At 57.0% G+C, this 57142-nt stretch carries 56 protein-coding genes, 2 tRNA genes, 1 rRNA gene and 1 riboswitch (1 of these 60 cut by a window edge); of the genes, 42 read left to right on the plus strand and 17 right to left on the minus strand.

Features of this window, described 5'->3' with window-relative positions; translation table 11 throughout:
• The first annotated feature begins 20 nt into the window (after positions 1-20).
• From rrf to ABD982_RS10535, 24 genes are all read left to right on the plus strand, one after another.
• A 5S ribosomal RNA gene (rrf, locus tag ABD982_RS10420) occupies positions 21-137 on the plus strand.
• Between the two features lie 275 nt (positions 138-412).
• Complete coding sequence (locus ABD982_RS10425) at positions 413-1294, plus strand: DsbA family protein (RefSeq protein ID WP_345447306.1); 882 nt, start codon at positions 413-415, stop codon at positions 1292-1294.
• A 143-nt stretch (positions 1295-1437) separates the two neighbouring features.
• Positions 1438-2427 (plus strand): nucleoside hydrolase, encoded by a 990-nt coding sequence (locus ABD982_RS10430; RefSeq protein ID WP_345447314.1) that lies wholly within the window; start codon positions 1438-1440, stop codon positions 2425-2427.
• A 142-nt stretch (positions 2428-2569) separates the two neighbouring features.
• Positions 2570-3316, plus strand: a complete 747-nt coding sequence (locus tag ABD982_RS10435) for an ECF transporter S component (RefSeq protein WP_251380563.1) — start codon at positions 2570-2572, stop codon at positions 3314-3316.
• Positions 3309-4067, plus strand: a complete 759-nt coding sequence (locus ABD982_RS10440; RefSeq protein WP_345447317.1) for a CbiQ family ECF transporter T component — start codon at positions 3309-3311, stop codon at positions 4065-4067. Before ABD982_RS10435 ends, ABD982_RS10440 begins: the two co-directional genes overlap by 8 nt.
• The gene (locus ABD982_RS10445) at positions 4064-5347 is read left to right on the plus strand and encodes an ATP-binding cassette domain-containing protein (protein WP_345447320.1); all 1284 of its coding nucleotides are present in this window, start codon (positions 4064-4066) and stop codon (positions 5345-5347) included. Before ABD982_RS10440 ends, ABD982_RS10445 begins: the two co-directional genes overlap by 4 nt.
• A tRNA-Thr gene (locus ABD982_RS10450) sits at positions 5338-5411 on the plus strand. Before ABD982_RS10445 ends, ABD982_RS10450 begins: the two co-directional genes overlap by 10 nt.
• Before the next feature lie 338 nt (positions 5412-5749).
• A complete protein-coding gene (locus tag ABD982_RS10455) occupies positions 5750-7942 on the plus strand; it encodes an acyltransferase family protein (protein ID WP_345447323.1) in 2193 nt (730 codons plus the stop codon).
• Between the two features lie 225 nt (positions 7943-8167).
• Complete coding sequence (locus ABD982_RS10460) at positions 8168-9208, plus strand: ABC transporter substrate-binding protein (RefSeq protein WP_345447326.1); 1041 nt, start codon at positions 8168-8170, stop codon at positions 9206-9208.
• A 64-nt stretch (positions 9209-9272) separates the two neighbouring features.
• Complete coding sequence (locus tag ABD982_RS10465; protein WP_251380568.1) at positions 9273-10313, plus strand: FecCD family ABC transporter permease; 1041 nt, start codon at positions 9273-9275, stop codon at positions 10311-10313.
• Entirely contained in the window at positions 10313-11359 is a 1047-nt protein-coding gene (locus ABD982_RS10470) for a FecCD family ABC transporter permease (protein WP_345447330.1), read from the plus strand. Before ABD982_RS10465 ends, ABD982_RS10470 begins: the two co-directional genes overlap by 1 nt.
• On the plus strand, positions 11356-12192 hold the full coding sequence (locus tag ABD982_RS10475; RefSeq protein WP_251380570.1) for an ABC transporter ATP-binding protein: 837 nt from the start codon (positions 11356-11358) through the stop codon (positions 12190-12192). Before ABD982_RS10470 ends, ABD982_RS10475 begins: the two co-directional genes overlap by 4 nt.
• Entirely contained in the window at positions 12176-13240 is a 1065-nt protein-coding gene (locus tag ABD982_RS10480; RefSeq protein ID WP_345447334.1) for a siderophore-interacting protein, read from the plus strand. Before ABD982_RS10475 ends, ABD982_RS10480 begins: the two co-directional genes overlap by 17 nt.
• Before the next feature lie 64 nt (positions 13241-13304).
• Complete coding sequence (locus tag ABD982_RS10485; RefSeq protein ID WP_345447337.1) at positions 13305-14117, plus strand: SGNH/GDSL hydrolase family protein; 813 nt, start codon at positions 13305-13307, stop codon at positions 14115-14117.
• Between the two features lie 542 nt (positions 14118-14659).
• Positions 14660-14896, plus strand: a complete 237-nt coding sequence (gene rpmB, locus ABD982_RS10490) for a 50S ribosomal protein L28 (RefSeq protein ID WP_237204168.1) — start codon at positions 14660-14662, stop codon at positions 14894-14896.
• A 2-nt stretch (positions 14897-14898) separates the two neighbouring features.
• Entirely contained in the window at positions 14899-15069 is a 171-nt protein-coding gene (gene rpmG / locus ABD982_RS10495; RefSeq protein WP_185173514.1) for a 50S ribosomal protein L33, read from the plus strand.
• Between the two features lie 2 nt (positions 15070-15071).
• Positions 15072-15377, plus strand: coding sequence for a 30S ribosomal protein S14 (gene rpsN, locus ABD982_RS10500; RefSeq protein WP_237204183.1), 306 nt, complete (start codon positions 15072-15074; stop codon positions 15375-15377).
• An 85-nt stretch (positions 15378-15462) separates the two neighbouring features.
• On the plus strand, positions 15463-15750 hold the full coding sequence (locus tag ABD982_RS10505; RefSeq protein ID WP_237204185.1) for an HU family DNA-binding protein: 288 nt from the start codon (positions 15463-15465) through the stop codon (positions 15748-15750).
• A 160-nt stretch (positions 15751-15910) separates the two neighbouring features.
• Entirely contained in the window at positions 15911-16486 is a 576-nt protein-coding gene (locus ABD982_RS10510; RefSeq protein ID WP_345447346.1) for a hypothetical protein, read from the plus strand.
• Positions 16487-16517: 31 nt separating this feature from the next.
• A complete protein-coding gene (locus ABD982_RS10515) occupies positions 16518-17102 on the plus strand; it encodes a copper resistance CopC family protein (protein ID WP_345447349.1) in 585 nt (194 codons plus the stop codon).
• Positions 17103-17295: 193 nt separating this feature from the next.
• On the plus strand, positions 17296-17955 hold the full coding sequence (locus ABD982_RS10520) for a copper chaperone PCu(A)C (RefSeq protein WP_345447352.1): 660 nt from the start codon (positions 17296-17298) through the stop codon (positions 17953-17955).
• Between the two features lie 136 nt (positions 17956-18091).
• Positions 18092-19402: a Dyp-type peroxidase gene (locus ABD982_RS10525; protein WP_345447354.1), complete on the plus strand. Its 1311-nt coding sequence runs from the start codon at positions 18092-18094 to the stop codon at positions 19400-19402.
• Between the two features lie 45 nt (positions 19403-19447).
• On the plus strand, positions 19448-21628 hold the full coding sequence (locus ABD982_RS10530; protein WP_345447356.1) for a bifunctional copper resistance protein CopD/cytochrome c oxidase assembly protein: 2181 nt from the start codon (positions 19448-19450) through the stop codon (positions 21626-21628).
• A gap of 209 nt (positions 21629-21837) precedes the next feature.
• Positions 21838-23763: an NHL domain-containing thioredoxin family protein gene (locus ABD982_RS10535; protein WP_345447359.1), complete on the plus strand. Its 1926-nt coding sequence runs from the start codon at positions 21838-21840 to the stop codon at positions 23761-23763.
• Here the strand turns inward: ABD982_RS10535 and ABD982_RS10540 are convergent.
• Positions 23760-24740: a zinc ribbon domain-containing protein gene (locus ABD982_RS10540; RefSeq protein WP_345447361.1), complete on the minus strand. Its 981-nt coding sequence runs from the start codon at positions 24738-24740 to the stop codon at positions 23760-23762. The genes ABD982_RS10535 and ABD982_RS10540 overlap by 4 nt on opposite strands.
• A 64-nt stretch (positions 24741-24804) precedes the next feature.
• Here ABD982_RS10540 and ABD982_RS10545 point away from each other — a divergent pair, with 64 nt between their 5' ends.
• Entirely contained in the window at positions 24805-25500 is a 696-nt protein-coding gene (locus ABD982_RS10545) for a hypothetical protein (RefSeq protein ID WP_345447363.1), read from the plus strand.
• Here ABD982_RS10545 and ABD982_RS10550 read toward each other — a convergent pair.
• From ABD982_RS10550 to ABD982_RS10560, 3 genes are all read right to left on the minus strand, one after another.
• Entirely contained in the window at positions 25497-26123 is a 627-nt protein-coding gene (locus tag ABD982_RS10550) for a class I SAM-dependent methyltransferase (RefSeq protein WP_251380581.1), read from the minus strand. The genes ABD982_RS10545 and ABD982_RS10550 overlap by 4 nt on opposite strands.
• Positions 26120-27250, minus strand: a complete 1131-nt coding sequence (locus tag ABD982_RS10555; RefSeq protein ID WP_345447368.1) for a MauE/DoxX family redox-associated membrane protein — start codon at positions 27248-27250, stop codon at positions 26120-26122. The genes ABD982_RS10550 and ABD982_RS10555 overlap by 4 nt, the downstream gene beginning before the upstream one ends.
• A 92-nt stretch (positions 27251-27342) precedes the next feature.
• A tRNA-Gly gene (locus ABD982_RS10560) sits at positions 27343-27416 on the minus strand.
• Between the two features lie 95 nt (positions 27417-27511).
• Here ABD982_RS10560 and dcd point away from each other — a divergent pair.
• Both dcd and ABD982_RS10570 read left to right on the plus strand, forming a co-directional pair.
• Complete coding sequence (gene dcd / locus ABD982_RS10565) at positions 27512-28108, plus strand: dCTP deaminase (RefSeq protein ID WP_345447371.1); 597 nt, start codon at positions 27512-27514, stop codon at positions 28106-28108.
• Positions 28108-29277: a hypothetical protein gene (locus ABD982_RS10570; RefSeq protein ID WP_345447374.1), complete on the plus strand. Its 1170-nt coding sequence runs from the start codon at positions 28108-28110 to the stop codon at positions 29275-29277. Before dcd ends, ABD982_RS10570 begins: the two co-directional genes overlap by 1 nt.
• Here ABD982_RS10570 and ABD982_RS10575 read toward each other — a convergent pair.
• The gene (locus tag ABD982_RS10575; protein WP_345447376.1) at positions 29274-30599 is read right to left on the minus strand and encodes an MFS transporter; all 1326 of its coding nucleotides are present in this window, start codon (positions 30597-30599) and stop codon (positions 29274-29276) included. The genes ABD982_RS10570 and ABD982_RS10575 overlap by 4 nt on opposite strands.
• Positions 30600-30722: 123 nt before the next feature.
• Entirely contained in the window at positions 30723-30992 is a 270-nt protein-coding gene (locus tag ABD982_RS10580; protein ID WP_251380586.1) for a DUF4235 domain-containing protein, read from the minus strand.
• 327 nt (positions 30993-31319) lie between these two features.
• A riboswitch (TPP riboswitch) is annotated at positions 31320-31426 on the plus strand.
• A gap of 56 nt (positions 31427-31482) precedes the next feature.
• Here ABD982_RS10580 and ABD982_RS10585 point away from each other — a divergent pair.
• From ABD982_RS10585 to ABD982_RS10600, 4 genes are all read left to right on the plus strand, one after another.
• Positions 31483-32091 carry an ECF transporter S component gene (locus ABD982_RS10585; protein WP_251380587.1) on the plus strand — a complete coding sequence of 203 codons (609 nt, stop codon included), beginning with the start codon at positions 31483-31485 and terminating at the stop codon, positions 32089-32091.
• A 41-nt stretch (positions 32092-32132) separates the two neighbouring features.
• On the plus strand, positions 32133-33683 hold the full coding sequence (locus ABD982_RS10590; RefSeq protein WP_345447378.1) for an ABC transporter ATP-binding protein: 1551 nt from the start codon (positions 32133-32135) through the stop codon (positions 33681-33683).
• Complete coding sequence (locus ABD982_RS10595; protein ID WP_251380589.1) at positions 33673-34482, plus strand: energy-coupling factor transporter transmembrane component T family protein; 810 nt, start codon at positions 33673-33675, stop codon at positions 34480-34482. The genes ABD982_RS10590 and ABD982_RS10595 overlap by 11 nt, the downstream gene beginning before the upstream one ends.
• Positions 34483-34787: 305 nt before the next feature.
• The gene (locus tag ABD982_RS10600; protein ID WP_345447380.1) at positions 34788-35672 is read left to right on the plus strand and encodes an aminotransferase class IV; all 885 of its coding nucleotides are present in this window, start codon (positions 34788-34790) and stop codon (positions 35670-35672) included.
• On the opposite strand, the gene ABD982_RS10605 is transcribed toward ABD982_RS10600, so the two are convergent.
• The 3 genes from ABD982_RS10605 to arsB form a co-directional block, all read right to left on the minus strand.
• Positions 35669-36898, minus strand: a complete 1230-nt coding sequence (locus ABD982_RS10605; RefSeq protein WP_345447382.1) for a multidrug effflux MFS transporter — start codon at positions 36896-36898, stop codon at positions 35669-35671. The two genes, ABD982_RS10600 and ABD982_RS10605, sit on opposite strands and share 4 nt — an antisense overlap.
• A gap of 150 nt (positions 36899-37048) precedes the next feature.
• Positions 37049-37447, minus strand: a complete 399-nt coding sequence (locus ABD982_RS10610; protein ID WP_237204234.1) for an arsenate-mycothiol transferase ArsC — start codon at positions 37445-37447, stop codon at positions 37049-37051.
• 35 nt (positions 37448-37482) lie between these two features.
• Positions 37483-38562 (minus strand): ACR3 family arsenite efflux transporter, encoded by a 1080-nt coding sequence (gene arsB, locus ABD982_RS10615; protein ID WP_237204236.1) that lies wholly within the window; start codon positions 38560-38562, stop codon positions 37483-37485.
• Positions 38563-38668: 106 nt separating this feature from the next.
• Between arsB and ABD982_RS10620 the strand changes: the two genes are divergently transcribed.
• On the plus strand, positions 38669-39022 hold the full coding sequence (locus ABD982_RS10620; RefSeq protein WP_237204245.1) for an ArsR/SmtB family transcription factor: 354 nt from the start codon (positions 38669-38671) through the stop codon (positions 39020-39022).
• Positions 39023-39036: 14 nt separating this feature from the next.
• Here the strand turns inward: ABD982_RS10620 and ABD982_RS10625 are convergent, their stop codons facing one another.
• Complete coding sequence (locus ABD982_RS10625; RefSeq protein ID WP_345447387.1) at positions 39037-39609, minus strand: nucleoside/nucleotide kinase family protein; 573 nt, start codon at positions 39607-39609, stop codon at positions 39037-39039.
• A 136-nt stretch (positions 39610-39745) separates the two neighbouring features.
• Between ABD982_RS10625 and ABD982_RS10630 the strand changes: the two genes are divergently transcribed.
• The gene (locus ABD982_RS10630; RefSeq protein WP_345447390.1) at positions 39746-42394 is read left to right on the plus strand and encodes a DEAD/DEAH box helicase; all 2649 of its coding nucleotides are present in this window, start codon (positions 39746-39748) and stop codon (positions 42392-42394) included.
• Between the two features lie 55 nt (positions 42395-42449).
• On the opposite strand, the gene ABD982_RS10635 is transcribed toward ABD982_RS10630, so the two are convergent.
• On the minus strand, positions 42450-42947 hold the full coding sequence (locus ABD982_RS10635; RefSeq protein ID WP_345447393.1) for a low molecular weight protein-tyrosine-phosphatase: 498 nt from the start codon (positions 42945-42947) through the stop codon (positions 42450-42452).
• Positions 42948-43306: 359 nt separating this feature from the next.
• Between ABD982_RS10635 and ABD982_RS10640 the strand changes: the two genes are divergently transcribed.
• Positions 43307-43687 carry a hypothetical protein gene (locus ABD982_RS10640; protein WP_251380598.1) on the plus strand — a complete coding sequence of 127 codons (381 nt, stop codon included), beginning with the start codon at positions 43307-43309 and terminating at the stop codon, positions 43685-43687.
• 351 nt (positions 43688-44038) lie between these two features.
• On the plus strand, positions 44039-44446 hold the full coding sequence (locus ABD982_RS10645) for a hypothetical protein (RefSeq protein WP_345447397.1): 408 nt from the start codon (positions 44039-44041) through the stop codon (positions 44444-44446).
• A 213-nt stretch (positions 44447-44659) separates the two neighbouring features.
• On the opposite strand, the gene ABD982_RS10650 is transcribed toward ABD982_RS10645, so the two are convergent.
• Positions 44660-44842, minus strand: coding sequence for a hypothetical protein (locus ABD982_RS10650; RefSeq protein WP_251380600.1), 183 nt, complete (start codon positions 44840-44842; stop codon positions 44660-44662).
• 141 nt (positions 44843-44983) lie between these two features.
• On the opposite strand from ABD982_RS10650, the gene ABD982_RS10655 reads away from it, so the two are divergent.
• The 7 genes from ABD982_RS10655 to ABD982_RS10685 all read left to right on the plus strand — a co-directional run bounded on the left by ABD982_RS10655 (position 44984) and on the right by ABD982_RS10685 (position 52084).
• On the plus strand, positions 44984-45403 hold the full coding sequence (locus ABD982_RS10655; protein ID WP_345447400.1) for an FAD-dependent oxidoreductase: 420 nt from the start codon (positions 44984-44986) through the stop codon (positions 45401-45403).
• Positions 45375-46622 carry an FAD-dependent oxidoreductase gene (locus tag ABD982_RS10660; protein ID WP_345447403.1) on the plus strand — a complete coding sequence of 416 codons (1248 nt, stop codon included), beginning with the start codon at positions 45375-45377 and terminating at the stop codon, positions 46620-46622. The genes ABD982_RS10655 and ABD982_RS10660 overlap by 29 nt, the downstream gene beginning before the upstream one ends.
• Positions 46623-46796: 174 nt before the next feature.
• The gene (gene dnaK, locus ABD982_RS10665) at positions 46797-48644 is read left to right on the plus strand and encodes a molecular chaperone DnaK (RefSeq protein WP_251380601.1); all 1848 of its coding nucleotides are present in this window, start codon (positions 46797-46799) and stop codon (positions 48642-48644) included.
• 2 nt (positions 48645-48646) lie between these two features.
• Positions 48647-49231 carry a nucleotide exchange factor GrpE gene (locus ABD982_RS10670; protein ID WP_345447406.1) on the plus strand — a complete coding sequence of 195 codons (585 nt, stop codon included), beginning with the start codon at positions 48647-48649 and terminating at the stop codon, positions 49229-49231.
• Between the two features lie 110 nt (positions 49232-49341).
• Entirely contained in the window at positions 49342-50361 is a 1020-nt protein-coding gene (locus ABD982_RS10675) for a DnaJ C-terminal domain-containing protein (protein WP_345447409.1), read from the plus strand.
• Between the two features lie 2 nt (positions 50362-50363).
• Positions 50364-50798 carry a heat shock protein transcriptional repressor HspR gene (locus ABD982_RS10680; protein WP_345447412.1) on the plus strand — a complete coding sequence of 145 codons (435 nt, stop codon included), beginning with the start codon at positions 50364-50366 and terminating at the stop codon, positions 50796-50798.
• Between the two features lie 257 nt (positions 50799-51055).
• Positions 51056-52084, plus strand: coding sequence for an LLM class flavin-dependent oxidoreductase (locus ABD982_RS10685; protein ID WP_345447428.1), 1029 nt, complete (start codon positions 51056-51058; stop codon positions 52082-52084).
• Between the two features lie 132 nt (positions 52085-52216).
• Here ABD982_RS10685 and trmB read toward each other — a convergent pair whose 3' ends face one another.
• The 5 genes from trmB to ABD982_RS10710 form a co-directional block, all read right to left on the minus strand.
• Positions 52217-53035: a tRNA (guanosine(46)-N7)-methyltransferase TrmB gene (gene trmB / locus ABD982_RS10690; protein WP_345447415.1), complete on the minus strand. Its 819-nt coding sequence runs from the start codon at positions 53033-53035 to the stop codon at positions 52217-52219.
• A 139-nt stretch (positions 53036-53174) separates the two neighbouring features.
• Entirely contained in the window at positions 53175-54848 is a 1674-nt protein-coding gene (locus tag ABD982_RS10695) for an alanine/glycine:cation symporter family protein (RefSeq protein ID WP_251380606.1), read from the minus strand.
• 163 nt (positions 54849-55011) lie between these two features.
• The gene (locus ABD982_RS10700) at positions 55012-55416 is read right to left on the minus strand and encodes a hypothetical protein (protein ID WP_345447419.1); all 405 of its coding nucleotides are present in this window, start codon (positions 55414-55416) and stop codon (positions 55012-55014) included.
• Between the two features lie 180 nt (positions 55417-55596).
• On the minus strand, positions 55597-56820 hold the full coding sequence (locus tag ABD982_RS10705) for an MFS transporter (protein ID WP_345447422.1): 1224 nt from the start codon (positions 56818-56820) through the stop codon (positions 55597-55599).
• An 87-nt stretch (positions 56821-56907) separates the two neighbouring features.
• Positions 56908-57142 carry the 3' end of an HNH endonuclease family protein gene (locus ABD982_RS10710; RefSeq protein ID WP_345447424.1) on the minus strand. 599 nt of this gene lie beyond the right edge of the window, so 235 of the gene's 834 nt are visible here — the last part of the coding sequence; the start codon falls outside the window, past its right edge — the gene reads right to left on this strand; it ends in the stop codon at positions 56908-56910.

The raw sequence follows: 57142 nt of genomic DNA on the forward strand, positions 1-57142 counted from the left end.
AGATAACAATCTCGCAGGTTTGCGGTGATTATAGCGAGAGGGAGACACCCGGTTCCATTCCGAACCCGGAAGTTAAGGCTCTTTGCGCCGATGGTACTGCACTGGTGACGGTGTGGGAGAGTAGGTCATTGCCGCATTTATTTTTTCGAGGTAGCTCTTGTCCTTTGTGGGCAGGGGCTATTTTGTTTTAAGGGGGGTGTGTGGGGTGTGTGTTTTTTGGGTGGTTTTTTCTTGGTGGGAACCCCCCTTTTTATTTTAAGTACGTCTTCTTAGAGACCACCACAAGCTAGCTTTCCCCGAACCCAATACTTTCCTGGAAAAGCAGGGATATGCGCTGTTTAGCTCCAACTCTCTGGATAAACCACGGTAGGCTTGTTCTAAACTGTTTTCTTCAAGAAAGTGAGCACCTTCAGTGTCCAAGGGAAGCGTATCCTCAACTGACGCCCGTGAGCGCGCCCGCCAACTGGCAGCGCATCAGGCAAAGAAGTCATCCAAGTCATCCACTCGCTGGATTCAGCTAACCGTCCTTGCCGTGGTCCTACTTATCGTGGGTATCATCGCGGTAGTAGTTGTTAACGGCAATAAAAACCAGATTGCTGAATCAGGACCCGTACCAGCGTCTGCTAACCAGTACGGTGGTATCGTCCTGACAGCTGATGGCATTAAACAAAACACCAGCACTGAAGAGACCCGCGACGTTAATAACCTAGGCACGTCAGAGAACAAATACACCAACGCAGAAGGCGCTGAAGTTGCTATGCCCCTAGGTGTGGCTACTGCTGAGGAAGCTGAGAATAACGGGGAACCGGTCCGCGTCACCGTCTTCCAGGATTACGACTGCCTGTATTGTGCACAGTTTGAGACCCAGTACGGTGATGAGATCGAAGAACTGGTGAAGAGCGGAAAAATTACCCTGGAGGTACGCAACTTGACCTTCCTTGACGCCTCTAGCCCCAGCTTCTATTCAGCCCGCGCTAACAATGTTGCCTTCGCCGTAGCTGAGCAGGTCTCTAGTGAACAGTTCCTGGAATTCCAGAAGGAAATCTTTAGCTATCAGGGCACCGGCGGTCTTTCGAATGAAGAGCTCGTGGACATCGCTTCAAAGCACGGTGCTGATGTTCAGGACGCAGTCAATGACAACACCTGGCGTCCCTTCGTTAACGTTGTGACCATGGAATCATCCACTAACGGAATCTCCGGAACCCCCACTATCTTTGCAGATGGTGAGCAGTTCACCGCCTCTGATTTCTCATCCTGGATCAACCAGAAGATTGACGCTAAAGAATCTAACTAAAGCTCCTCACCACTCCCGTATTTGTTCAGGAACACTGGAATAATGCAATAAACTGAGAAACGTACTTGTAGGGACAGCTACAGGGTCGGCCATATGCCGGTCTGTAGCTGTCCCTTTTTCTTTACCTTTTCAAGGAGAAGCTCTTGCCCCTTCGCCTTCTGATAGATTGCGACCCAGGTATTGACGATGCTCTAGCTCTTGCCTACGCCTTTGCTCACCCAGAGGTAAGTGTAGAAGGCATCGTGGCCACCGGTGGAAATGTAAGCACTGAACAGGTAGGCAGGAATATTCGCGGACTCCTCCATCTGCTGGGCGCCCCGCATATCCGCTGGGAGCTAGGAGCCATCAACCCTCTTGCCCAAGCTTTGATAACAACTGAGGAAACCCATGGACCTCTGGGAACCGGGTATGCCCTGCTGCCCGATCAGCAGGAGCCCACCGGAAAAGAGCACGGCAGGGGAGCTGAACTGTGGGTAGAGACCGCTGCCCGTTATCCGGGTGAGCTGCACGGGATCGTCCTGGGACCAAGCACCAACCTTGCCTTGGCCCTAGAGCTAGACCCCACCCTGCCCAGCAAAATGGGCAGTCTACACATCATGGGTGGGGCTCTGAACCACCGCGGTAATACCATGCCCACTACAGAGTGGAACGTGCATTCAGACCCCGAGGCCCTCGCCAGCGTGCTGACCGCCTTCGATAGACCAGGTGCCACCTGCTCACCGGTGCTCTGCCCTCTAGACCACACCGAGAACAGCCTCATCACCCCGGAGCGTCGAGCCGCATTGACTGCTGGGGGAGGTGCGCTACTGGAGGCTCTAGACCTGGCTTTGCAGTTCTATATGGAATTTCATGAATCAGATGGGTTAGGCTTCATTGCTCACGTGCATGACCCCTTTGTCACTGCACTTGCCGTCAATACCGCGTTAGATAACGGCCTGATTCTGGCTCAGAGCCTGCCCGTGGCTCTAGACGTTGAGCTGACCGGCACCCTGACCCGCGGTCAGACCGTTGCCGACTGGCTAGGACGCTGGGGCAGAGAACCCAATGCAAAGGCATTGGTCGCTGCGGACGCTGAGACCTTCTTTGAACACTTCATCGAAACCGTTAGAGCGCGGTACGCGGTGGCAAGTTAGCTAAAACTACCCTACAAAAAGAACGATTATTTATTAGGAAATCATGCACACGACATCTGGACAGAGGCTCTCGCCAGTAAACACGACCCTCGGTAAAAGAAAGAAACAAGGCGCAGCAGAACCCATGACCAAGGGGCAAAAAGTGCTCAGCACATTAGGCGCCTTTGCTATTGTGGCAACCTACCTCTTTGCTGTGCTAACCGCTGGTGGGGGCGCCAACTACACCGGCTACCTAGAAGACACGGCTCAAGCACAAGCAGCGCTGTCAATGCCTCTCATGGTGGGCTACACGGCAGGAGTAGTTTTGCTACTCGTCGCAAATCTCTCGCGGTTACCCCTCTCCCTCATCGCTCTCATCCCCTTCGCGGCCGCTTTCAATATTATCCTCGGACAGATTATTGGATTTTCCGGGGTACCCCTTTATTTAGACTCCGTAGCTACCGTCCTCATAGGTCTACTGGCTGGGCCGGCTGCGGGCGTCCTGACGGGAATTATCACCAATCTTGCCTGGGGGCTGAGCATCAATCCCACAGCAATCCCTTTTACAGCAGGGGCCGCAACCATTGGTCTTTTAGCTGGCCTAGCAGGGCGCTACGGGCTACACAAGAGACTGTGGGCGTTGCTGGTAGCAGGGCTTCTTACCGGGGTCATCGCCGGCTTGCTCGGTGCACCCATCGCAGCCTTCGTCTTTGGAGGTGGGCAGGGTGTTGGAACCGGATCCATCGTCGCAACTTTACAGGCAGCAGGTCAGTCTCTTCTGGGGGCTACCACTTTGCAGTCCCTCTTATCAGACCCCTTAGATAAAACCATTGCCTTCCTCTTAGCCTGGGTCTTACTCAGAGGATTGCCGGCGCGGGTGCTCCAACAGTTCCAGCGCACTCATGCATAGAATCGCGACCCGGGTGCACCCCAAAACCTGGTTTATTTTTGGGCTGAGCGGGCTACTGCTTTCCTTTGCGCCCCTGCCCATAGGTGCCCGGGGAATGCTACTAGTAGCTTTCGTGATTATCTTTGTGTTTGCAGGTGCCTTCACACAATTCCTACGCTTTAGCCTGGTGGGCCTGCTACCGGTTGCCCTGGTAGCTTGGACTATCCAAGCGGTTAGCTACAGGGGTCAGACTATCTACACCAGCTGGGAGCCGGTGCCCGGCATCCTCTTTAGCGTTACTGCTGAGGGGCTGGCATTTGGAGGGCAGATGGCATTACAGATTCTCTGCTTTGGAGCTAGTTGCTCGCTACTCTCGCTACTGATCAGCCCTCTAGGTCTTCGTAGTGCGCTGACGTCCTGGCATCTGCCGCCCCGGCTGGTGTACCTGCTGTGTGCATCTCTCAACGCTCCCAGGCAACTGGGGTTTTATGCAGACCTTGCGAGAGAAACGGGGCGGGCGAGGGGCCTAGCTGATTCAAAGCTAACGCACCGAATCTGGCTTCGAGTGCGGACGGCCTCTGCGCTTTTTAACCTGGTGCTCCTGGACCAGGAGGTACGCGGAAGAAGCCTGGCTGATAGAGGTCTTGATCAGAAAGGGCCTCGGCTCTATCTAACCGCTACCCCTGATAGCACCTGGCAGATTCTTATACGCTGGTCAGTGCTTGGGGCAAGCGCCCTGCTCTCTTTGGTCAGTTATGGGGTGGCACTATGACAGTCTTGTCTAGCAGCGACTTGCTGCACCTCGATAACCCGCGAGTTCGTGTGCTAGTGACCGGTCAGGATGGTAGCGGCAAGAGCCAAACAGCCCAAGATTATGCTGATGCGCACGGGGGCATCTATATGCCCTGCGCTCCTTACGCGCATATGAGTGGGTTAGCCACCACGGTGTCAGATGAAATTGCCTTGGGGCTAGAACGACGGGTGGGTAGCGTTAACGAGCTAACCGTTGCCGTTCAAGCAATAGCCGCTGACTTAGGGATTGAAGAGCTGCTGGGGGCTGACCCGCTCAAGCTATCGGGCGGGCAAACCCAGCTGGTCGCACTAGCCGCTCTCTTGAGTCTGGGTGCTCCTGCCCTTGCTATCGATGAGCCCCTCCGCGGATTAGATCAGCACATGCAGGAACGTGTGCTAGAAACTCTCTGTGCCTATAAAGGGCCGGTGCTGTGGGTATCAGTCCGTCCCACAGCTCGTGAGAGAGAAAGTGCCAGCCACGTGCTTGACCTCGGCCAAGAAAAGAACGATTATCAGCCTTTGGCCCTGCAGCTTCCTGCGCGGCAGCCCATCACCCTAAGCGCTCAGGAACTGGGGGTTTCTCCTCTTACACCCGTGTGGCGTCGCCGACGAACCAAGCAAGCTGCGCCGCTACTACAGCAAAACGTATCTCTTCAGCTCAAGAGCGGCGAAACGCTGCTGGTAAGCGGGGCTAACGGTAGCGGCAAGAGCACCCTATTACGAACCCTTGCTGGACTGCAGACCCCAGCGTCCGGGGTGGTGCTAGCCGGTGAGAAAAAACCTGCCACGCTACCTGCTCCCCAGCGGGTGCGGTCCGTGCAACTGGTGGCACAGAGCCCAGCCCACCATTTTCTATCCCCCACCGTAGCTGAAGAACTCAAGCTAGGTGCCGGAGCTGACTCATCTCAGCAGGTCCGTGAAGGCTTGCTGGCTGCTATCGGTCTGCGGGGGCAAGAGAACATACACCCACTTGACCTGCTACCCGCACAGCAGCGGCTACTGACCGTTGCGTCCGCACTTGCCGGGGCAACGCCCTGCCTTTTACTCGATGAACCCACCGAACAGCTGGACGATCACGGTCTGCAATGCCTAATCAACCTTCTCCAAGCCCACGTTGGGGCTGGAGGTAGCCTCGTTATCGCAACACACGACCCGGCACTCAACACAGCTTTGCACGGTACCCACCTGCACCTTACCTCAACCAGCAAGATGCGAAGCCCCATCCAATCCGCTATGCTAGATAGGCACCCGCCTCCTTAGCTCAGCTGGCCAGAGCACCTGTCTTGTAAACAGGGGGTCACCGGTTCGAATCCGGTAGGGGGCTCTGAACAAATAAATATGACTCTGCGATCGAGTGGCACCTGAACCGGTGACCATTCGGTCGCAGATTTGTTTCCTCGCACACAATAAAACCCTCCACCTCCCTAACCCCCAGCTCGAGGTTAGTAAGACACTTTTGTGCAAAAGAACGCACCTGCGTGCCCGTTATTCCAAAATGCCTGCGTGGTAAACTAAATGCTGACCACGGGGCAGGACGCAAGCACCCACCAGGTGCTGACGTGCTTACCCAAAAAGCCTGATTTGCTCCAGCGAATTAGGTTTTTTCCATCACGGGATAAAAGTCGTGTTGCGGCTCACCACCCCATGCGGAAGGCAACACACATGTCAAAGCAACCAGTGCTCCACCCTTCAAACGAACGTTTTATTGAGCAACCCCGCTTCCGCCCCGAAATTCAGGGCCTCCGTTCGCTTGCTGTGCTACTGGTTGTTACCTACCATGTCTGGTTCGGGCGAGTCTCAGGTGGCGTTGATGTCTTCCTCTTCATCTCAGCCTTCCTGCTTTCACTCTCGTCGCTAAGAAAAATACACGACGGCAAACCACTCCAGGTCATCAAATACTGGCTGCACGTTTTCCAGCGACTTCTACCAGCGGCCCTCACCGTCATCCTAGGCACCTTAGTAGCTGCCTACTTTATCGTTGCGCCCTCGCGCTGGAGCTCGCTACTGGCAGATGCCAAAGCTGCCGTCTTTTACTTCCTCAACTGGCGACTAGCCCACAACGCTGTGGACTACTACGCTCAGGACGCCACCACCAAGACACCCTTCCAGCACTTCTGGTCCCTCTCCATGCAGGGACAAATCTTTATTCTCTGGCCACTCCTCTTCACCCTTGTTGGTTTCTTAGTGTGGTACCTGCGGCTCAAAACAACCGGGGTGGCTCTGCTCATCTTCGGTAGCGTTTTCGTTGCCTCTCTCACCTTCTCCATTAAAGAAACCGCCACCAACCAAGCCTTCGCCTACTTTGACACCCGCACCCGCCTCTGGGAATTTGCTGCCGGTGCTCTTTTGGCGATTCTCCTTCTTAAGTGGCAAGTACCCCGCAAAGCCCGTGTCGTTATGGGTTGGGTAGGCATCGCGGGACTTGTCTCCGCCGGGTGGTTGTTACCTATCGAAACTGGATTCCCCGGTTACCTAGCCCTCTGGCCCCTGCTCTCGGGTGCCATGGTTATCGCTGCCGGGCAGACCGATTCAAAATTTGGGGCAGACCGCTTTCTCTCTGCCGCGCCCCTTCAAAAAATGGGCGCCATTTCCTACTGCCTCTACCTGGTGCACTGGCCAGTGCTCATCCTTTACACCACTGCTGTGGGTAAAGAACAAGCTGGCTGGATAGACGGCAGCGTTATTATTCTTGGGTCGATTGCGCTGGCCTGGGTGCTGCACACCTGCATCGAGAAGCCTATGAGAGCACTGGACAAGAAACCTCTCCTGAGGGCGCGCAGGAAACAGGCAACTGATGCGCCTCGGCTACCCTGGGCTAAGAAACCCTCTATGGCTTCAAAGCTAGCCGGTTACCGGAGACCAGCTGCTACTCTAGCCGTACTTTTGGCTCTGGCTTCCTTACCTCTGAGCGCTGCTCAAGCCTGGGTGAATAAGCAAGAAGAAGAAACGATGGCTCGCGCTGAAACTGCTGGTTCTGCGGCATACCCGGGTGCACTAGCGTCAGACCTTAACGCTCGCTACCGTGACCTCCCCGTCCCCTTGGCAGACCCAGTCTCTCAATTTGATGGACTCTCTGAGAGCTGCACGGGCCAGTTCGCCGTTATTAACCCAGAGCTGGAACAATTCTGTTCTGCTCAAGCGTGGGGTGCAGAAGACGGCCCTTTAACCATTATCGTCGGTGACTCTCACGCCGAGCAAAGCATCTCAATGATGCGCCCCATCGCACGGGATAACCACATGACCATGATGGCTTACCTGCTGGGCGGCTGTAAGTTCCCTACCACCTCGAGCTGGGCGGACTGTAATAACTTTAGTACCGCCATGATTGAAGAAATCCTTGCTCAGAACCCTGCTAACGTTGTGCTGATTTCATCGGTCAGCATGGCTAACGACCCCAACGACGGCACCCCGCCCCGCTACGATGAGGCAGTTCAGCGTTTCACGGATGCAGGGATCAACGTTATTGGTATCCGCGACAATCCTCGCTACGAGTACAACATGTATATCTGTGGCCAGGAGAATATGCGTTCTCTCTATGACTGCGGCGCTAGCCGTGCCGATAAAGTGGCGGGGCCATCACCAGATAACGAGCTGATAGGAAATACCAACTATTTCTCTGTTGATCTCACCGAACAGCTCTGCCCTCAGGGCTGGTGCCCAGCCATCATGGGCAATGTCTTTGTCTACATCGATGACAACCACATCTCCAAAGCTTATGGGCAGACCCTTTCTCCCTTTGTACAGCAACAACTTCAAACCCAAGAATGGAACCCCTGGGGTGGTACTTCGTCTGAGGGTTATGGCAACGAAGAGGATGTCCTTGCTGAGGCTCTCGCCGAAAATGGTGAGCTATAAACCCGAGAAACCGGCGCGAATAGACAAGAAAAGCGCCCTGATCAGGAGCTTAGTCTAGGCAACTACTATTTCTTGAGGTCTGGAAACCTCGCTGGTAAGTGTATGCACCAAGTACACCGTTTTGCGGATTAGCGCATAAAAACATATTGTTATTATGTTTAGGTATACCTAATTCCACTCCTAGCACTCCCTATCGCTAGACCGCTCTACCAGGAGAATACAGAAATGGTTGTCATCTCACGCAGCGCCTTCCTCAAGGCGGCAGCCGCTACCGCAGCAGCAGGTCTACTCGCAGGTTGCACCACCGGCTCGGGAGACACTTCCAGTAGCAACTCCTCCGGCGCAGCGGGGGAGAGTTACACCGTCAAGCATGCCTTCGGCGAGACCACCTTCGAGAGCTTACCTCAGCGTGTGGCCGTGGTGAATTACTGGAAGAACCCAGATGTCCTTCTTGACCTGGGCGTCGTACCGGTTGGTACCCCCACCGTGACCTACGGTGGCAACGCAGCAGGCTCCACCGATTGGTTTGATGCAAAACTTGCTGAACTCGGCGGTGAAACCCCCGTCTTCTACGATGAAACCGACGGCCCCGATTACGAGGCCCTGGCTCAGCTCAACCCCGATGCCATCTTCTCCGTCTATACCGACATGAGCCAGGAAGTCTACGATAAGCTCTCGGGCATTGCCCCCGTGGTGGCTATGCCCGAAGGCGTAGCTTCCTACGCGGCGTCTTGGGAACAGGTTGTAGAACAGGCAGGTGCCATGCTGCAAAAGCAGGATGAGGCCCAAAAACTGATTGAAGCAACCCACCAGACCATTGAGGACGCCGCAGCGCAGTACTCGCAGCTCTCCGGTAAGACCTTTGCCGCCGGCATGTTCAGCCTTGAAGAGCAAACCTTCAGTGCTTACACTGCCACTGATTCCCGCTCGCAGTTCTTGACTTCTTTGGGGATGGAGATCAGCCCTTACATCACCCAGAATACTGCTGATGACTCAGGCTTCTTTATCGCTGTTTCCGGTGAAGTCGTTGATCAGGTAGAGGCTGATGTTGTGTGGGCCTGGGGCACCTCGGCATCCGATGAAGCAGATATCAAGGCAGATTCCCTCTTCTCTCAGATGCCCGCAGTAGCCGACGGTGGGCTAGTGGTTGAAACTGATAACGCTGTATCTATCGCTGTATCAGCGGCCTCACCTCTATCACTGAACTGGGTGCTTACCGAAACCCAGACCCTGCAGAAGCTTTCAGCAGTGGCTGACAAGAGCTAGAGACAGCACCGCAGCCAGGAGTCTTGCTCCCCTGGCCTAGCTCTGCCGTCTTTTCAGATTGCATATGACGCCATTTCGTTTAGCCCAGCGCCATTCGGTGCCAGCCTCCACCCAGAAACGAGCAGTAGTTCTGCTGGTCCTCTTGGTGGTTTTTGGCGCAGCAGCGGTTCTTTCCTTTACGGTGGGAGCCCGCGCCATCAGCTTCAATACGGTCCTGACCTACCTCACCGGTAGCGAAAATCTGGGGCAGACGGACGCCGCGGTCCTCTCCCAGCGCCTGGTACGCACCCTGTGGGCAGCGATGGTGGGGGCAGCTCTAGCCCTTGCCGGTGCCGGCATGCAGGGTGTGACCCGAAACCCTCTGGGCGATCCGGGTATTTTGGGTGTCAATGCCGGGGCGTCCTTCGCAGTCGTTGCCGGGATTACCTTCTTCTCAGTGCAGAGCACCAGCGCCTACGCAGCCTGGGCTTTTGTGGGCGCTGCCATCGCCTCGGTGCTGGTCTACAGTCTTGCCTCCCTGGGCAGGGGAGGGGCTACCCCCGTCAAGTTAGCCCTCATGGGTGCAGCTATCTCAGCTGGCCTCGGCTCGCTCACCACCGCCCTGATTCTGCAGAACCAGAACGCGCTAGATAGTCTGCGCCGCTGGCAGGTAGGGACCGTTGCCGGTGCCCGCCTAGAAGATCTCACTCCGGGAGCCTTCCTCCTGCTCATCGGTGCTCTCATACTGCTCAGCGGCGCCAAAACCATCAACAACTTTGCCCTCGGTGATGACGTAGCAGCCTCCCTGGGGGAAAACGTTGCGCTCAAACGCCTACTGATGGCGCTCGCCATTACCTTGCTCGTGGGAACCAGCGTGGCCCTGGCCGGCCCCATCGCTTTTATCGGGCTGATGGCCCCCCACACGGTGCGTGCCCTGGTGGGCTCCGACTACCGGGCTCTACTGCCCCTGTCCGCCCTCTTCGGGGCGGTGATACTCATCCTGGCCGATACCGTTGGACGCGTCATCCTACCTCCTCAGGAAGTCCAGGTGGGGGTAACTACGGTAATAGTTGGTGTGCCTGTCTTCATCTACCTGGTTCGCCGCGCAAAGGCGGTCAACCTCTAATGAGCGTCAGCCTGACCGGAAGAGAACACCTTACCCAGATCCGCCGTGCCGCCCGTAAACGCCCGCACCTGGTATTGGCCCTGCTGTCACTGACCCTGCTAGGGGCGCTCGCCGTGCGCGTTTTGCTGGGATCCTACACCGTGACCATCCCAGACTTTTTCACTCTTCTGAGCGGCGACAACCTCGACCATGCCCGCGGAGCCCGCTACATTGTCATGGAGGATAAGCTACCCCGGGCGGTCCTAGGTGCCCTAGCAGGTCTTGCCTTTGGCACCGCCGGTGCTATTTTCCAGCTATTGCTGCGCAACCCGTTGGCGTCCCCAGACATTATCGGCATCTCTACCGGTGCCTCGCTGGGCGCTGTTACCGCTATCGTTTTCTTTGGCCTCACCGGTTTCTCGGTCTCACTTTTTGCTATCGGTTTCGCGCTGGTGGTTGCCCTGCTCATTATGTTGCTCTCCGCTGGTGACACCGGCGCAGGTAACCGCTTCATCCTAATGGGCATCGGTATTTCTGCACTCGCCAGCTCAGTAATCAGCTACCTTATGAGCCGTATCTCCAGCAGTGACGCCCAAACGGCAACACTGTGGATGAGCGGTTCGCTCTCCAACGCCAACTGGAACCGCATCAGCATTCTGTCACTAACCCTGCTCATCCTTTTGCCCACCGTGGCTCTTTTACACCGCTACCTGCACGCCCTTGCTGTGGGGGATGAACTGGCCCACGGGCTGGGCGTTCGAACCCATGCCGTGCGCTGGGGCTTCATCATTCTCGGCGTTCTTCTGGCCGCCGTTGCTACCGCAGCAACCGGGCCTATCGCCTTTGTTGCCTTTGTTTCTGGCCCTATAGCCCGCAGACTCCAGGGCGGGCCGCACTCCCTAACAGCCAGCGCACTGGTAGGTGCCATCATCGTGGTGCTGGCGGACTTTGTTGGGGCCAACCTGATTCCCAGCGGAAATCTGCCGGTCGGTATTCTCACCGGCGTAGCCGGCGCCCCCCTGCTCATCTGGCTCCTTGCCCGGTCACAGAAAGAAGGCAAAGCATGAAAAAGGTAACCCCTCGCCAGCTGGCTATGAAGAATCTTGCACTGGGCTATGGCAACCAGACCATCGTTCCTAACTTGAGCTTAGATATACCGACCGGTGAAATCACCGCCATTATTGGGCCCAACGGGTGCGGCAAATCAACCTTGCTACGGGGTGTCTCCCGCCTGCTCAAACCCACCAAGGGCAGCATCACCCTGGACGGTAAACCGCTGACAACCTACGGCGGTAAGGAGTTCGCTCGCATAGTGGGGCTGCTACCCCAGAACCCGATTGCCCCTGACGGCGTCACCGTAGCCGACCTGGTATCCCGCGGACGCTACCCCTATCAGGGTCTCTTTCGCGGTAACTCTGCTGAGGATGACGCCGCGGTCGCCTGGGCACTTGAAGCAACTAACACCATGGGGCTAGCAGAACGCCAGGTCACCGAGCTATCGGGTGGTCAGCGTCAGCGTGTCTGGATTGCGATGGCTCTAGCCCAGCAAACAGACATTCTGCTGCTCGATGAGCCCACCACCTACCTCGACCTAGCCCACCAGGTGGAGCTGCTCGATTTGCTAGCTGAACTCAATGAGGTCCGAGGAACCACCATGGTGATGGTGCTCCACGAACTTAACCTGGCAGCCCGCGCCGCCCACCACCTCATCGCTATGAAAGATGGGGCGATCGCTGCTGCCGGTACCGCAGCTAACGTGATGACTGAGCAGAACCTAGAGAAAATCTTTGGACTTCGAGCCTCAGTAACTGACCCCCGCGCAGACGGCTCAACCGTTATCGTCCCTCATGCCCGCCGCCCAGTATCTAGCCACGGAGACTCTCATGTCAGAAACCACTAAAAAGCTCGTTCGCCGACGCGAGGTTTCCCAGTCCATCAACCAGTACGGCGTCTTTCCTGTGACAGTGAGCGGTGTGCGCCGCCTGTCAGAACACTTTGTGAGGGTATCGCTGACCGGCCGCTCGCTACACCACGCTACCTCCGCTATCTCGGACGGGACGGGGCAGGTCTACGACGCCTACATCAAGCTCCTGGTACCACCAGCACATGCGAGCGGTCCCACCATGATTGAACTCGATGACACCTGGCGCCAGCGATGGATGGCTCAACCGGTGGAGGACCGCGGCCACATGCGCACCTACACAGTGCAAAATTCCCGTATGGTGCCAGCTGTTGGCATGGACGAAACTCCACTACTGGGCATGTTCCCCGCTGCCGAGGCAGACCTCAGCGTGCTTGAACGCCCGCTGCCCATCGGCGTCCAGCCTGAAATTGACATCGATTTTGTGCTGCATCAGGATGACGCCGGGCAGCTGGGCCCCGCAGCTGACTGGGCGGCGTCCGCTCAGGTGGGGCAACAGGTATCTTTCCTCGCTCCTTTGAGGGGTAGTAGCCTATGGAGCTCCTGGAACCCGGCCCCTTCCCATAACCTGCTGATGCTGACCGATGAAACCGCAGCCCCCGCTACGCTTTCTATTCTCAGGACCCTGCCCGCTCACGCCAGCGGCACGGTGCTCTGCGAAGTCCCCGGTCAGGGAGATAACCTTGCCGTGCTCTCAGATGTGCAGGAGGTGACCCGGCGCCTGCCTCAGCTAACCGTCAAGTTCCTGCCTCGGGAGCCTAACTCTGAGCGAGGTGAACGCCTTGCCCACGAGTTGCACAGTGTCTTTAACCTGACAGAGACCGAAACCTACCATTACACCGACACCACCGCCGCTGACGAAGTGGTGTGGGGATTGGCAGAGGAAAATGCCGAAACCTACGTCTTTATTGCCGGTGAATCCTCGGTCATCAAGACCCTGCGCCGCATGTGCGTCAATGAAGCCGGTATCGCTAAAGAAAATATCTCTTTCATGGGTTACTGGAAGTGTGGACGAGCTGAAAGCTAAGCCCTTGCTGGGCGGGGGAGTAAAGTAGTCTTCGTACGTTTTCCCTCATTGAAAGACAAATTCCGTGCCTCTCTCACGATTAGAAGACAGCATCCGCTACGTTGCGCTGGGGGATTCCCTCAGCGAAGGGGTAGGAGATGACGCACCCGAGCGCCCCAACGGGGTGCGCGGCTGGACAGACCGAGTGGCAGAGCAGTTCATGCTGGCTGATAAAAATGCCCTTTACGCTAACCTGGCTATTCGCGGACGCCTATTGACCCCCATTATTGAAGAGCAGGTGCCAGCTGCTCTTGAGCTGAAACCCAACCTGGTGAGCCTGGTAGGTGGGGGTAACGATAGTTTGCGCCCCGGCTTTGATGTGGACGCCCTGATGGCGCGGTACGACGAAGGGTTTAAGGCTCTGCGAGACGAGGGTATCGAGGTTTTTACCCTGACGGGCTTTGACCCCGGCTCCAAGGGTTTCTTTAGCGGTAACCGTGCGCGTATCGCTCTTTTCAATGAGCTGTTGCGCGAAGTAGCTGATAACCGCGGCGTGACGGTAGTGGATTACTGGCGCGCGCATGAGTTGCTGGATTTTCGTTTTTGGGCACCAGATCGCCTGCATATGAACGCTGCGGGGCATACCGTAGTTGCCCGTAAAGTCCTAGAAACGCTGAGCGCCGAGAACATCAATATGGGTAAGCCCGTGGTGCCGGAGGCTATCCGCAAAACCCGTATCCAAGAAGCCCGCGATAATGCAAAATGGGCCCGGGAATTTGTGGTGCCCTGGATCGGCCGACGCTTGCGCGGCACCAGTTCGGGGGACTCTATCAGCCCCAAATATCCAGAGCTGACCCGCTTTGACGCACTGCCGGAGGCAGGTGCAGAGGAAGCTTAACCGCTTCTTAAAAGGATTAAAAGCCTTAAGCTGTTAACATCACAGTTCAGATTACAACCGTGTAATTTGCCCCTAGGCTCCAGCGGGATGGGCGCAGGTGAGGGTGTGACTTTCCTTTAAAAACCGCGGATGAAAGCCGTTCTTGACTTGCGAAAAGTGGGATAGGCGGTAGAATTGACGGAAGGTTCATGCGCAGACCTGTGCCTGAAAATGTTAGCTTGCGAGATGCTCTTCGCTCCGAGTGAAGACGCTCTTCGCAAGCTTTTCCTTTGGCTCACAGGTTGCGTGGTATCCCGTAATTACCTAGAATTTAAGGCTGTTCGTAGTGGTGGCAACACCTCTCGTGCACCTAAGCTTCACCGTTTTTCCCGCGGCGGAGGCTCGGTTCGGTCTCTCACCCGAGCTTGAGTCTCAGACACTCTAGCCTTGGAGAATAACCCGGTGCTCTACCTATAGGTGACGGGACGCCCTTGCTGATCGCTGATTTTTCAGTGAACGCCAACTGCGTACCGTCATTTCGTCAACATTTGGAGGAGAAAACTATGGCAGCTGTCTGCCAGGTGACCGGAGCTGTTCCCGGCTTTGGACACAGCATCTCGCACTCGCATCGCCGCAACAAGCGTCGCTTCGACCCGAACGTGCAGAAGAAGAAGTACTTTGTACCTTCACTGCGCCGCAATGTAACCCTGAACGTCTCAGCTAAGGGCATCAAGGTTATTGATGCACGCGGTATCGACGCAGTAGTTGCTGACATTCTTGCACGCGGAGAGAAGATCTAATCATGGCATCAAAGGCTAAGGACGTCCGTCCTATCATCAAACTTAAGTCCACTGCGGGCACCGGCTTCACTTACGTAACCCGTAAGAACCGCCGTAACAACCCCGATCGTATGGTTCTCAAGAAGTACGATCCCGTTGTCCGCAAGCACGTTGACTTCCGAGAGGAGCGCTAAACATGGCGAAGAAATCCAAGATTGCTCGCAACGAACAGCGCAAGGTCATCGTTGCACGCTACGCTGAAAAGCGCCTAGAACTAAAGAAGACCCTGGTTGACGAAAACGCAACCGCTGAAGAGCGCGAAGCTGCACGTCTGGGTCTGCAGAAGCTTCCCCGCAACGCTTCACCCATTCGCGTTCGTAACCGCGACCAGATTGACGGCCGCCCCCGTGGCACCTTCCAGAAGTTCGGCATCTCACGTGTCCGCTTCCGCGAAATGGCACACCGTGGCGAGCTACCCGGTGTTACCAAGTCAAGCTGGTAATCTGTAGCTGATACGGTTAGCCTTGCTATTCAGGGCTAACCCTATAAGCCGCAAGAATTTTTGAAAGTCTCAGGAGGAGCATTTCATGGCTAAGAACCGTAGCGAACTCGTTGCAGAGGTTGCAGAAAAGGCTGGCACCAGCCAGGCAGCAGTGAACGGTGTGCTGGATGCACTGTTCCAGGTCTTTGAAGCATCTGTTGCACAGGGCGAGAAGATCACCATCCCTGGTTGGATGGCAATTGAGCGTACCGATCGTGCAGCTCGTACCGGCCGCAACCCGCAGACCGGCGAAACCATTCAGATTCCCGCAGGTCACGGCGTCAAGCTGACTGCAGGTTCGAAGCTGAAGGCAGCAGTCTCCAACAAGAAGTAAATTCTTGCCAAGACTTCTAAGGGAGTCACCCCTCAAGGGGTGGCTCCCTTTTTCTTTAATCGGACACTTACCGGCATATCCCTTGCCACCTGCCCTCAGGGCTCTTGAGGGATCTATGAGATAATGAAGCGGCTGGATCCAAATACTTAAGGAGGGCGTCGTGAGCAAAGCGCACCGGGTGCTTCGTGCCTGGGCCGTTGCCCTCATGGCTACCGTTCTTGGGGCGAGTAGCCACACCCTGGCTGGTGGCGAGTTGCCCCACCCCCTCATTTTTGGTCTTGCTACTTCACTGGCAGCCTGCCTCACCCTGCTAGCAACCGCATTGACCACCTCGCGAACGAGCCTGGCGGTCGGTGTGCTGACCGGGCAAGGCGTCCTGCACGCCCTATACACGCATGGCTCCACAGTGCAGATGAGCGGGGAAGGCCACCATGCCCACCAACTGACAGTGGTAGCCCACAGCCAACCCCACAGCTATGGCGCGGATATGTGGGTAGGCCACGCGCTTGCAGCACTGGCGACCTACATCGTGCTCGTCTACGGGGAGCAACTTCTTGAAGCACTAGCTGACCTAGCCCATGCCAGCATCAGGGGGCTAACTCCGGTGCGAGAGACCGGCGTCATTGTGACTCGGGTCAAAGCTCCGGCTCATTTCTTTGCTGTTAGGTCTCACCGTCTTTCCTTCCTGTTAGAAAGCAGAGTCACGCGAGGCCCACCAGCCCACCTTGCTTCGTAAATGACCAGAACTTACTAGCAAGGACTCTCCTATGGCAGACGCCAAAAAAAATACTTTCTCAGCCCACGCTCGAGCAGCTACAGCCACCGGCTTGCTGGCACTCAGCCTGGGTTTTACCCCTGCCTACGCCCACGATGAGCTGGTGAGCACTAATCCCGCCGCAGATACCACCCTAGAACAAGCACCCAGCGAGCTGGAGCTGACCTATAGCGGTGACATCATGGACGTCGCCGGTGCCAATCAGGTTCGCGTGACCAACGCTGCCGGTGAGACGGTGACCGAGGGTGAACCAGAGGTTGACCGCACAGTCGTGACCCAAGATTTAGCGACGCAAGAAACAGGTGACACCTACACGGTCACCTGGCGTGTGGTTTCTTCAGACGGGCACCCCATTCAAGGAACCTTCACCTACACCGTAGGGGCAGGTGCGGCTCAGAGCACTGAGCCAGTAGCTTCGGAAGAGACAGAGGAGCAGCAAACACAGCCAGCTGAACCGCTCACGGTCGCGAGCCAGGGCATGTCCACCGGCGCCAAAGTGGCACTCTTCCTGGCCGCTGCTGCGGCGATGATGGGTGCGGCCTTCGTTATTCTGGCCAAAACAAAGAAGCGCAAGTAGCCCTTCCATTACCGACTCCGCACCACAGGCTGGAGCTTAGCTCGTCTAACTGCGGGCATCGTATCAAACATTAGGGGCTTGCCCAGAACGAACGGTGGATTCCTCACCACTGAAGCTGAGGATATCCGCGAAACCATCTGCTCTGGGCTAGCGAAGAGTCGCTATCTGCCCCCAAAAATTAGAAAGAAAAACCATGTTCTCTCACAAAATGACTCATATCTCGGCCCTTTCTGCTGTTGCGCTTCTAGCGCTGGCAGGGTGCGGCTCATCAACCGACACCTCATCGAACCAGCCCAGCAGTAGCGAAGAGTCCACCTCAGCTGCGGCTGAAACATCTGCTCTGACCGTTGAGGGTGCCTGGATCAAAGCAGCGACCGGCAACATGACCGGTGCCTTCGCCACGCTTACCAACACTGGGGATGAGCCCATCACCGTCGAGGGTGCCAGCAGCGACGCAGCCGGCATGGTGCAGCTACACACCACCGAGATCGACCCCAACACCGGGACTAGCACCATGAAAGGAGTCAAGGAAGGCTTCACCATTGAACCGGGGGCGAGCTTTGAACTGGCACCGGGAGGTAACCACATCATGCTCATGCAGATGAAGTGTTCACTGGTTGCAGGTACCTCCAGCGTCATTACGCTCGACACCTCAGTTGGTGCCGTTGAATTTGATGCTGAAGTGCGTGATTTCAGCGGTGCGAAAGAGGAATACGCACCGGGTGAAGCTAGCGCACCGGCCCATGAAACCATGTCTGAAGACCAATCGATGCACGGGGAAAGTGACCACTCTGCCCCCGAAGCAGAACAGGGTGATGAATCTGCTGAAGCCGTCCTGCCTCAGTGCGCTTAGATCAGCGCATCTGAATTCACCCACACAGCGTTGAGGTAGCACCCGCCCCGCAGCTGAACACCAGTTGCGGGGCACCCACCCGCTACCCATACAGATAACATGAGACGTAGGCTAACGTCGGGGGAGAAAGAGAACCATGACCGGTTCATTTGATGAAGACTATGAGAATGCAACCGCCGATGTCGAGCAGGTACCAGCCCGGCCGGCGTCCAGCCGTCGAACTTTCGTAGCTGGAGCGCTAGGAGCCGGCGCGGGAGTTGCCGCAACCCTAGGGACCCAATATGCTGCCGGTGCCTCGGAACGAAATAGCCCAACTCCCGCCGCCCCACCGTTGCAAGAGGCCCGAGTACCCTTCTACGGTCAGAGGCAGGCTGGCGTTGACACACCAGCCCCCTCCTACGCGCTTTTTATTGCCCTTGACCTCAACAGTGGGACGGACGCCGGTGGCGTGCAGCGTTTGCTGCGTGTGCTCACTAGCGACGCCGCATCCCTCACCCAGGGCACCGCACCTGTGGTAGACCAGGAACCTGAGCTAGCTACCGTACCTGCTCACCTCACCGTCACCTTCGGATTTGGCGAACGCATCTTCGATATCGTAAACCCCGCAAAGAAGCCCGCTTGGCTCCAACCACTGCCCGCCTTTGAGAAGATCGATCAGCTTCAAGATCAGTGGAACGATGGGGACTTACTGCTGCAACTCTGTAGCTCCGACCGTTTTACGCTGGCTCATGCCCAAAGAATGCTGCTGAAAACCGCGCGGTCAATGAGCCGGGTGCGCTGGGTACAAGAAGGCTTCCGCCGCGCTTATGGCAGCGAGCCTAACGGGCAGACGATGCGCAACCTCTTTGGCCAGGTGGATGGCACGATCAACCCCTCAACCCTGGACGACAGCATGGATCGCTTTGTCTGGGGTAACCACGAAGAGCTGGAGCCCTGGGAGCCTGGGGGAACTTCCTTGGTCATCCGCCGCATCCACATGAACCTCGATACCTGGGCCCAATCAGACCGACCAGCTCGTGAGGACGCGGTGGGGCGCAACCTCACCAATGGAGCACCGCTCACAGGCACTCAGGAGCATGACCCCGCCGATCTTTCAGCAACCAATGAGCTGGGCTTCACCGTCATCGCTCCCTACGCCCACATTCGCCGCGCTAGCGCTCAGAGCCGAGTGGAACGCATCCTCCGCAGGGGGTACAACTACGACCTGCCGGTGCAGAACGCCTCGGGGTTCTCTGAACACTTTGAAACCGATGGGGGAGTGAGCAACTCGGGTCTCATCTTTTGCTCCTACCAGGCAGACCCTTTGCTTCAGTTTCTCCCCATTCAAGAACGTCTGGCTGAGCTCGATATGCTCAATACTTGGACGGTTCCTATCGGCTCCGCGGTTTTTGCTCTTCCGGCAGGTTGCGAGCAGGGCGGCTTCATCGGCGAGAACCTCTTTACCTAAACTTTTACCAACCAATCACGGTTCACAACACCACGCAGGAATAATATGGCACAGCAAACAAGGGCGCAGAAAACAGCCCCGAACCCCCATCTCAACGGGCTAGGCACCCACTGGATTTGGGTCTTTCCCGCAGCTGCCTTTCTGAGCTTGCTAGCGAGTCTTACCCTCAGCGGTAGTGCAGCAGCTACAGACCTAGCGGACGCCGGCCCGCTCGTTCGGTGGGGTCTGCCGATTGCTGAGATGGTGCACAATTTCGCTATGGTTACCGCCATGGGCGCCCTGCTCTTTGCCATTGCGATCGTCCCCCGCTTCCTTGACTCAGCCCGGGGCAAGAGCCGTGTGAACATGGCGCATGCAACCGACAAGAGCCAGCGTCTGAAAAACCTCACCCGCACAGAACACCCCGCCTTCATCGCTGTGATGAACCTGGCGGCAGCCGCATCAGCTACTTGGACCATCGCCGCAATTGCCGTGCTAATCTTCAGCTACGCCGACATATCGGGCCGAGCTATAGAGGCCAGCTCCTCCTACACCACGGAGCTCATCAGCTACATCACCACCATCTCGGCCGGCCAGCAGGAAGCCGCCACCATCATCGTGGCGGCCCTGGTCTCAACTCTCGTTTTTGCGGTGCGATCGCTCACCGGTCTCTTGGTAACTTTGGGTATCTCTTTCATTGGTATCATCAACATGGCTTTGGGCGGGCACTCATCGGGCGGTAACGACCATATGGGGGCGGTCAACTCCTTGGGCTTGCATCTGCTCGGTGTGGTGCTCTGGACCGGCGGGCTGATTGCCCTTGTCTTTATTTCACGCACCATTTCAGGTAAGGACGCAGGCAGCGGCACCCTGCCCGAAAGCGCGCGAGGGGAACACACGGCGACCAAGCGCAGGGTTCCTCTGGCGGTGAGTGTATTGCGTCGTTATTCCACCCTGGCGCTAGGTGGCTTCATCCTGGTCACGCTCTCTGGCATCATTAATGCCCTGGTGCGCATGAACACCCTCGCTGAGCTTTTTACTACCGTCTACGGTGCCCTAGTGCTGGCTAAAATTATGCTGACCTTACTACTGGGAGCCCTCGGCGCCACCCACCGCCTACGCCTCATACCCATGATGCAGTCGGGGCAGATAGGTGCAGCTAAGGGCCTGTGGTATGCCATTGCCTGTGAGCTGCTCCTGATGGGTGCCACCAGCGGTCTTGCGGTGACGCTTTCCCGCACAGCCCCACCTGCACCAGAAACTCTTGACGCCGGCGCTGAACCGGTACGTATCATTACTTGGTATGACATGCCGCCCGAACCTGGCGTCGCCGAGTGGTTCACCCAGTGGCGTTTTGACTGGTTCTGGGTCGCTTTCATCGCTTTCGTTGGGTTTACCTACCTCTGGGCCTTTATCAAGGTAAAACGATCCGGTGGTAGCTGGTCTATCTTCCGCCTGCTGTCCTGGTACTTCGGTCTGTTGGTGCTGCTCTACATCACCAGCGGCGCCCTCACCGTCTACGCCCGCGTCATGTTCTCGGCGCATATGGTGGAGCACATGCTTTTGACCATGGTCTGCCCCATCTTCTTGGTACTGGGCGCCCCTATCACCCTGATTCTGCGTGCTCTTGAGCCACGGCAGGACGGCACCCGCGGCCCCCGCGAGTGGATTCTTCGACTGGTGCATTCGGGCTGGTCGAAGGTGATTACCCACCCCATTTTTGCAGCCGTAAACTTTGCCGGCTCCATCGTGGTGGTCTACTTTACCCCGCTCTTTGGCATCATGTTGCGCTACCACATTGGCCATGAGTTCATGCTGATTCATTTCTTGGTCACCGGCTACATCTTCAGCCTGGTGCTCATCGGTATCGACCCCATCCCGCATCGCCCTGCCTACCCCATGCGCCTGATGATGCTCATCGCCACGCTGGGCTACCACGCCTTCGTTGGTATCGCGATTATGCAGATGGACGCCCTGCTGCAGGCGTCCTGGTTCGGTAATGTGGGCCGCCCCTACGGGCTCTCAGCTATTGAAGACCAGAAGCTAGGTGGTGCCCTGATGTGGGGTATCGGTGAAATCCCCACCATGGTGATTGCTGTGGCGGTTGCGGTGCAGTGGTCTATGCAGGACAAGAAACTGCAGAAGCGGGTAGATCGTCAGGCTGACCGGGACGGAGATGCTGAGCTACATGCCTACAACGACATGTTTGCTGAGCTTGCTGAACGAGATCAGAAAGCTGGCCGCTAACGGGCTGAGGTGCTGCTCTGCACCTTGGGTAAGCCGTCTTGGCTGAACTGAGCTCATCCTAACTGTTACGTTTCTATGACGCACAGTTGAGGTTTGTGAACCGAAAGGCGCCAAAAATTGCAACAAATGACCGGGCGGGGGGGGGCTTGTTAGGCTAAGAAGAAAAGTACACCCGCGTGCCACCGGTGCGCCCACGAAAGGTAAAAATTATGGCAGATCATTCAGCCGCACGCCAGACCAAAGTGCGTGCGTCCGAACTGGTGGGCAGGGGCTGGCTGAACACCGGAGGTAAAGAGCTATCGCTGGAGTCCCTGCGCGGAAAAATTGTTATCCTGGATTTCTGGACCTTCTGCTGCATGAACTGCCTGCACGTGCTCGATGAGCTGCGGCCGCTGGAAGAAGAGTTTGAAGATGTTCTAGTGACCGTGGGGGTTCACTCACCGAAGTTTGAACACGAAGCTGACCCAGTCGCCCTTGAAGCTGCTGTGGACCGCTACGACATCACCCACCCGGTGCTCGATGACCCCAACCTCGAGACCTGGAACGCCTACACCGCCCGCGCCTGGCCCACTCTGGTCGTCCTTGACCCAGAGGGCTACATTGTTGCCCACCTCTCCGGTGAAGGCCACGTGCAGGGGCTGACCTCACTGGTTCGTGAACTGGTAGAGGAGCACGAGGCTAAAGGCACTTTGCACCGCGGGGACGGCCCCTACGTGCCCCGCCCCAAACCTCAAGGTACTTTCGCTTTCCCCGGCAAGGCGCTGGAACTACCCACTGACTTTGCCAATGGCAGGACCACTTACCTGGTGACGGATACCGCCCGCCACCGACTGGTGCAGGTAGAAGCCGACTTTGAGACTGTCCTAGCGACCTTTGGTGGCCCTGAAAAGGGCTACCTTGATGGCTCTGCTGAGCAGGCCCGCTTCAACGAGCCCCAGGGTATTGCTCTGGTGCCCACAGATCTACGCGAGACGCTGGGGGCCGATGTTCTCGTCGCTGACTCCGTCAACCACCGTCTGCGCGGGCTGAACCTGAGCACCGCCCAGGTCACCACTCTGGCAGGTAGCGGGGTGCAGCGCCTGATTGACGGTGATACCGCCCGCACCGACCCCAACCACATTGAACCCGGTGCTGATCCACTCAGCGTGGCCCTATCGTCCCCCTGGGACCTGGTCTACTCCCGCGAGGCAGCCGCCTTTTTGGTTGCTATGGCAGGCACCCATCAAATCTTTAGCTTTGACCCGGTGACCGGGCAGCTGGCTGTTTTTGCCGGTACCGGTGCTGAGGGCCTGAAAGACGGCGCGGTGGCAGACTCCTGGTTCGCTCAGTCCTCCGGGCTCATCGAAGCAAAGGACGGTTCCATCTGGGTCGCCGACTCAGAGACCAGCGCCCTGCGCCGCATCGTCTTTGATACTGAAGAAGCCCGTGTAGAAACCGCCGTTGGCATCGGCCTTTTTGACTTCGGCTTTGTGGACGGCAACCGCCAAGAAGCCCGTTTGCAGCACTGCCTGGGGCTAACTGAACTGCCCGATGGTTCTATTGCTATTGCCGATACCTACAACGGTGCTATCCGCCGTTTCGACCCTGCCACCGGGGCACTGGGCACCCTTACGCGCGGACTGGCCGAACCCAGTGATGTGCTGGTTGAAACGACAGAGGACGGGGGTGCCCGCCTGATTGTGGTTGAAGCCAATGCCCACCAACTGGTGCGCGTCTCCATTCCCGATGCCATGCAGCATGTGGACGAGGGCGCTAGCCAGGTAACACGAAAGGCCACCGAACTAGCCGGGGGCAGTCTGACCTTTACCGCCCGCTTTGCGGCCCCCAAGGGGCAGAAACTGGACACCCGCTGGGGCGACCCAACCCAGCTGAAAATCTCATCCACCCCCGAGAACTTCATCCTCTCGGGCGCCGGAACAGCCCAGGGGCTCACCCGCCAGCTGGAACTCAACCCAGAAATCACCAGCGCGGTACTTCACATTACTGCTCGCGCTGCTGCCTGTGACGGTGAACCCGGCGGGGAAATCCCCGACCACGCGGCCTGCCACCTCTACCAGCAGGACTGGGGGCTGCCCGTTGTCATCACTGAAAGCGGGGAACAGGAGCTAGTGCTTGACCTGCGCGGGGTGAACTAGGTCGCTGGGGTAAAGGTCACCGTCTCATCGGCGGTGGCCAGTGACCCTGCTACCTCAAAAATTACCTCTTGGTTGACCTGCTTTTTCTTGCCGGTATAGAGGTCAAGGGCAGTGAAAGAAATTTCTGCCTTGCCCTGGCTTTCGCTCAGCGACCATGCACCGTTGGCTAGATTAATCTCAGGATCGGGGTACTCAGTGATCAGCCAGGTCAAATCCCCGGCAACGCGACCGTTGAAGGCATATTCAAACGGGCAGCCGGTGGGGTAGAGCGAATTCTGGGCTGCGCACGTATCAAGGTAGGTCTTCACCTGCTGGCGCACCGAAGCCACAGCGGTAGGGGAGGGCTCCAAATCCAAGGTGAGGACGGGGGTCTCGCCGGGTGCTGTGATGAGAGTGCTATCTGATACCGAGGAATACAGAGCAGACTCATAGGTCACCTGATAGACCCCTGGAAAGGTCACTGCAAAGTCCTGCGAACCACCCTTAACCGCCACCTTCTGGCCGTTGAGCGTGGCAGCTGACAGTGCTTTAGCGTCCACATGGACTGTGGGGAGTGTGCCCTGATCAATAGCCCACTGGTCAAAAACACCCCAGTGAGAACCGACCTTATGCAAGTTGAACTCGCTGCTGTGCTGCTGATTATTCACCAGATAAGAGACCGTAACCGTGGCCCTCTCACCACCATCTCTAACGACCGTATCGGTGGTCTGCAGCTGGTGAACTCCCTCCAGTGAGGCACGCAAAGCATCACCGTCTAGCATCGAGGCATCACCCTCGGGCACCTGCGCCCCCAAGATACCCAGCGCCCTAGAGCCATCGCCCTCACGCACCGCAGCAAAATAGGCGCGCACCTGGCCCTCGGGGCCATAAACTAGCCTATTAATAAGAGCTAGGGACGCTAAGGCAATAATGACAGCGGTGAGCACACCTGCCAGCCACATAGCCAGAACTCGGTCAACAGTAGAAGTAAAACGCACCCCTTAAATGTAGCTCACCCGCTATTGCGACCTCCACGCCATGACGAGCCGCTAAAGTAGAGCCATGGCAGAAAACGCACACGAAGTCCCCGCCAAATATGGGCAGGCTACCAACATCTACCACCCCCGGATCGGTTCCTACCACCGCCGCATCATCGCTGGCCTCCCCAGCGCAGTGCTAGCGCTGGCCTGCCTCTGGTTCATGCTGGCAAAACGTCCCACACCACTGGTTATGGTGCTCCTGGCACTCATAGCGGTTGGGGCAGTTATTACGCTCTACTCCATGCTCAAACCCCACATTGTGGTACAAACCCCAACTCATATCCTGCGTGGGCGCCTCTTCGGCTGGCACGCTGTACCCCTTGCAGACATCGACCACACCGTTATCGCAGAACGCCTCACCCCCAAGCAGGCTGCCGGTAAAGAACTCACCGGAGTGGCTGCCGTGCGCTATAAGGGCGTACCGGCTCTCTGGGCAGTCAACACTAAAAAGAAGCGAGTTTTCCGCCTCGATGGCCGCATCTGGGATGCCAAAACCCTGCGTACCATCGCCTCCACCCTCGCCCCACAGACCACCGTCTACCCCAGTATTAACGTCACCCAAATGAATCAACAGTGGCCGGGGCTCATCACCTTTAACGAACTGCACCCCGGCTGGAAATCCGCTACCGTCGGCGCGGTTGCAGGTATCTTCCTGCTAGCGCTGGCTGTAGCTGCCCTCCTACCGGACGAAACACTACAGCAACTGCATATTCTCTAAACCCTGCTCAGCACTGCCACCAAGAAGGTCGAGGTTTCGGTGAAAGGGTGAAGTTCCCAAGTGGAGAAAGTGCTATCTAGCTTGAGACCGGACGCCGCGGCGTCCTCAAAGAAATGAGCGAAATCGTAGCCACGCCCCGCACCAAAACCAATGACCGCCCGGCCCGTTGGGGCCAGTACAGCCGCTAATTCCTCTAGCACCTCGCGGCGAGTAGAAGGCGCCAAGAAGGTCATCACATTGCCGGCTGAGAAGACCATGTCAAAGCCTTCTTCACCGAGCTGGCTGTCCTTGCTATACCCTAGGGACTCGCGCAGATCCGCCAAATCTGAGACTACCCAGTGCGCCGCGGGGCAGACCCGCTGTGCCTCTTCAATGAGTTCCGGGTCAAGATCCACGCCTGTCACCCGGTGACCTTTTTCATGCAGATGCGCACCCAAACGTCCCATGCCGCACCCAGCATCTAAAATCTTGGCGTTACGCGGTGCCATCGCGTCAATGGTGCGGGCTTCACCCCAAATATCTTTGCCTTGCTCTTCCATCGCCCTAAAACGCTGGATATACCACTGCGCGTGAGCTGGGTTCTGTTCCTTGGTAATCTCCCAGGCTGATTTTTCGCGGCTCATGCCTCACCATCCATTTCTTTGATAGTTTCTTCTTGTACTAGTGCAGCTTCTGCTGTCTCAGCGCTCGCATGCTCCATCTCGCCGATGATGTCTTCAACAAAACGGGTGACATCGTCACTGCCGTAGACAGGACCGCCAGCCAAAAATTCGTCGGTGCCCAAAGCGACTGCTGAGGGGGTAGCACCGCCAAAGAGCATGCCTGTTCTCGACTCGGGGTCAACAAACGGTTGCATATCAGCGGGTAAATCCATCTGCTGTAGGTGACTTTCACTGCTGACTACCGGGTGCACACCTAGCATGGGCAGACGGTGGTGCCAATCTGCTAGTTGTTCAATAACGGGCTGACAACTGCCGCAGGTGGGAGACACAAAAATGAGCAGGCGTGCCTGAGTAGCTGAGAGGTACCGCAGATTAACTTCAGCACCCTCGTTAGATTTTTCACCTTTTTTCGCGGGGTAGCGGAGGGAAGCGAAAGGGATGGGGGTGCGCAGGTAGTCTTCTGCCTCGTCCCCGGGTAGCGGCTGGGATTCTGCCGGTTGGTCAGTGACCGGTTGTTCAACCGCCTGAACCGTCTGCTCAGAACGGTAGATGGACCACAGCACCAGTGCCGCTAGCCCCGCACCAATTAGCCAGAGCCATCCGTCCGCGTCGGTCGCCAGCAACATGGTGAGTGCTGACCCGCGGGTAACGATGGCCCCAATGAGAGCCCCAAAGGACGCCATCAGCAGGGCGGTGTTGCGAATGAGGGTAAACATTGAAACCGGCGCGGTTGAGGCGCTGCCAAAGCAGTTACATGTAGCCGTGTTGCCCTGCACTACTGCGCGGGCAATAGCAGCCCAGTAGCCGATAAAGAGCACTACAGCGGCGACCGCTACCAGAACCTGCCAGATACCGGGCAAGATGAGTAGGCCAGCGGCAAGGGCAAGCTCTGCCCACGGCAAGATTTTTGCAATGGGTTTTACCGGTAGCCACTGGTCCAACTTGAGATTAACTATGGCGGTGACGGTGCTGGTGGGTTCTTTGATTTTTGCCACGCCGCTAACAGCCAGTGTCACGATAATGATGAGTGTGCATAAGACAAGGGGAGTCATAGCGTCTGAGAGGGTGCTTTCTGAGATGGGGAGCAACTACCTCTTTAGTTTACTGCCGCCGCTCTGACCCACCCTGTTAGGGTCAGAAAAAGAAAACCTGCCAGGTGGGTACCCGGCAGGTTTGAGATTGGAGCGGCTGACGGGAATCGAACCCGCGTATCAGGCTTGGGAAGCGTGCGCTCTACCATTGAGCTACAGCCGCGCGTGGCGTCCACATAAAGCGGAGCTACAGGAATACTCTAGCCATGCTCGGGGTGTGCGTCAAAATGTGACGGCGAAATACGATATTTTGGGAGGGTGTTATTTTCTGATCAGGACATCCGCAAAGAAATCGAAACCGGGCGTATCGCTCTAGAGCCGTTTGACGAGTCAATGGTTCAGCCTGCCAGTGTGGACGTGCGCATTGACCGCTTCTTCCGCCTGTTCGATAATCACAAGTACCCCTTCATTGACCCCTCTCAGCCACAGGAAGACCTGACCCGGCTGGTAGAGGTCGCCCCTGATGAACCCTTTATTCTGCACCCCGGTGAGTTCGTTTTGGGTGCTACCTACGAGAAGGTAACTCTGCCAGCTGATGTGGCGGCCCGTCTTGAAGGTAAGTCTTCCCTCGGACGTCTGGGGCTTCTCACCCACTCAACCGCCGGGTTCATTGACCCCGGTTTTTCAGGGCACGTAACCCTTGAGCTGTCCAATATGGCAACCCTGCCCATTATGTTGTGGCCCGGTTCGAAGGTGGGCCAGCTCTGCTTCTTCAAACTAACCAGCGAGACTGAACACCCCTACGGTTCGGGGACTTACGGCAACCGCTACCAGGGTCAGCGTGGCCCCACAGCCTCCCGCAGCTACCTTAACTTTTATCGCACCACCATTCCTGCCGGCAACACCGAGAGCTGATGCGCGGTCTACTGGTTCGCCCTGCCGGAGTAACCATACTTCTAGCTTTTGAAGATGACAATCCCCAGCTCTGGGTTGATACCCAGCGAGCCTGGGCTGCACTAGCCCCCGAGGTCATTGAGGACGCCGGGGCCCGGATTGCTGACGGTGAGCGGGTCACCGTGCTCAGCAGCCGCCCTGCGGATGAGATAACTCAGCAGTGGGGGGATATCGCAAACTTAACCGTGGTCAACTCATCTGATCCGGCCGTTGCGGCTGAGCGTCTTACCGTGGACGTCACCCTTCACCTCCTGCGCGAATATGCCGGTACCGCTCATCTACTGCACGCCGCAGTGGTGGGGGATGCGTCCAGCCACCGCGCACTAGCTCTGGTGGCGCCGTCCGGTACGGGGAAAACCACCGCTGCCCGTTTTTTGGGTGAGCACGTCACCTATCTGACTGACGAAACTGCTGTGGTGATGCCCGATAGGTCAATCCGCCCCTACCCCAAACCCCTGTCTATTATTGAGGACGCTCAGCAGCCCAAGGTGCAGCATAACCCTGCTGACCTTGGGTTACGGGTGATAGCAGCGGATGATTATTCCTTTCACCTCCACCGTATAGTGGTTTTGAACCGGGTGAAGGGCAAGAAGGTTGTTCCCTCAATTGAACCTCTACCCTTAGCGGAGGCCCTGTTAACCATCTCAGAGCAGTCATCGGGCCTCATGATAACCGAGCGAGGGCTAGAGGTGTTGACCGGCCTGCTGGTAGAGACCGGTGGGGCAGTCAAACTGACCTACTCAGAAATCACCGACGCACTGCCGCTCATCCTGAGTCTTTTGTACCAGGATCAAGACCAGCTGCCAGAATCAGAAGCTGCTTTCACCTACCTGCCAGCAGCTAACTTCCTGGTCAACAGCGATACCCCGGATCTTTACCAGCGCTCGGAGGGTTCAACCGGCCTGGTCTGCCAAGACCGCTATCTGGTGGCTCAGGGCAACTCTCTATCAGAGGTATCCATCTATGCCTGGGACTGCTGGGAGATGTTGGCTCAGCCACTGCCTAAAACAGAAATCCATGCGCGTCTACAGGAGCTCTACGGGCCAATTCCCGAGCGCGGCTTTGAGGAATCTTTACTGCAGCTAGAACAGGCAGGGCTTCTGCTACCCGTGGTGGCGTCCCCGCTTTAGAGCGTTGACTCCCGGGCGTTTCCTCGCTGCGGATCCTTGATGGGCAGCAAGAGAAGCAAACCTACAAAAAGCACGATAACGATACCCAAAATACCCCAAAGCTCAGCGCCGAACCAAGTGACAAAGAGGCCGAAGAGAGCGGGTGAGAGGAAGCTGGCGGCCCTTCCGGTCGTGGAGTAAAGGCCGTAGAGCTCGCCCTCGTTGCCCTCATTAACCAGCCTGCCCAGGTAGGAACGTGCGGCGGATTGTGCCGGACCAACGAAGGCGCAGAGGGTAAGCCCGCAGATCCAGAACATGGTGCTACTGGGGAAGAAGAGCAGAGGCAGAGCGGCCGCGATAAGGGCAACCAGGGAGAAAACGATGACTCGTTTGGGGCCAAAGCGGTCGTCCATACGCCCGCCGAGCAGTGCACCCACACCGGCAACGATATTGCCAAAGATGGCGAAGACAATAACCTGATTGGTGCTGAAACCAAAGGAGTTCGCGGCCAGGATACCGCCAAAAGTAAAGATGCCGTTAAGACCGTCACGGAAGACCGCTGAGGAAAGTAGGAAGTAGAGGGTGGTGGGAGCTTCGCGGTAGAGACGACGGATGGTGGCGAAGAGGTCCCGATAGGAGTCAAGGATGCTCTTCTGAGGCTCTACACTGCGGGGGGCGGGAGAGATTTTGTGCACTGCCAGCATGAGAGGCAAAGAGAAGGCAATAGCCCAGATGGCCGAGAAAACCGCGACGGCGCGCAGATTGTAGGCACCGTCCTCGGGAATGCCCAGAATACCCGGGGAAACGAAACCGACCAGGACGATTGCTAGGGCAAGAATACCGCCGAAATAGCCTGCTGCCCAGCCTGTTCCGCTAATCTTGCCGATGGTCTGCTTGGTTGAAATAGCGGGTAGCAGCGCGTTGTAGTTGACCACCGCAAATTCATTGACCAGGTTGCCTAGGGACAGCAGAACAACACCCAGGATGAGGTAGTCAGGGGAGGGCGCTACGAAGAAGCAGAAGGCCATAATGACCGCCAGTAGCACGCTATTGACCCCCAGCCACAGACCTCGTTTTCCCGAGGCGTCCGCCCGCTGACCCGAGATGGGGGCAAGCAGGGCGATGAATACACCGGCAATGGTGAGACCTACCGAAAGAACCGCTGCGGGGTGCCCTTCTTCTCCAAAGCTAGAGCTGGTTAGATAGACCGCGAACACGAAGGTCGTCATGATGGCGTTGAAGCTAGCGTTTCCAACGTCCCAAAGCGTCCACGCGGCAATCATTTTTTTGGATGCCGGCGCTGGGGTGGAGTGGTTATCAGCGGCTGAAACAGGTGAGGTCATAGACACATGCTAGTTGGTTTGGGCGCAGGCGATGGATATATTATCGCTACCCTTTCATGAAAAGATGGAAAACAGATACAAAAACGGCAGGCCTTAAAGCCTGCCGTTCCTGGTAACTATTTCTTAGATCTCAGCCTGATCGGTGGTCTTGTCACCGGACTTAGCTTCAAGCTGGTACTGGGCGCGGGTAACCGCAACTTTGATAATGGTGCCTACCAGACCGGTAATCAGCGACCAGAGAATGATGTCGCGCCAGCGCTCGTCCTCATCGGGGTTATTCTCGGGAGGCTGGTTGCCGGTGATTTTGGTCCAGGTTGCGCTGAGCACCTTGTTTGCCAGGGCAACGCCGCCGAGTGAAGCAGCAGTGCCAGCAATCTTGATGAGAGGATTCATAGTTCAGACCTTTCAGTCAGTGAAATAGGGGGCGAAACGCCGTTCCGAACCAAGACTATCAGTAGCCTGTGCTCTCTGCCGCCTATTGGGCGAGAATCAGTAGAAGCGTGGTGATGGGTTTACCTCCCTCCAGGGGATTCGGGGCTGCCAGAGATTATTGCGAGCGCTCAGCGCGAATCATCAGAGGGTCAGCTGGCGGGACGAAAGCCCCCGCTACGCTTGACTATAAGTAACCCAGAGCAAGGCATCGATACAGGGAAGCTTTCGTTGGCTCGCCCTAGTGGTTATACTGGGGGAGTTCTACACTTGAACTGCTCGCATAGTTGCGGGTATCGACAGGGGAGCGCCACCATCGGCGCTGAGAGTGCGCTAGGCGCAGACCCTCGAACCTGATCCGGTTAGTACCTGCGATAGGGAGTCGAGTTCTCGGAAACAGGTGCCACCCGGTGCCTGGGTCCCCCCTTCCTACATGTATAGGAAGGTTATTTTTATGGCTGAAAAGCGTTCTACCGCGTGGCGGGTTAATGAGATTGTGATTGCTTCGGTGATTGCTGTGGCTTGCTCGTTAGTTTTTGCTCTGTGGAATTTGGGGGTTTACCCCGTGACCCAGACACTGTTGGCGGCAACTGCGCCGCAGTTACTACCGCTGATTGGTGGTGGCTGGCTGATTGCGGGCACTTTGGGGGCTTACCTGATTCGTAAGCCTGGTGCGGCACTGTACTGTGAGCTGTTGGCTGCCCTGATTTCTGTTTTTATTGGGCCTGGCTCTTTTGGCCTGCCTATTCTTATTTCTGGTTTAATTCAGGGCGCGGCTGCTGAGCTGGTCTTTGCTATCTTTCTTTACCGTGCCTGGAACCTGCCGGTCATGCTGTTGGCCGGTGCGGTGTCCGGCTTTGCCATGGGGCTGAACGAGGTCATTATTTACTATGCCGGCCAGTTCAGTGCGGTTAACCAGGTGATCTATGTAGCTAGCGGTGCCCTATCTGGTCTGGTAATTGCGGGTCTGTTGATGTGGCTTTTGGGGAGGGCGCTGGAAGCTACCGGTGTGTTGGACTCCCTGGCTTCAGGCCGGTCGCGCCGAGGTTCTTCTGCCCGGTAATGTCTAGTCTCCGATCAAGGTCCCGGTCGAGTGCTGCCATCGTGGCAGAGAACTTCGGCTGGCACTACGCGGGCCGGGACCAGCCTGCTTTCAATAATCTGACCTTTGAGATCCCTGCGGGGCAGAAAGTCTTGCTGCTGGGGCACTCCGGTGCCGGTAAAACAACCCTCTTGCACGCTATGGGCGGGGTAGCTCAGGACGCCGACGGGCAATCTGCCAGTGGTTCGCTGACGGTGGGTGGCGCACATGCCCTGACTGAGCAGGTGCCGGCTGGGCTCATGCAGCAGGACCCGGAAAGCTCCATTGTGTTAGCCCGGGTGGGTGATGACGTTGCCTTCGGGCCAGAAAACCTAGGCGTTGTGCGGGAAGAAATTTGGCAGCGGGTAGACGTCGCTCTAGCGGCAGTGGGTCTTGACCACCTGCCCCTGGATTACCCTACAGACCAGCTTTCGGGTGGCCAGAAACAGCGCCTGGGTTTAGCGGGTATTCTTGCTATGCAACCCGGAGCTCTCCTGCTGGATGAACCCACCGCCAATCTCGACCCCGCCGGGGTGCTTGAAGTGAGGGACGCCGTCATCGCGGCACAGGCTACTACTGGTTCAACCCTGGTGGTTATTGAGCACCGGGTGGGTATCTGGGCCGAATATATGGATCGGGTCATTATCTTGGGCGCTCAAGGGATTACCCATGATGGCACACCCGATCAGGTCTTCCGCGAGGCGAGAGAGGAACTCATTGACGCCGGGGTATGGGTGCCGGGCTTCACCCCCCAACTACCGCAGCCGGCGTCCAGACCCGGTGAGCAACTGCTGACGAGCAAAGATCTGGTCACCACCCGACTCTTGCCTCGGAAGCGAGATATTCGCCGCCGCGCACGAGCGCTTAAAGATAGCCCCCCGGCGCCCTACCCGCTGGATCTGCCTGCGGTGGGGCATGTGCACTCTGTGAGCGTTCTTGCCGGTGAACACCTGGCTATTACAGGTGCCAACGGCAGCGGAAAATCGACACTGGCGCTGACCCTCGCTGGCCTCCTCTACCCTGCAGACGGGGTGGTGGCAGCCACAGGTGCGCTGAGGGCTAGAGCCTCACAGGAGAAACAGGAACCTGGTTGGGACCCTGCTCGCTGGGAACCCCAGCAACTTGTTACCCGCATTGGTTATGTTTTCCAAGAACCAGAGCACCAGTTCCTTACTGCCAGTGTGCGTGCTGAACTGGAATACGGTCCTCGACAGGTCGCAAAACTGAACCGATTGCCCCTCGATGAGACCGAGCTGGACGCCCTGGTGAGCGATTTGCTGACCCGCCTGCGTTTAGAAGATGTTGCTGACGCTAACCCCTTCACTCTCTCGGGCGGAGAAAAACGCAGACTGTCCGTGGCAACGGCTCTTGCCACAGCCCCTCGCTTGCTTATTCTCGATGAACCCACTTTTGGTCAGGATGCCGGCACCTGGGCTGAGCTGGTCGTCCTCATGAATGAACAGTTAAACTCCGGCACCGCCATTATTTCCGTGACCCATGACCGGGACTTCATTGCTGCACTGGGCGGCAGAACCCTGCGTCTGGGGCCAGGAGGACAGACAGATGAGCACTAATCCTTTTGAACGCTCGGCTCTGCAGGATTCCTGGTTGGGTCGACGCAACGCCGGTATCAAATTCGGGGCGGCGTTAGTGTGCAGCGTGCTCATCATTCTGGTGATTGACCCGCTCACTGCCTCCCTTATTTTGGGCCTAGAAATTTTTGGCCTGCTGGTCGCTCGCTTCAATGCCTTCACCCTGCTCATCCGGTTCTGGCCCATATTGGTAGCTTCGCTGGTCGGCGGCTGGGCTACCGCCCTCTTGGCCGAAAAAAATGGGGAAGTCGTTCTTGATCTAGGCTTCAATTACCTCACCACCCACTCGGTAGAGATTGGTGTGGCTATGGTGCTGCGCTCCCTGGCGCTTGCACTGCCGTCACTGATGTTTTTTACCACGGTGGACCCTACGGACTGGGGGGACTCCCTCGCGCAAACTTGGCGTCTACCTGCACGTTTTGTGCTGGCTGCTCTAGCTGCTCTGCGACTGGTGGGCCTGATGCTCGCCGAATGGAACACCCTTTCCATGACCCGCCGAGCCAGAGGAGTCACCGGTAGTTCCAGTGCAGCCGGTTTAGTGCAGAGTATCAGAGCCAGTGGCGGGCAGACCTTTGCCCTGCTGGTTCAGGCCCTTCGCCGGGGCAGTCGCCTTGCTATCACTATGGAGGCGCGCGGTTTTGGGAACCGGCAGCGTACCTGGGCGCGACCGGATCGGTTTACCCCAGGTGACCTTGTTTTCACTGTCTGCGCCTTGGCTATCCCCCTGGTTGCCTATGCGGCGTCCTTCTCCGTCGGATCCCTGCAACTGCTTTGGCAGTAATCCTTTGTCTCTACTTGTGGGGGCAAATTTAAGTAATCTCTGGTCAAACCTGCTTATAAAAAATAGATATGATGGCTATCGTTTGTGAAGGTCATAACTAATACTGTTCCCTACTGCAAAAAATAGGTAGTTTAGGACTATAGGCTCACATCAATCCATAGCTTGCCCCTGAGTCTATGGATTGAGAGAGCTCTCGCGCCCCTCAGTGGTGCTCGCACAACAGACGATGCCCCGTCACTGTGTATTCCCAGACGCAGCGGTGGGGCATCAGTGGGTCTTCCGGTGCCCGCAGGTAACCTTAGGATATGACTCAAACAACCGTAGTAATGCTCAGCACCGAGCACCCTGCCGGTGCCCTCGTAGACGCCACCGCCCCTCTCATTCACATTGAAGACCAGGGCTTAACTCGCGGCGATGGTGTCTTCGAAACAATGCTGTCCGCCAACCGTAGCGTGCGAAAACTTGGTGCCCACCTAGCGCGGCTGACTGGTTCAGCTAGGCTCCTTGACTTACCCATGCCTACGGAAGAGAATCTGCGCACCGCCATCGATCTAGCCTTGAGCGCAGCTGAAGCTGGCCCGCAGACTGTGCTGGGTGAAGAGCATACCGTGAAAATCATTATCTCCCGCGGAACCGTAGCGGGTGGCCCCCACTCATGGGTTACTGTTGCCCCCAGCCCCGCCGGAATCCTCACACAACGTGAACAGGGGGTGCGCGCCATGCTGCTACCCCGCGGCCATGACCCGGCAGAAGATTCCACCTACCCGTGGCTACTGGCCGGTGCTAAGACTCTGTCTTACGCCGTCAACATGTCGGTGCTGCGCTACGTGAAACAGCACGGGGCCGATGACGCCATTTGGGTGACCGAAGACCGCCGAATTCTCGAGGGTGCGACCTCGTCCGTCATCGTGGCTAAAACAGAGGGGGAGAAGAAGGTTCTCTACACCCCTGAACCCTCCCACGGCATTCTGCCCGGCACCACCCAGGGCGTCATCTTTGAAGGTGCCCGCACCGCCGGGTGGGAGCTGGGCTACGGTCCGCTCTACCCTCATGACCTGCTTGAGGCGGACGCCGTGTGGCTGGCCTCGTCTGTGCGTTTGCTAGCCCCGGTCACCCATCTCAACGGCACACCTTTGGCTACCGATTCGCAGCTGACTGAAAAGTTCTTGGGCTACCTAGCGCGCAGCTAGCGTGACGAGGTGGTGTAGTCGCTTTCTGCCTTGGGCGTGGTCAGGAGAGCGAGGGCTGCCAGCAGGGCAAAGCTGCTGATGGTTAGTGCTAAGGGCATGTAGGCGCCGCCTCCGCCGAGGGAAACCAGCGGGGAGGCGAGGCCGCCCATCACCGACTGGGTCAGGCCCAGCATGGCCGAAGCTGACCCTGCAATATGGCGGGCTTCGCCCAGGGCAAGGGAAGAAGCGTTACCAAAAATCATGCCTACCGAGCAGGTCAACGCGAAGAGCAGAACAAGGGTGGGCACTAATTGGGGTCCCATGATGAAGTGAATCAAAATCAGCAGGCTCACCGTGACTAGTGAGCTGACACCGATAGTCAATAGCTTGCGCAGCGCCACCCTGCCGACCAGCGCCGTCATGACTGAAGAAGCCAGCACGATACCTACCGAGTTCACCCCAAAGACGTAGGTGAACTGAGTTTCGCTGAGTCCCAGTACGTTTTGTAGCAGGTAGGGGGAACCTGAAACATAGCCAAAGAGGGCACCAAAGGCCAGCGCCATGGTCAGCATGAAACCCATGTAGCGGCGAATTTTCACTACTTCAGCGATGCCGGCGTAGGCCGACAAGAGACTACCGGTGCGGCGCCGCTCTACCGGTAGAGATTCCTTGATGAAGATGGTCACCAGCACCATGGACAGTGCAATCATAACTGTGATGACCTTAAAGACATCGCGCCAGTCACCGTGTGCTAGCACAATGCCGCCAATCAGGGGTGCGGCAACAGGGGCGATACCGTTAATCATCATCATGATGCCCATGAGGCGGGCAGTTTGCAGACCGCTGGTGGAGTCAGCCACCACTGCGCGCGCCAGTACCAGGCCGCTAGCCCCGGTGAAACCCATAATAAAACGGGCAACAATAAAGAACTCAACGGTGGGTGCAAAGACGCAGGCAAGGGTTGCAAGTGCGCAGAGAACGATGCCAACCAGAAGAGGTCGCCGGCGTCCTGTCTTGTCTGATAGCGGGCCGACCACGAACTGGCCTGCACCCATACCCAGCATGAAGGCAGTTAGCGTCAGCTGAGCCATGGAAGCAGTGGTGTTGAGGTCTGCGGAAATCGACGGGAGTGCCGCTAGATACATATCGATGGCTAGCGGCCCAACGGCGGTCAGGGACGCTAGTGTAAAAACAGCGATTTTAGAAAGACCGGGTGGTGTTTGGTGGGAGGTGTGTGAAGATTCCATGATGCCCTTTCGTGCCTGCAAAACTCACTTATTCTACGGGGCGGGGCGGGGCCGTCGTAATAGGAAATTTAAAAGAAAAATGTGTTCTTGCAGACCAGCACCATGCCTTCTGGGAAGAAGGTGGGCAACTAGGTAGCGTGAAGATAGAACCTATATGAGCGATTCAGCAAGCTGATTGACCCGGCTCTCAATATCATCCAGGATGAGGTTCATGCGCTCAGCTCCTTCAATGCCTTGATGGGATGGCTCTATTGTGTCCCACCGCTCGATACGTACGCCGGCGGGAGCGTCAAGCTGAGCTTCTTTACCCACAACAACAATCGCTGTACAGTTTTCTAAACTTTGCGGGTCAATTGCTTTGGGGAACTCGCCGTGGGTTGAGTAGCCCCTTGCTTCTAAGGCCTGAACAGATTCGGTGTTGAGGGCTCTGCCTGGTTCGGTGCCGCCGGAAAGGACTTTTATGCGATCTCCTGCAACCTTACGCATCACTGATGCAGCCATCTGCGATTTTCCGCCGTTCTTTACGCATACAAATAGCACTGTTTTCATGGGATTCTCCTTAAGTGGAAAGGTGTAAATAATGATTAATCTAGGAAGTACCTTTGGCGTGCCCACAGGGCCACATAGACTAGCGCTACGAGTACGGGCACCTCAATCAGGGGGCCAACCACACCGGCAAGTGCCTGTCCGCTGGTTACACCAAAGGTACCAATAGCTACTGCGATGGCTAGCTCGAAATTATTGCCTGCTGCTGTAAAGGCTAGGGTGGTGGTTTTGGCGTACCCGAGGTTAAGAGTCTTGCCGATAATCATGCCTGCTGTGAAGATCACGAGGAAATAGACCAGCAAAGGCAGAGCAATACGAGCGACATCCCAGGGCCGTTCAAGAATGGTTTTCCCTTGTAGTGCGAAGAGCAGAGTAATAGTGAACAACAGCCCATAGAGTGCCCAGGGGCTAATTATGGGAAGGAATTTTTCCTCGTACCAGGTTCTGCCTCGTGCCCTTTCTCCCCAGACACGCGTTAGAAAACCTGCGAGTAAGGGTATACCAAGAAAAACTAAGACAGAGAGGGTGATAGTCCACAGTGAAAAGTGAGCGCTGGTCACGGGCAGGCCCAACCAGGCCGGCAGAATCTGTAGGTAGAACCATCCCATCAGGCTGAAGGCGAGTACCTGAAAAACAGAGTTGATAAGGACGAGGACGGCTGCTGACTCACGGTCGCCACAGGCTAGGTCATTCCAGATCATGACCATGGCAATACAGCGAGCCAGACCAACGATGATAAGCCCCGTTCGGTATTCCGGGAGGTCGGGCAAAAAAACCCAGGCTAGTGTAAACATAAAAGCCGGAGCCAGCAACCAGTTAATGACGAGGCTGGTGATGAGTAATTTTTTGTCGGTCAGTACTGAGCTGGTCTGGTTGTATCGCACTTTTGCGAGCACGGGGTACATCATCACCAGCAGACCAACTGCAATTGGTAGCGAAACCTGGCCAATTTTTAGTGCTTCCAGACTCTCGTTCAGGTGAGGGACCGTTTTGCCAAGAACCAACCCCAGCCCCATGGCTCCCATAATCCAGAGGGGTAGAAATCTGTCTAATGTTGAGAGCTTTGCTATGACAGGTTGCTCAGGTGGTGCGGTAGACGGGAGATCTTTAGAGGGCATTGAAACTCCGTAGTGGATTGAGGATGTAAACATCCATATATCGATATGTATCAATATAAGAATGGTATCTATATTGATAGTTGTCAATATATGAAAGAATGGGCTTATGGAAAAATCACCAGTCACTGTGCCCGCGGAGGCTTGTGTGTCTGCCGGGCGCAGAGCTCTGCCGAATCAAGTAGCCCAAGAGCAAGCTAAACTTCTTAAAGCGTTGGCTGACCCCAACCGACTCCTGCTCTTATCCTTGATACCCCCGCCACCTCAGACAATCTGTGTCTGTGACCTGACGGGCGCACTTGAACTTAGCCAACCGACAGTTTCGCACCATCTCAAAGTACTGTCCGACAATGGATTCATTAGCCGGCAGAAGAAGGGAACCTGGGTGCACTATTCTTTGGTTGAAGAAAAGCTAAAGAAGACCTCCGTACAGTTATCTAAACTCGCTGAGAGCACTAGCTAAACGGAAGTGGATGCTCATGGCGTTTGATAAAGGTGCGCCGCAGTGGCATAAACCTGCGCGTTAGCGGTGATGATAGCGTCCTCCTGAGCGGCCCACATATCCCAGTAAGGACGGTAGGTTTCCCCGTCCCGTCTCAGCGCCCGCTGCTGGCGCTCGCTATCAGAGAGCTCGACCCAGATACCTAAATGGTGGGCACCGCAGAGGGCACCAACCCCCTCAACCAGCAGGACGCCGCAATCAGCCTGGGTAGTAGCAGTGAAAGGGTGCGGGCCGGTTGGTTTACCGGCCGCCCAATCCCAGCCGTACCAGGGGCCAGGAGTCTGCCCTGCAACTATTTCAGCGCTGAGAGCCTGCCAACGGCTAACAGCTGGAGCAAGACCTTCCCAACCCTGGTAGGTGTCATCCAACCGGAAAACCCCTACCGGCAACCGCTGTGAGAGTAATGCGGATAACTGGGAGGTCAAACTGGTTTTACCAGCTCCGCTGCGTCCATCAAGGGCAACAACTAAGGGGGCCTGCCCTTGGTGGTGTTCTACTGCCTCGGTGATGAAGGCCGCCAGTTCTTGGGGAGTGCTAAATTCAGCCACGATGATGCTCTTCTCATTGTCCGTGATTGACCTCAGATGAACTTACCGCGCCACTACCCCAAAAGAAAGCCACTTGCAGGGCCTGCCGCTCTATAGTTGAACCAAAACTACCAACCCTCGACCAAAGATGCCCGCAATGAACGAAGAGCTAACCCGTCAAGGCGAGCGACTGCTCGCTGCTGCTGAGAAGAGCCGCCGCGTGCTTGAACTGCTCAGCCGCCCCGCCGCACTGGGCTTCAACCTACCTGTTAGTTACACTGGGTCCCTCTACCGTTTTGCCCCCTTGGCCCCAGCTCACCTGGTGGGGGCAAGCGAATGGTTAGCTCTGACCTGGTGGAAGCAGCGCTCACCGGCTGACTTCGATGTCCTGCGCAATGTCAGTCAGGCAGATGACCAGGTGCCTGCCATGATTCAAGCCATCCGTGACGGCCAAGGTGGCATGCTGACCCGCTTCTTCGGTGGCGCTAAAAAGCAGGCAGCAGAAGCAGCCTCTGCTGAGTTAGCTAGCCGGCTAGTGGCGGTGGATGCCGACTTAGGGCGGGTCCGCGCTCTGTTAGCAGAAGCAGATGCTGGCGTCCCCTCTATGCCCCAAGCTTTTGAAACCAACGCCCTGGGCTTGCAGGACGCCGCGGCGGTAGCCCTGACACGCTTTGCCGGCGAACGCTGGGAGCAAGTGACCTGGGAGAAGTTGCCCGCAACCCAGGTAGCTGCCTACCAGCAGGTGCTCGGTGCCCTCAACACCCCAGAACGTGCCCAACTCATGAGCGGTATGGGCGCTGATATGGAGGCGCTGAAAACCGAACGTGCCCGCCTCACCCTGCGCGATATCCCCGTTGATAAACTGCGGGAGCTCACCAGTGGAACCGTACGCACCGCCCCGCTGATGGACGCCGGAATCGGCACCGTTGACCGGGTGCTGGACCACACTCCACAGGATCTCACCCGCTTCCCGGGTATTGGCGAAACCACCGCCGCCCAGCTACACGCCGCCGCCCAGCGCCTGCTGGCAGAAGCAGCCGGGCAGGAAAAGGAAACCCTGGGCGAATACCGCACCCCGGCAGCTGAACGCATGCTCATCGGCGTAGACCGCCTCCAAGTGATTGACGCTGCCATCCCGCAAGCAGAACTGCGTGAACGACTTACTGGTTACGCCCCGCTACTCAACCAGGGCACCCCCATCGGTGACTTCTACGTGGCATTAGGGGAGGACCGCACAGACTACGACCAGCTGCTCGAAGACCTCACCTGGTGCCAGGCCAACGGGAACATCAGCGTCCCCCCAGCCACCTGGCTCACCGCAGACGAAGCCTGGCAACGCTACCTGGCTGACCCCTCCACCTACCAGGCACTGCTGGCACATTATCTGGGCAACGAAAACCATGGCGATGATTACCTGCCCGCCGAAATCAACGAGCGAATCCGCAAGTACCCCATCAACCTTGAGGGCCTGGCAGCCACACTGCGCGGCTATCAAAACTACGGCGCCAAGTTCATGTTGGCGCAGAAGAAGGTCATTTTGGGCGATGAGATGGGCTTGGGTAAAACCATGCAGTCCATCGCCGCCCTCACCCACCTGCACCACCAGGGAAAAACCCACTTTGTGGTGATCTGTCCCGCCTCTGTGGTCATTAACTGGGCCCGCGAACTGCAAAAATTCTCCCAGCTCACTCGCTACACCGCCCACGGTGATGCCCGTGAAAGCCAGGTAGCTGAGTGGAAGAAGACCGGCGGCGTCCTCATTGCAACCTACGACGGGGCGCGCCTCTACGCCGATGACAGCTGGCCCATCGACGCCCTCATCGCCGATGAAGCGCACCTGATCAAGAACCCCGCCGCCCAGCGCTCTCAGGCAGTTGCCGCTCTAGTGCGCCGTGCTGAATACGCCGTCCTACTTTCAGGCACCCCCATGGAAAACCGGGTCAGCGAGTTCGTTACCCTGGTGGACTACCTGCAACCGGCCCTGGTGTCTGAGAGCGGCATGGAGACCCTGCTGGCCAGCGAATTCCGCACCCGCATCGCTCCTGCCTACCTGCGCCGCAATCAAAAGGATGTGCTCTCAGAACTGCCCGATATGACAGAGCACCGTGACTGGGTGGAACTGACGGGCCTGGACACCGAGGCATACCGCGGTGCTGTTGCCGAGGGCAACTTCGCCCTCATGCGCAGGGTCGCATGGGCTGCCGAAGACTCTGCCAAACTCACCCGACTGCTTGAACTGGTCGATGAAGCCGAGGCTGCTGGGCGTAAGGTGCTTGTTTTCTCCTTCTTCCTCAGCGTCCTAGAGCGTCTGCAGAAAGCATTAGGGGAGCGCAGCATCGGCCTTATTACCGGTAGCGTTGAACCGGCAGAACGGCAGGGAATCGTCGATCAACTAGGGGAGGCTGCACCCGGCTCCGTTCTGCTGGCGCAGATTACTGCCGCCGGCGCTGGGCTGAATATTCAGAGCGCCTCTGTAGTTATTCTCTGTGAACCCCAGTTCAAGCCCACCATTGAATCCCAGGCGATTGCTCGAGCCCACCGCATGGGGCAGCTGCACACGGTGGACGTTTTCCGTCTGTTGGGCGTCGATACCGTAGACGAGCGCATGCTAGAAATTTTGGGCCGCAAGTCTCAGCTCTTTGACGAATACGCCCGCATCTCTGCCGCCAAAGAATCTGCCTCAGAATCAGTGGATATTTCGGACGCTAAGCTAGCTACTCAAATTATTGCCGACGAGCGCCGCCGCCTAGGTTTAGACCTTGAAGCCACTGTTCAGGACGTCCAAGGGACTGACGAGACTGCTTAGACCGTGGTGAGCTCCAGGTGAGATGGGCGGAGCTCACCGCAGAAGAAAGCAGCCATTACTGGCTTTCTAGTGCTTCTTCAACGTAGGCCAGGACGCCGGGCACCGCTGCGCGAATCATCTCAAATGTTTCGTAGAAATCCTCTTGGTTTCCGTACCAAGGATCATAAATGCCTAGGTCTTCTAACGGTTGATGCGCTACAGCGGGGTCAAACTCTCGCATGAGCCGAACCTTTGCCGCCGCTGCATCATTCGGTGCCAGCCGTTTGAGGGCTTGGTGGTGGTTAGTGTCCATCGCAAGAATGAGGTCAAAGCGGTCAAAATCTTGGCTATTAAATTGCTGGGCGCGGTGAGTTGTGGTGTCGATACCTAGCTCATCCAGCACCTTTTGAGCGCGGCGATCTATGGGGTTTCCTCGCTCTTCGTTGGAGATGCCACTTGAGGCTACTTGGAGGGGTAGATCGGCGCGTGCGGCGGCGTCCTTGAGGAGGAACTCACCGGTGGGTGAGCGGCAAATATTGCCGGTGCAGACTGTCATGACTTTATACATATCCATATTTTTTCATGCGGAGTATGAGCTTGTATATCGTGCACAAAAACCTTAGAAACTTGTGTGTAAAAGTATCTGCTCGGGCGGAAAACTATACCCAAACTGTGTATAGTCTTACAAGTACACACACTTGATGGTGTTCAGGCGGTCACGCCGGTTCATACAGCAGTGAACTAGAGGAACACCATACACTCAGTTTCTTGAGTTTCTTTCGAGATGACAAAAGCCCCGCGCCCCACACAGGTGCGGGGCTTTTGCGTTTTCCGGACGCCGGGGTGGCCGAACCCTGGTTTCGTGCAAATGCTGCGGTAGGCAGATATGCTGCATAAAATGGCACTGACAATGATGTCTCACCGAAACTAGATATGACGACAGAACCTCACGAGACCCCAGCCCTCAAGCGAAAAGCGGGTAACTATATAGCTCTGCTCGGTTTACCAGTTTTATTTGTTCTCATGCCGTGGGTGCTAGCTGTGGCGCTGCCTCATCGCGTTGTTCCAGCCGTTCTGGTGGTTACGCCCCTAGCCTTGGTGGTTCTGAGCGTCTACGAAGCGATAACCTACCGACCCAGCATCATCTTTGGCCTGGTAGCTGGGGCATCAATGTGGTGGGCAAGTAGGCTGTTTTACCCGGACGGAGCGAGCTGGTATGTGCCGATTGTTCTGTTGATTGTGATTGGGGCTTCTCTGCCCTGGGGTAAGAAATTCGTTACCGAGTGGAGTAAATCCGCAGAGGACGAGAGCTAATGCTGCGCTGGAGCCTTGAGCACCCAACTGCCGGGCAGATAGTACTTGAGCGGGGTTCAGACGCTGAGTTTTGCGCGCTTGACCCTGATTGGCCAGAGCAAGAACCTCAGGGCAAAGAAGAGAGCGAACCCAACGAATCGCGGGCGGGTGCTGGTCTTCGGGGGCGGGTACTGAGCTATTTGGCACGTCCCAGGCAAAGAGTGCGGGTACTGGTGAACGGTGAAGTAGTGGGCAGATACTCCGGGACACCTGCCACTATTAACCTGAAGAAAAATCTGGCCAGCGGTAAATTCTCTACACCCAAAACTGTGGCACCCAGCCAGCCCCAGCTGAGGTGGACAAAAAAACTTTGTGGATGAGCTGCTCCTCGTTGCCTATAAGCACGGGGCTGAAGACGAATACATTGAGCTGGACGCACCACCCGGTAGCCGCGCTGAGGCATATCAGGCGACTTTGGACGTAAGCCCAGCCAAGAGAGCTTTATTTCCCTTCTTGTTTGGCCTGGGGAAATCTGTCTGGTACATCGTGGGCCTGATTCTGGCGCCTCTGGTGGCGCGCATCATCAAGTGGCTAGTGGGCCAGCTACCTGAGTTTAATGTGGCAGCGCCACAGATAGATCTGCCTGTGCCAGTTTTGCGGCTGCCCAGCCCTCCCGATATCGATATCCCCGCGCCCCAGTGGAAGATTCCCTGGCCCGATATATCTCTGCCCACCCCGCCCGATTGGGTCTTTTTTCTGCTGGAGCACTCTAAGGCATGAGTGCCACTTGTCATTGCGTGCGGTGTGGCTGTCGCAGCGGTGCGGAACTCCAAGAAATCAAGACGCCGGAAGACTCAGCTGCAGAGCCGTGCGGACGGCAGGCAAGACGTCCACCGCGACTAAAAATGTAATACTCCCGCACTTTCTCTCTTAAACCTGAGAAAAAATCCTGGTCAAAGAGAGAATGTGCGGGGGTATGTGTATGGCAGAACTTTAGCGCCCGAAAAGACGGGTAAAGAACCCGCCGGAGGGCTGGGCGGCGGCCTTTTCAGCGTCGGTGTGCTTGCCGTTGCACCACTGGCTAGTGGGTACGGACGCCTTGACGGTGGCGATGTGCTGGCCGCAGCCAGTCCAAGTGGTTTTTGAGCAGACTTTACAGGTGGTGGGGCGACACATGGGTTTCTCCTTAGATGTGATGGTCTAGTTATCAAAATATTATACCCCCCGGGGTATAATGGCAAGGAAGGTTTAAGTTGCTGCTGGTTCACCTCGGTTAAAGAACGGGCGTTCCTCGTAGCGTTAGTGAAAGGTTAAATAATGAACCAGGCTCAGAAAACCGTTGTCATTGTTGGAGGCGTGGCAGGCGGTATGTCTGCTGCCACCCGCTTGCGCCGTCATGATGAATCAATGCGCATCATCGTGCTGGAGAAAAGTGGCTACGTGAGTTTTGCCAACTGCGGCCTGCCCTATTATCTGGGTGGCGTGATTGAGGAGCGAGACAGCTTACTCTTGCAAACTCCTGAATCGCTGGCGCAGCGTTTTGAGCTCGATGTGCGCGTAAATAGTGAGGTTTTGTCCATCGATAGGGCTGCTCAAGCCATCGACGTCAAAATCGCTGCCGGTACTGAAACTCTGAATTATGACGAGCTTATTCTCTCGCCGGGTGCTACCCCCCTTTGTGCCTCCCCTGCCTGGGGTCGAGCAGGCTTTGACGCTGCGAACGGTGGAAGATGTTGACGCCATTATGGCGCGCACTCATGAGTTGCCCTCCGGTGCATCTGTTGCTGTGGTGGGCGGTGGTTTTGTGGGTCTTGAGGTTGCAGAAAACCTCTCTCATCGAGGCTTCCACGTTTCTCTGGTGGAAGCTGCACCCCAGGTGATGGCGCCGCTTGATACCGAGATTGCGGCGTTGGTTCACCGCGCCCTCCGTGATGGTGGCGTCGACCTTTACCTAGGTGAGGCTCTTGCGGAAATTCGCCAGAGCAAGATCAAACTTGTCAGCGGCAGTGAAGTGCCTGCTGATATGGTCATCCTTGCTATTGGTGTGCGCCCCGATTCCCGCCTGGCGGCAGGTGCTGGTCTTGCCCTTTCAGAGAGGGGCGGAATTCTAGTCGATGAGCACATGCGTACCAGCGATCCTCATATCTATGCGGTGGGGGATGCTGTGGAAAAGCGGGACGCTCTGAGCGGCCAGGGGGTGCTGGTTGCCTTGGCGAATACTGCCAACCTGCAAGGACGTCTGGTGGCAGATGTAATTGCAGGCCGGCCTGTTGCTCAGCGCCCGGTGCGCGGCACCTCGATTATGGGGCTTTTTGGGGTGACGGCTGCGAGTGTCGGCTGGAACGAGCGCCGCCTCAAGCAAGAGGGTAGGGATTACCGCGCAATTCATACCCACCCCTCAGATCATGCTGGCTACTACCCAGGTGCTTCGGGGATGTCTCTGAAGCTGCTGGTTGATTCAGCTACCGATGAAATACTGGGTGCCCAGGGAGTCGGGGAGTCAGGCGTCGATAAAAGAATCGACATCATTGCCACCGCAATGGCCGGTGGCTTGAGGGCTTCCGATTTAGCAGAGCTGGAGCTCGCTTACTCGCCCCAGTTTGGCTCGGCTAAAGACCCGGTTAATATGCTGGGCTATATTAATCGCAATATTCGGGATGGGTTAGTTCAAACGGTTCAATTCCATGAGTTACAGGATGAGCTGGACGCCGGTGCTCTGCTGGTTGACGTACGAACTCCTGGTGAATTTACCCATTCACCCATCCCCGGTGCTGTCAATATCGAGCTTGATGCTCTGCGGGAGCGCCTGGGCGAGCTGGAAATTGACCGCCCCATCATCGTTCATTGTCAGGTTGGTTTGCGCGGTTATTTAGCTGCGCGCATTTTGAACCAGCATGGATATCAAGTGAGGAATCTTGATGGAGGGTGGAAAACCTGGAATTCTGCCCAACAGTAATTATTAGTTTCTATTGAGCTGCGCAAAAAAGTTGAGCGTATTTCACTCAAGTCTATTGACAGAGTTGCCAAAAGGGTGCAAACTGTTAACCAAGACATCTGAGTTGAGTGAAAGGCGCTCAACTTCGAAGATGTCACCAGTGTAAATATCAAACCAATACAAGGAGTAAATCTCATGGCACGTGCAGTAGGCATTGACCTCGGTACCACCAACTCAGTTGTAGCAGTACTCGAAGGTGGCGAGCCCACCGTTATCGCCAACGCCGAAGGCGCCCGCACCACCCCCTCCGTCGTAGCATTCAGCAAGGATGGCGAGGTTCTAGTAGGCGAGGTAGCAAAGCGTCAGGCAGTCACCAACGTTGACCGCACCATCGCGTCCGTCAAGCGTCACATGGGCACCAGCTGGTCCCAGGACATCGACGGTAAGGCGTACACCGCTCAGGAAATCTCAGCTCGTATCCTCATGAAGCTCAAGGGCGACGCTGAAGCCTACCTGAACGACACCGTCACCGACGCTGTGATCACCGTTCCCGCATACTTCAACGACGCTGAGCGTCAGGCAACCAAGGAAGCCGGCGAAATCGCAGGTCTTAACGTCCTGCGTATCGTCAACGAGCCCACCGCAGCAGCTCTGGCTTATGGCCTGGACAAGGGCAATGAAGACGAACTGATTCTAGTCTTCGACCTCGGCGGCGGTACCTTCGACGTTTCCCTGCTCGAAGTGGGTAAAGATGAAGACGGCTTCTCCACCATCCAGGTTCGTGCAACCTCCGGTGACAACCGTCTGGGTGGCGACGACTGGGATCAGCGCATCGTTGACTTCCTGCTGGAGCAGGTCAAGTCCAAGACCGGTGCTGACCTGTCCAAGGACAAGATCGCTCTGCAGCGTCTGCGCGAAGCAGCTGAGCAGGCTAAGAAGGAGCTCTCTTCAGCTACCTCAACCAACATCTCCCTGCAGTACCTCTCCGTTACCGCAGAGGGCCCCATCCACCTAGATGAGAAGCTGACCCGCGCTAAGTTCCAGGACATGACCTCAGATCTGATGGAGCGCACCAAGAAGCCCTTCAAGGACGTTATCTCAGAAGCCGGCGTATCCGTCTCAGAGATCGCTCACATCGTTCTGGTCGGTGGCTCAACCCGTATGCCCGCTGTCACCGAGGTTGTCAAGGAGCTCTCCGGTGGCCGCGAGCCCAACAAGGGCGTCAACCCCGATGAGGTCGTCGCTATGGGTGCAGCCCTGCAGGCAGGTGTCCTGAAGGGTGAGCGCAAGGATGTTCTGCTGATCGACGTTACCCCCCTCTCCCTCGGTATCGAGACCAAGGGCGGCGTCATGACCAAGCTGATCGAGCGCAACACCGCGATCCCCACCAAGCGCAGCGAAACCTTCACTACAGCTGAAGACAACCAGCCTTCAGTGTCTATCCAGGTCTTCCAAGGCGAGCGTGAGTTCACCCGCGACAACAAGAACCTGGGCACTTTCGAGCTGACCGGCATCGCCCCTGCACCCCGCGGTATGCCCCAAATTGAGGTCACCTTCGACATCGACGCCAACGGTATCGTGCACGTATCCGCAAAGGACAAGGGCACCGGCACCGAGCAGTCCATGACCATCACCGGTGGCTCATCACTCTCCAAGGAAGACATTGATCGCATGGTCAAGGACGCCGAAGCACACGCTGAGCAGGACAAGGCACGCCGCGAGGCAGCCGAGACCCGCAATGCAGCTGAGAACTCCGCTTACTCCATCGAGAAACTCATCAAGGAAAACGATGAGAAGCTACCCGAGGATGTCAAGACTGAGGTTCAGGCTGACGTGGACGCCGTCAAGGCAGCCCTTGAAGGTGAAGATGATGACGCTGTCAAGGCAGCATTCGAGAAGCTACAGGCTTCACAGACCAAGCTGGGCGAAGCACTCTACGCCCAGGCACAGGCCGACGCAGCTAACGCTGACGCCGGTGCACCCAAGGCTGATGAAGACGATGTAGTAGACGCCGAAGTTATCGACGAAGACGAAAAGAAGTAACCATGTCTGAGAACACCAACGAGCCCCAGGGCCAAGAAGCCGATTCGCTGGAGGAGGCCTTCAGCGCCCCCGCCGCTGACGGTCACCCTGAAGCGACCGAGGGTGTCACCGACGAGGCCGCTGCACCGGGTGAAACCGGTGTAGCCGCCGAGGCGGGCGAGACTGCAGATGCTGCCCTGGCAGCTGAACGTCTCGAAGACCTGCGCCGCCTTCAGGCTGAGTTCACCAACTACAAGAACCGCACCGCCAAGGAAAAAGAGCAGCTGCGCAACTTCGTGATTGGCGATGTCATTGCCTCTTTGCTGCCGGTCTTTGACGACATTGACGCGGCCCGCACCCACGGTGACCTGGAAGATGGACCCTTCGCCGCAATTGCCAAGAAACTGGATGAAACCCTCACCAAGCAGGGTCTGATCCGCTTCGGCGAAGTCGGCGACGCCTTTGATCCCCAGGTGCACGAGGCAGTGCTGCAGCAGCCCACCGGCGAGGTGGAACCCGACCATGTATCCATGGTTCTGCGCTACGGCTACAAGGTCAACGACCGCGTCGTCCGCACCGCGCAGGTAGCGGTAGCAGTCGCTGAATAAGGCAGACTAAAACCACGGTGGGCGGGCACATCATGTGCCCGCCCACAGCCCTAACTGGGCAGCAAAAAACTTTTTCTAAACGATTACCGTCTACCCGGAAGGAGACGCACATGGCTAGTGAAAATTGGCTGAACACAGATTTTTATAAGGTATTGGGCGTCTCTGAAACCGCCTCAGATGCAGACATTAAAAAGGCCTACCGCAAGCTAGCGCGTAAGTACCACCCCGACCAGAACCCCGGCGACGCTGCGGCTGAAAAGAAGTTCAAAGAGATTTCAGAAGCCAACGACGTGCTCTCGGATAAGAAGCAGCGCGAAGAATACGACCAGGTCCGTAAATACGGGGCTGCCGGTTTCGGCGGCGGCTTCCCGGGCGGTGCCGGTGGGTTCCCCGGGGGAGGGTTCCCCGGTGGGGCAGGCAACTTTAGCTACAGCACCGGTGGTGGCTCCCAGGGCATCAACATTGAGGATCTGTTGGGCGGAATGTTTGGCGGCGGTATGGGCGGTAGCTCATCCCGCGGTGGCTTCTCCGGTGGTATGGGTGGAGGGTTCCCCGGCGGTTCCGGTGCCTTCCAGCAGTCCGCGCCTAAGGGTGAAGACGCCACCACTAGTGCCCGCATCAGCCTCAAGCAAGCCTACGAGGGCGCCGAAGTTAGCGTTTTCCGCCCCGGCGGTTCCCAGACCACAGCCCGTCTACCCCAGGGCGTCAAGGACGGTCAAAAGGTGCGTTTGCGCGGCAAGGGGCACGCCGGTCCCGGCGGTGCTGGCGATCTGCTGGTGACCGTGCGTGTGGACGCGCACCCTATTTTCGAGCGCGAGGGCGATAACGTGCTGGTGCACGTTCCCGTCACCCTGGAAGAAGCTGTTAACGGCACCATTCTTGAGGTGCCCACATTAGACGGCAAGAGCGTTAGGCTCCGCCTACCCGCAGGTTCACCCACTGGCCGTAAGCTGCGAGCCAAGGGCCGCGGCTTCGTGACCAAGAAGGGAACCGGGGATATGCTGGTGATACCCGAGGTGCAGGTACCCACCGACCTGACAGACGAGGCGCAGGCAGCTCTATCCCGTTTCCTGGAGTTAGCACCCCAAGGTAACCCGCGCGAAGAGCTCTTCAAGAAAGCCGGTGTGTAACCATGGCCTTGGAATCAGACCGACCGGTCTTCGTCATCTCGGTGGCGGCCGAGCTGGCAGGTATGCACCCGCAGACCCTGCGCCAGTACGACCGCCTGGGCCTGGTTCAACCCTCCCGCGCCCCGGGTAAGGCCCGCCGCTACTCTGAGCGGGATGTGCAGAAGCTCCAAGAAATCCAGGAGCTCTCACAGTCTGGTGTGTCTCTAGAAGGCATCAAACGGGTCATTGATCTGGAGCACCAGGTAGAAGCTCTTAAGGCTCGCAATGCTGAGCTTCTACGAGAGAACGAGGCCCTGATACACCGCTTGCGCGACGGATCACGCGTTTTTGCTGCCGGGGCGTCGGGCGATATCGTGCACTTGGCACGGGGTAAGCGTCCTGTTGCCCGGCCGCGCTCCCAAGCTGTGGTGCTCTACCGCCCTAAGACCGGTAAATAATAAAAAAGCCCCTTTCAGGTTGTTAATGACTACCTGAAAGGGGCTTTTGTTATTCTAGGCATTGCATCACCCAGCGGCCTGAAATGCGCATTGTGCTGGCTTGTATTGCCTCTTGTGCCTTTTACCGCGCCGTGAGATACTTTCTTTGTAAAATATCTAACGTCAGATGAAAGGCGAAACTCATGACCTCACACCTCACCGCTGACGACATCACTACGTCAACATGCCTCCGCGATCGCCTACCCTCGGTTACCGACATGGACGTCCAGTTCGGTCTGGATACCTTCGGCGACTCTACCCAAGATCTAGAGGGTAAGCCGCTACATCAGGCGCAGGTAATCCGCAACGTCGTGGAACAGGCAAAGCTGGCTGACCGCGTGGGCATTGACTTCTTCGGTGTTGGTGAGCATCACCGCCCTGACTATGCCGTGTCAGCCCCCGACGCCGTCCTAGCAGGCATTGCCACGGTGACCGAGCGCATCCATCTGGGTTCAGCCGTGACCGTACTCAGTTCCGATGACCCCATTCGCGTCTACCAGCGCTTCGCTACCATCGACGCCATGAGCAAGGGCCGCGCTGAAGTGGTTCTGGGGCGCGGCTCCTTCACCGAGTCCTTCCCGCTTTTTGGCTACAGGATGGAGGACTACAACCAGCTCTTCGCTGAGAAGCTCGAACTCTTCTCGCGCGTTGTCACCGAGCAACCCGTCAACTGGAACCCCGGAAACCGCACCCCGCTGGTCAACCAGGAAATCTACCCCAAGACTGAAAACGGCCTTGCACAGTGGATCGCTGTGGGCGGCAGCCCCGAGTCCGTGGCGCGAGCAGCCCAGTACAAGATGCCACTGATGCTTGCCATCATCGGAGGCCCTGCAGAGCGCTTCAAGCCTTTCGTGGACCTCTACCACCGGGCCAACGCGCAACTGGGCAACACCGATCTGCCTATTGCCGTCCACTCACCCGGTCACATTGCAGATACAGATGAAGAAGCTAAGGCGCAACTGCGCCAGCATTGGATCACCAACCGCAACAAGATTGGCGCCGAACGCGGCTGGGGCCCCGCCAGCGCCGCCGAGTTCGACCACGAAATTACTCACGGCTCCCTCTATGTCGGGTCACCCGAGACGGTAGCGCAGAAGATTGCCGCTACCGTCAAGACCCTGGGTATTCAGCGTTTTGACCTCAAGTACTCTAATGGTCCCCTGCCTCACGAGTACTCCATGCGCTCTATTGAGCTCTACGGTACGCAGGTGATTCCTCGCGTACGTGAGCTGCTGGCTAAGGGCTAAAGTGCCCCGGTTGAAAGATTGAAAGTGTAGTGAGAGCCGGGTTCATCCCGGCTCTCTTTCGTTGAATCATCGCTACTCATTCAGAAATATGCTGCATTAGTACCGCTGGCAGGGGCCATGTGAACAAATCGTCTAGTTGCGAATATAGGTGAGGTCGTGGGCACGACGCCCTGCGTCGCCTGCCTTGCGCTCAAAGCTGGTCAGGGTGCGGCCTTCCCAGCGCGGCGCCCAACCGCCAATGGGGTCTTCATCGGTGATACCTTCACCAGCGTGAGCGTTGGTGAAGTCGGGGTGAGCATCCAGAACTTCGCGCATCACCAGAGCGTATTCCTCCCAGTCGGTAGCCAGGCGCCAGATTCCTCCGGGTTTGAGAACTCGGGCAATCTTATCTGCAAAGCCAGGGGAGACCAGGCGACGCTTGTGGTGGCGTGCCTTGTGCCAAGGGTCCGGGAAAAAGACCCAAACCTCATCCACTGAGTTCTCGGGTAGCAGGTGATCTAGCAGCTCGGGGGCGTTCGCCTGGGCAACCCGCACATTTTCCACCCCTGCCTGACTCATCTTCAGTAGCAGGTCAGCGATACCCGGGGTGTACACCTCAACCGCCAGGAAGTCATTCTCAGGTACCTGCGCAGCACGGTGCACAACAGCCTCACCCAGACCAGAACCAATTTCAAGCACGAGGGGAGCGGTCCGACCGTAAAGTTTCTCCTGGTCAAAAACAGCGCCCTCGGCTACCGAGGTATCACCGATAGCGCGAGGTAAATCCAGCACGTGGCTGGGGGCGTAGGCGTCCCAGGCCTTCTGACGGCGGGCGGTCAGGCGATCACCGCGGCGCACAAAAGAGTAAGGCTGGCGATGAAAAATCTCGGGTGCCGGTGCGTGGATGTCCTCGCCGGCAGCTACGCGCTGCGCCTTATCCTCTAGATCGGCTTTCTGCTTGTTGGTTTCCATGACTCTCCCTGAGGTCTCGTGCGCCGGCAGTCACCGGTGCGATGGGCAGGGGCACGGAAAACCTAAGTGCACACCTGCGCCCCGGGTGGGGCAGCTACCAGTTTACCGGGGAAAGTGCGCATGCAAGTTGGCGTCAATTCTAAGGTTTACTGGCCCTGGGATCAGTGGGAGTGCCGAAAGAGGGTTTAGCCTGCTGGATGATGGGCAGTGAACCGGTCTGCAGGGGTATAGAACCGGTCTGTACGTTAGTGAGGGTTACATCGTAGACCGGTGCTGCCTCAGCCGTTGCTGTATGCTCCTCAAGCATCTTTTCGGTAATCACTTTGAGGCTGGTGGTGTCCGGGTGTTCAAGCTCGGGGTTCTTCTGGGACAGGTCCACCTGATGGTCAATCTGGGCGTCCAAACCGCCGGGTAACCCGTACATAAAGCCGTCAATGGTATCCACGGTTGCCTCAAAATTTGGGTCGTGGGTCAGGTATTTCTTAGTCTCCCGTGCGACCAAGCCTGAGAGTAAGAGCAGGCCAATCAGATTAGGTAGAGCCATCAGACCGTTCATCAGGTCTGAGAAAGTAAAAACAATAGTTAGGGGTGCAATGGCTCCTACACCGCACATAACAGCGAAGGCCAAACGGTAGCCAGTGATAGCACGACGTCCGCCACCTAGAGATTCTAGGGCACGCTCACCGTAGTAGGACCAGCCCAGCACGGTGGAATAGCCGAGCAACACCAGGCAGAAAGCCACGATGTAGCCGCCCCAGGCACCGGGTAAGCCGGTAGCGAAGGCTAGGGAGGTCATGGTTGCGGGGTCACCGCCCGTCCAGGTGCCGGTGGTGAGGATGACGAAGCCGGTCATAGAAATGACGATGATGGTGTCCACGAAGGTCTGGGTCATGGACGCTAGCCCCTGGCGCACCGGGTGAGAAGTAGCTGCTACTGCGGCGGGAATGGACGCGGTGCCCATCCCCGATTCGTTAGAGAAGAGTGAGCGCTGGGCGCCAATTTGCATGGCAATGAGGAAGCCTGCACCCACTGCGCCGCCGGCGGCACCTTCACCGGTGAAGGCACCTCGCAAAATCATGCCAAGAACTTCGGGAATCTGCCCAGCGTTGAGGATCAAGATGTAGCTACCAAAACCCAGGTAGAGCAGAATCATGAGGGGCACACAGATTGAGGCGACTTTAGACACAATCTTGATGCCGCCCAGTAGAGCGGCGGCAGTAAGTACAGTTAGGAAGATTGCCGTTGTTACCGGTGAGATGCCAAAAGAGTGGTCCAGGTTGGCAGAGATAGCGTTGGACTGGGTCATGTTGCCAATGCCAAAGCAGGCGAAGACACAGCAGACGGCGAACATGGTCGCCAGGAACTTTCCGAACTTATTGGGGATGCCGCGTTGCAGGTAGGACTGCGGGCCGCCGGTCAGTTCCCCCATTTTGTCGTAATGGCGGAATCGCACACCCAAAAAGCATTCCGCGTACTTGGAGGCCATACCCAAGATGGCGGTGACCCACATCCAGAAGAGTGCACCGGGGCCGCCGATACTGATCGACAGAGCTACACCCACAATGTTGCCGGTACCCACCGTAGCTCCGAGGGCAGTGCTCATGGCCTGGAAGGCTGAAATCTCGCCCTTGAGCCCGGGCTGCTTGGCGCGGCGTCCAAACTGGATGCTCATTGCCTTGGTAAAGAGCCGAAGCTGGATAAGGCCCAGTCGCAGACTCAAAAAGAGACCTGTTCCTACCAGGAGGGGGAGCAGGAGCCAAGGCCCCCAGATAAAGGAGCTAGCGGAATCGAGTATGTTTTGGAGCGCGTCCATGGTGTGTCCTGTGGTGCAAGGGTAGTTTGCCTAGACAGAAATGTATCACGAAATGAACAGCAGGCTGTTGATTATGGCTGGTCACATGTTGCTGTTTGCAGGCGCAAAAAACCCCGCACCTGCTGCTCTGAGGCAGCTGGTGCGGGGCTTTATGAATATTGAGCTACTTCTTTGATGAGAAGAGCAGGGCTAGGCCAGCGCCGAGCATGATGAAGTCCTTAGCCAGGCCGGTGCCTTCCTGGGTGGGGCGGATGCCGTCATCCTGGGTCATTTCATCGTTGCCGAAGTACATGGTCAGCATGCCGGCTGAGAAGACGGTCAGGCCCAGGCCAGCCAGCTTGGCGGGGACGATGGGGAGCAGTAGGGCGGCACCCAGTGCGGTTTCGCCGAAGGCAAGTGCTTTACCAAACTGCTGATCTGAGAGCTTTTCAACGGCAGGGACGCCGGTGGCTGCCATGCCCTTGAGGTAGCCGTAAGTGCCCTCGTCCATTTTCAGCTTGCCGATGCCGGAGTTGAGGATGAGTGGGCCAGAAGTTGCGCGTAGAGCTGCGTTTGAAAGAAGGCTCATGAAAATTCCGTTCTGTTGGTTTATCTGTTTGACAAAAACTTTACCGTGAAAACATTTTTCTGTGAAATCCATCAACGGAAGACACAAGTTTCAAGCGGAAACAGTCTTGTTACTCTCAATCGTAGGCACCATTGCTTCTTAGCAGAAGGCGGCACGCCAGGGGAGAGAAAGCGCGTATCGTCACCCTGCTTTTTTGCCCAGGGCTAGAGCTGAAAAAAGAGCAGATAGCAGTAGCAGACCTGTGCAGGCAAGGGCAGTGCCTGACCAGCCAGCAGCCGTGTAGAGCAGGCCTGTAGCCCACCCCACGAGAGCAGACCCCGTGTAATAAAAAGAGTTATAGAGGGCAGTTGCCTGGGTTTTTGCATCGAGGGAGAGCAAACCCACCCAACCAGAGGCAATCGCGTGTGCGGCAAAGAAACCGGTGGTGAGAACAGCTAATCCAAGCACCACCACGGGTAAGGGGCCCGCCAGGGTGAGTAGAATACCTGCCGCCATAAGCAGACAGGAGGTCAGAAAAACAGGTTTAAGCCCGTTTTTGCCAGTCAGCCGTGAGGCTGCCCCCGATGATACCGTACCAAAGAGGTACATCAGGAAGAGGAAGGCGATAAGGGTGGGAGAGAGAAAATAGGGGGGTGCCTGCAGCTTGAAACCGATGTAGTTATAAATACTGACCAAGGCGCCCATCAGAGCGAAACCAGCAAAGAAGAGAGCTAGCACCTGCATATTGGTCAGCAGGCCTTTAATTTTGTGGAAGAAACCCAGTGCAGAGCCTACCCCGCTAGATCCTATCGAGGCGCCAGGTGTTCGCTGGCGGTCGTGGGAGGCTGGTATGAGCGTGATAAAAAGAACCGCAGCTAGTGCCCCCACCACCGAGACAGCGAACATGGAGAGCCGCCAGCTCATGACCTCCGAGAGAGGGCCAGCAATGATTCTGCCTGCTAGCCCACCAATACTGGTCCCCGAGATATAAAGCCCTGTAGCAGCAGCGCGCACCGAAGGGTGGGCTTCTGACACAATGACGGCGACAGCCAGACCAGCCACCCCACCCAGAAAGGCACCCTCAACGGTGCGAAGTAGGAGCATGAGCGGGTAGTGACTGACCCAAGGGGTAAGCAACCCGAAACATGTGGCACCGAGTACTGCAACGGTCATGGTACGCACCCGCCCACAATGGTCAGCCACCGACGCCCAGAGCAGGGTGCAGAGAGCAAGACCGGCGGTGGCGCAGGACATGGTGAGCGCTGCTGTATCTGCAGAAACACCCAAATCCTCTGCAATAGCAGGTAGCAAGGGCTGGGGAGAATAGAGCTGGGCGAACGTGGCAAGACCGGCGGCAAACATGGCGATGAGCAGGCGGCGGTACTCGCTCGAACCGCGCCGATAGCCGGCAAACTCCGTGCTCACTGCTGCCTCCTTGCTGAGCCTTAGACGGGGCGTCCTTGCCCCCTTCTATCTTTATCACGGGTAAAGACGACGCTCACCGGATTATTACTAGCGGCTAAATTCTGATCGGTAGGCGGGCTGCTCAGGGCAGGTGCTCAGCACGCGAGCCATGGCACGTTTCTCAGCCGAGGTGACAGACAGCCCGTAGGAGGCTTTGACGGATACTTGGCGGGCTACATATTCGCAGCGGTAGCCCGGTTGCGGCAACCAGGCATCCGCGCTTTTGTCGGATTTTTCGGTGTTTGGGCGCTGCCCGGTTGCCTGAAGGTTCAGTGGGTCATTG

The organism is Rothia endophytica (assembly GCF_039543885.1).
Taxonomy (GTDB): Bacteria; Actinomycetota; Actinomycetes; order Actinomycetales; family Micrococcaceae; genus Rothia; species Rothia endophytica.

Bases quoted from the DNA above. Each gene is read 5' to 3' on its own strand.
- ABD982_RS10440 (WP_345447317.1), top strand. From the start codon at position 3,309: ATGCATAGAATCGCGACCCGGGTGCACCCCAAAACCTGGTTTATTTTT.
- ABD982_RS10445 (WP_345447320.1), top strand. From the start codon at position 4,064: ATGACAGTCTTGTCTAGCAGCGACTTGCTGCACCTCGATAACCCGCGA.
- ABD982_RS10455 (WP_345447323.1), top strand. From the start codon at position 5,750: ATGTCAAAGCAACCAGTGCTCCACCCTTCAAACGAACGTTTTATTGAG.
- ABD982_RS10460 (WP_345447326.1), top strand. From the start codon at position 8,168: ATGGTTGTCATCTCACGCAGCGCCTTCCTCAAGGCGGCAGCCGCTACC.
- ABD982_RS10465 (WP_251380568.1), top strand. From the start codon at position 9,273: ATGACGCCATTTCGTTTAGCCCAGCGCCATTCGGTGCCAGCCTCCACC.
- ABD982_RS10470 (WP_345447330.1), top strand. From the start codon at position 10,313: ATGAGCGTCAGCCTGACCGGAAGAGAACACCTTACCCAGATCCGCCGT.
- ABD982_RS10475 (WP_251380570.1), top strand. From the start codon at position 11,356: ATGAAAAAGGTAACCCCTCGCCAGCTGGCTATGAAGAATCTTGCACTG.
- ABD982_RS10480 (WP_345447334.1), top strand. From the start codon at position 12,176: ATGTCAGAAACCACTAAAAAGCTCGTTCGCCGACGCGAGGTTTCCCAG.
- rpmB (WP_237204168.1), top strand. From the start codon at position 14,660: ATGGCAGCTGTCTGCCAGGTGACCGGAGCTGTTCCCGGCTTTGGACAC.
- rpmG (WP_185173514.1), top strand. From the start codon at position 14,899: ATGGCATCAAAGGCTAAGGACGTCCGTCCTATCATCAAACTTAAGTCC.
- rpsN (WP_237204183.1), top strand. From the start codon at position 15,072: ATGGCGAAGAAATCCAAGATTGCTCGCAACGAACAGCGCAAGGTCATC.
- ABD982_RS10505 (WP_237204185.1), top strand. From the start codon at position 15,463: ATGGCTAAGAACCGTAGCGAACTCGTTGCAGAGGTTGCAGAAAAGGCT.
- ABD982_RS10515 (WP_345447349.1), top strand. From the start codon at position 16,518: ATGGCAGACGCCAAAAAAAATACTTTCTCAGCCCACGCTCGAGCAGCT.
- ABD982_RS10520 (WP_345447352.1), top strand. From the start codon at position 17,296: ATGTTCTCTCACAAAATGACTCATATCTCGGCCCTTTCTGCTGTTGCG.
- ABD982_RS10525 (WP_345447354.1), top strand. From the start codon at position 18,092: ATGACCGGTTCATTTGATGAAGACTATGAGAATGCAACCGCCGATGTC.
- ABD982_RS10530 (WP_345447356.1), top strand. From the start codon at position 19,448: ATGGCACAGCAAACAAGGGCGCAGAAAACAGCCCCGAACCCCCATCTC.
- ABD982_RS10535 (WP_345447359.1), top strand. From the start codon at position 21,838: ATGGCAGATCATTCAGCCGCACGCCAGACCAAAGTGCGTGCGTCCGAA.
- ABD982_RS10545 (WP_345447363.1), top strand. From the start codon at position 24,805: ATGGCAGAAAACGCACACGAAGTCCCCGCCAAATATGGGCAGGCTACC.
- ABD982_RS10550 (WP_251380581.1), bottom strand. From the start codon at position 26,123: ATGAGCCGCGAAAAATCAGCCTGGGAGATTACCAAGGAACAGAACCCA.
- ABD982_RS10570 (WP_345447374.1), top strand. From the start codon at position 28,108: ATGCGCGGTCTACTGGTTCGCCCTGCCGGAGTAACCATACTTCTAGCT.
- ABD982_RS10575 (WP_345447376.1), bottom strand. From the start codon at position 30,599: ATGACCTCACCTGTTTCAGCCGCTGATAACCACTCCACCCCAGCGCCG.
- ABD982_RS10580 (WP_251380586.1), bottom strand. From the start codon at position 30,992: ATGAATCCTCTCATCAAGATTGCTGGCACTGCTGCTTCACTCGGCGGC.
- ABD982_RS10585 (WP_251380587.1), top strand. From the start codon at position 31,483: ATGGCTGAAAAGCGTTCTACCGCGTGGCGGGTTAATGAGATTGTGATT.
- ABD982_RS10595 (WP_251380589.1), top strand. From the start codon at position 33,673: ATGAGCACTAATCCTTTTGAACGCTCGGCTCTGCAGGATTCCTGGTTG.
- ABD982_RS10600 (WP_345447380.1), top strand. From the start codon at position 34,788: ATGACTCAAACAACCGTAGTAATGCTCAGCACCGAGCACCCTGCCGGT.
- ABD982_RS10605 (WP_345447382.1), bottom strand. From the start codon at position 36,898: ATGGAATCTTCACACACCTCCCACCAAACACCACCCGGTCTTTCTAAA.
- ABD982_RS10610 (WP_237204234.1), bottom strand. From the start codon at position 37,447: ATGAAAACAGTGCTATTTGTATGCGTAAAGAACGGCGGAAAATCGCAG.
- arsB (WP_237204236.1), bottom strand. From the start codon at position 38,562: ATGCCCTCTAAAGATCTCCCGTCTACCGCACCACCTGAGCAACCTGTC.
- ABD982_RS10620 (WP_237204245.1), top strand. From the start codon at position 38,669: ATGGAAAAATCACCAGTCACTGTGCCCGCGGAGGCTTGTGTGTCTGCC.
- ABD982_RS10630 (WP_345447390.1), top strand. From the start codon at position 39,746: ATGAACGAAGAGCTAACCCGTCAAGGCGAGCGACTGCTCGCTGCTGCT.
- ABD982_RS10635 (WP_345447393.1), bottom strand. From the start codon at position 42,947: ATGGATATGTATAAAGTCATGACAGTCTGCACCGGCAATATTTGCCGC.
- ABD982_RS10640 (WP_251380598.1), top strand. From the start codon at position 43,307: ATGACGACAGAACCTCACGAGACCCCAGCCCTCAAGCGAAAAGCGGGT.
- ABD982_RS10650 (WP_251380600.1), bottom strand. From the start codon at position 44,842: ATGTGTCGCCCCACCACCTGTAAAGTCTGCTCAAAAACCACTTGGACT.
- ABD982_RS10655 (WP_345447400.1), top strand. From the start codon at position 44,984: ATGAACCAGGCTCAGAAAACCGTTGTCATTGTTGGAGGCGTGGCAGGC.
- dnaK (WP_251380601.1), top strand. From the start codon at position 46,797: ATGGCACGTGCAGTAGGCATTGACCTCGGTACCACCAACTCAGTTGTA.
- ABD982_RS10670 (WP_345447406.1), top strand. From the start codon at position 48,647: ATGTCTGAGAACACCAACGAGCCCCAGGGCCAAGAAGCCGATTCGCTG.
- ABD982_RS10675 (WP_345447409.1), top strand. From the start codon at position 49,342: ATGGCTAGTGAAAATTGGCTGAACACAGATTTTTATAAGGTATTGGGC.
- ABD982_RS10680 (WP_345447412.1), top strand. From the start codon at position 50,364: ATGGCCTTGGAATCAGACCGACCGGTCTTCGTCATCTCGGTGGCGGCC.
- ABD982_RS10685 (WP_345447428.1), top strand. From the start codon at position 51,056: ATGGACGTCCAGTTCGGTCTGGATACCTTCGGCGACTCTACCCAAGAT.
- trmB (WP_345447415.1), bottom strand. From the start codon at position 53,035: ATGGAAACCAACAAGCAGAAAGCCGATCTAGAGGATAAGGCGCAGCGC.
- ABD982_RS10695 (WP_251380606.1), bottom strand. From the start codon at position 54,848: ATGGACGCGCTCCAAAACATACTCGATTCCGCTAGCTCCTTTATCTGG.
- ABD982_RS10700 (WP_345447419.1), bottom strand. From the start codon at position 55,416: ATGAGCCTTCTTTCAAACGCAGCTCTACGCGCAACTTCTGGCCCACTC.